The following is a 57,347-nucleotide window of genomic DNA, read 5'->3' as shown; positions in this document are numbered from 1 at the left end:
CGGAACCGGCGCGATTGAGGGCGGCGATCTGCCGGGCCGTGCCCTCGATATCGGCCGTGTCGGTATTGGTCATCGACTGGACGACAATGGGCGCCCCGCCGCCGATCTGGACGGAGCCGGTCTTGACGCCAATGGAGGTTCTGCGCGGCAGGAGCATGGCGGTTAATTGGTCTTCGGCAGCGCCAGGGTCAAGACAAACAGCGTCGCAGCCATGAGCACGATCGAGGGACCGGAGGGCGAGTCGAGCTGCGCCGAAAGAACGAGCCCTGCCACCACCGCGGCCATGCCGATGAGGCTCGCGATCACCGCCATGCCTTCGGGCGAGCGCGCCATGCGCCGCGCCGCCGCAGCCGGGATGATGAGGAGTGCTGTGATGAGCAGGATGCCGACGATCTTCATGGCGACCGCGATCAGGAAGGCTATGAGGAGCACAAAGCCGATCTCGACGCGCTGCGCCTTGACGCCCTCGGCGGCGGCAAGCTCCTCATGCACCGTCAAGGCGAGGAGGTCGCGCCACAGAAAGGCGACGCCGGCCATCATCGCGACGCCGCCCAGCCACACCCATAATATATCGGTGATGGAAACGGTGAGGATGTCGCCGAACAGCAGGCTCATCAAATCGAAGCGCACCCAGGTGAGAAGGCTTGCCACCACGATGCCGGCGGCGAGCGCTCCATGCGAGAGGATGCCGAGCAGCGTGTCGGTGGCGAGCTCGCGCTGCGAGCGCAGCGCCAGGAGCGCGATGGCGAGCGCCACGGTCGTGGCGATGACGCCAAGCGTCAGATCGATGCCGAACAGGAGGCCGAGGCCGACGCCCAGCAGCGAGGCATGGGCGAGCGTCTCGCCGAAATAGGCCATGCGCCGCCAGACGATGAAGCAGCCGATGGGACCGGCTATGGCGGCGACGCCCAGCCCGGCAATGAGGGCGCGGACGAAGAAGGGTTCGGCGAGGATGGTCATAGTCATTCCCCTCCCCCTTGCGGGGAGGGGTTAGGGGTGGGGGTTATATCCGCCGCCGATCTGCGCGACGAAAACTGGAGATACCACCCGACCCCCACCCTTGATCCCTCCCCGCAAGGGGGAGGGAAATTATCAATGCTTGTGGTCATGATGCTTGTGATCGTGATCATGGGAATGGTCATGACTCTCGTGGTCATGATCGTGATGATGCGAATAGGCGGCGATCACGCGCGCCGCCTGCGCGCCGAACAGCTTCACGAATTCCGGATCGTGCCGCACCGTCTCGGGCCCGCCTTCGCAGCACACATGGCCGTTGAGGCAGATGACGCGATCGCTTTCCGCCATGACCATGTGGAGATCATGCGACACCATCAGGATACCGCAGCCATGCGTGCGGCGTATTTCCGAGATGAGCTCATAGAGCCGGGTCTCGCCGATGAAATCGACCGCCTGCACCGGCTCGTCGAGCACCAGGAGCTCGGGCTTGCGCAGAAGTGCCCGCGCCAGCAAGGCCCGCTGCAACTCGCCGCCCGACAGCGAGGCGACCCCGGCATCCTTCAGATGCGCGATGCCGGTCTCGGCCAGCGCCGCATCGATGTCGGCCGGCGCCGGCCGCAAGGTGAGGGCGAGCAGGCGCTTGACGTCGAGCGGCACATTGGGCGTCAGCGGAAAGCGCTGCGGCACATAGCCAATGCGCAAGTCCCGCTTGCGCGCAATGCGCCCAGCCGTCGGCTTCTCGAGGCCGAGCAGGACGCGCACCAGCGATGACTTGCCGGCGCCATTCGGCCCGATGAGGGTCACGATCTCGCCTGGCATCACATCGATGTCGACATGATCGAGGATGGTGCGATTGCCGAATTTGAGGGAAATGCCATGTCCTTCGATCAACGGCTCGCCATGCACCAGCGCATCCATGGGGTCAGGCGCTCCGGGCGCAATGGCTGCAATGGCCGGCGATCTCGACGACGGTGCGCTCGGGCCTGAAGCCCTGCGCGGTCGCCTGCCGGGCGAGGCTGGCAAAGGTATCCGGCACGTCGAGCTCGGCGACGATGCCGCAGCCTTCGCAGATGAGGAGTGCGGCGGGCTCGCCCTCATGCGCATGCGAGCAGGCGATGAAGGCGTTGCGGCTTTCGATCTTGTGGACGAGCCCATGGGCGAGCAGGAAATCGAGCGCCCGGTAGACGGTGATCGGCGCCGGCCGCGGCCCATTGGCGGCCATGCGCTCGATGATCTCATAGGCGCCGGCGGCCTGGTGGCTCTGCGCCACGCAATCGAGCACGTCCCGGCGCTGGGCGGTGAGCCGCGAGCCGCGCCGCTCGCAGATGCGCTCGGCCCGCTTCACCAGATCGGCGGTGCAATGGTCGTGATTGTGACGGGGATCGGGAAAGGACATGATTTGTTATATTATAACAGTTCCTCCGAATTTCAAACCTTGATGTCAGCTAACCAATGGCGAGCGGCTTCGACCACCTCCTCCGGCGTTTCGAGCGTCGGCAGATGCCCGCAATCGGCAATCTCGACATAGCGGGCATGGGGGATGAGCCCTGCCATGCGCAAGGCATCGGCTGCCGGCGAGAACTGGTCATGCACGCCCCATAAAAGCAGCGTCGGGCAGGCGATCCGGGCGAGGTCGTTCCAGCGGTCCGGCCGGACGGCAAGCGCATCCGACTGGCGCGCGATCTTCTCAGGATCGCCGCGCCGCGCCATGGCGAGGAAGATGTCGGCCGCTTCCGGCCCACGCTCGCCCGGCAGATGGGTGATAATCCTGTGGAACTGCTGATAGACCTCCTCGGCGCGGCCGTCGCGCAGTTTGGCGCTGCGCTCGGCCCCGGCTTGCGGGCTGGCGATGCCGCCAGGCCCTGCCCCGATGATCCACAGGCCCTTCACCCGCTCGGGCGCCGCCAACGCCACCTCGCGCGCCACATGGCCGCCGAAGGACGTGCCCATGATGATGAAGTCGCCCTCGACCTCGCTCAGCACTTTCTCGGCGCAGCGGGCGAGCGTCGTCTCACAGGGAATGATGATCCGTGGGCTGACGAGATCTGAGAGTGGCGCGGCGATGCCCGCATAGAGGCCTTCATCGCAGCACAGCGCCGGTATCATGACGAGCGTTCGCATGCCCTGCCCTAATCTCGCGCCGGATACAGGGAATTACAGGGAATTACAGGGAATTTTCGCGGAAAAATCGCTGTGCCGAGACTTATCAAGGGGTTAGCTGGCGAACAGCACTCGGAGCAGGGAATTTTCGGCATTTCGGACATCGCTGATCTATCTCTCCTCATCGTCAATTGTCGCGAGGCTCACACGCTTTGGCCCGCAACGGCAATAGGGCCTGGGCATGCCACGGGACCATAATCAGGCACGCATCCCGATCGCAGGCCGAAAGGGCGGCGGATCGTCTTCAGGCAAAGGTACCCGGTCATAGTGATCGAACTGCAAAAGGGCGCCAGCCATCCGATCGTCAGCGGACGATTGCGAGCCTGGCAGCATTGCCTTCGCGGCTCACCGAGAACCCTTCATAGCCATCGACCGTCAGCCGCACCGGCAGATCGTCCGCGGCTTGCGTGCCGGCGATCTGAACGACTTGAGCGCCGGCGGCGAGGCCCGCCTTCAGGCCCGCGCGCGTATCCTCGAAGACAAGGCAGCTTGTCGGCTCGACCCGCAGGCTCTGCGCGGCCCTAATATATCCTTCCGGGTCGGGCTTGCCGCGCGAGACATCGTCCGACGTGAGCAGCAGCGGCGGGACAGGCAGCCCGGCGGCCGCGATCCGTTTCAAGGCGAGAGCGCGATTGGCGGATGTCACGACCGCCCATCGCTCGGCCGGCAGCGCGCGCAGGAACGCACCAGCGCCCGGCACTTCTTCTATGCCGTCGAGATCCTCCAGCTCACGCTGGTCAAGCCACCGCACTTCATTGTCGAGATCCGCCGTCGCCGGGGCAAACCGGCCGACAGTATCGAGCGCCAGACGGCCATGCATGTAGGAGAGCACGTCGGCAGCGGGTGCGCCGATGCGCGCCGCCCAAGCGCTCCAGGCGCGCTCGGCTGCCGCAATGGAGGTGAGGATCGTTCCGTCCATGTCGAACAGGAACGCGTCGTAGCGGCCGAGTACCGTCGTCTCGTCCGGCTTCGTCAGTGAAATCCCCGTCATGCGATCTATTGCGGCAGCTCGATCTGCATCTTCACGTCACCGGCGGGCGCCGATGCCGCAATCTCGAATGCCCTGACACTGTCCTTGAACTCGAACCCTCTCGTGATCAGCGGCTTCACATTGATGGCGCCCGAGGCGATCATGCCGACGCAGCGCGGGAACACATGCGCATAGCGGAAGATGTTCTCGATGCGCGCCTCACGCACCATCGCAGCACCGGCATCATAGGCGATGGGCTCCGACTGCCCGCCGATGATCACCACGCAGCCGCCCGGACAGAGCGACTGGAATATCGTCGCGGCCGCCTTGGGGCTGCCGGTCGCTTCGAACACCACCTCGACGCCCCAGCCATCCGTCTCGCGGGAGATGCGGCGGACCGCATCTTCCTTCGTGACATTGATCGGAGTGACTGCTCCGAGTCCGGCCGCAATTTCGAGCTTGGCGTCATCGAGATCCGTCACGAACACCCTGGCGCAGCCGGCCGCCAGAGCGGACAGGGCCGTCACCAGGCCGATCGGGCCGGCCCCCATCACCAGCGCCACGTCGCCCGGCTTGATCCTTGCTTTCGTCGCGGCATGCACGCCGACGGCGAGCGGCTCCACCATCGCGCCCTCGGCAAAGGACACATTGTCAGGGAGCTTGAAGGTGAAAGCTTCGGGATGAACACATGTCGGGCGCAGGATGCCATGCACCGGCGGCGTCGCCCAGAAGCGGACTGCCGGATCGATATTATACATGCCCATCCTGGTCGCCCGGCTGTGCGGATCCGGAATGCCGGGCTCCATGCACACACGATCGCCGGCCTTGAGGGTTTTGACCTCCTTGCCCGTTTCGATCACCGTGCCCGATGCCTCATGCCCCAGAATCATCGGCGCGTTCACGACAAACGGCCCGATCTTGCCATGCGTGTAGTAGTGGACATCCGAGCCGCAGATGCCCACCGTATGGAGCTTGATGCGAACATCGCGGGGGCCCAAGGGCTCTTCCTTCTCGATCGGATAATCGCGCAGCGAGAGTTCCAGCTTCTTTTCCAGTACGAGGGCGTCCATCCGCCTATCCTTTTTTCACGATAATGACTGCAAGAACCACCGATATCACGGTGGATATCCAAACCGAAAGCCCGAGCGGCTCGAGGAACCGCATCCAGAAGAGCGACAGGGCCACCCAGATCACCGCCGCGATGAACAGGCGGTCGAACCAGTTGGTTTCGATCGGCAGAAAGCCCGGTTGCCGCGTCTTGCTCTTGCGCTCTTCGCTCATGGGATCAGCCTTTCACCGCGCCGAAGGTCAGGCCCGCGACGATATGCTTCTGCACCAGGCTGAAGACGATCAAGGCCGGGATCAGCGTGAACACCGAAATCGCCGCCATGATCCCCCACGCCGTTCCCGTCGTGGTCACATATTCGGACAAGCCGGTGGTGAGCGTCCGCGCATTGAAGTTCGTCAGCGTCGCCGCCAGCAGATACTCATTCCAGGCAAAGACCCATGTCAGGATCAGCGTCACGGCGACGCCCGGACGCGCCAGCGGGAAGACGATGTCGGAAATGACCGTCCAGGGGCTCGCGCCATCGACATAGGCTGCTTCGTCGAGCTCCCTGGGAATGGCATCCAGGGTAGGACGCAAAGTCCAGATGGCAAAGGGCAGGTTGAAGGTGCAATAGACCAGGATCATGCCGATCCGTGAATCGGCGAGCTTGAAATCGCCGATCCGGTACACTTGTGTCAGGAGCAGGAAGAGCGGCAGCAGGAAAACCGCCGGTGGCGCCATGCGGTTGGTGATCGTCCAGAAGAAAATGCTCTCCTTTCCCGGCAAATCGAAGCGCGTCAGCGCATAGCACGCCAGGAATCCGAGCGTCGTCACCAGAACGGCGTTGCAGGACGAAATGATCAGCGAGTTGAGCATATATCCGCGCAATGTCGGATTGTTCAGAACGTCGATATAGTTCTGCCAGTAGACGTTCCTCAGCAGAAGTTCGGGCGTCGAAAACAGCTCGACGGCAGGCTTCACCGATATGACGAAGAGCCAGTAGATCGGGAAGAGCGTGACAAAGCTGATGGCAATCCAGAACAGGACGGAAAGCCAGGACCTGTGGCGCCTCATGAGCTTCATCAGCTTGACCCTTTCCTGGTGCGCGGCGCGATCAGGCTGACATAGAGAAGCCAGCAGATCACGATGGTCAGATAGAGGACGATGACCGACACGGCCGATCCGTAACCGTAGTTCGTTCGCGGAAAGACTTCCCTGAAGATGTGCACGCCCACATAGCGGGTGGCTGAGCCTGGCCCGCCGCCGGTGAGCATCAGCACCTCGTCGACGGTTCGCATGGCGTCCATCAACCGGATGAAGACGGTGGCGATCAGCGCGGGCCGGATCATCGGCAGGGTGAGATGCCAGAAGATCTGGCGCTTGTTGGCGCCATCGATCTGCGCCTGCTCGAAAGGCTCGGAAGGCAGCGATACGAGAGCCGCGATCAGCGTCAGGGTCACCAGCGGCGTCCAGTGCCAGATATCCATGATGACCGTGATTGCGAAGGCGGCCACGGCGCTGGTGCCGATATTCAGGTCGAAGCCGACCGTGTGCTTCAGCATATACGGAATGATGCCGATCGACGGCGTGGTCATCAATTTCCAGATCGAGCCGACGATGATCGGCGCCATGATCAGTGGCAGCGTGTGAATGGTGCGGAAGAAGGCCCGGCCGGGAAAGTCCTTCATGAAGGCCTGGGCCAGCAAATAGCCGATGATCACCTCGGAGACGACCGCGAAGAAGACGAAGGCCATGGTGACGCCGAGGGACGCGAGGAACTGCGCGTCGAAGACCAGCTTCCGGTAATTGGCGGCCCAGTTGAAGATCTTCGCAGGGTTCGCCGCGAAGGGATTCCATTCGTGGAAAGATACCCACACGACATAGAGAAATGGAAAAATGCCGAAGAGACCAAGGATCAGCAAGGTAGGGGCAAGCAGCAGCCAGCCCAGCTTCTTGGAATGCATGGCCTAATCCACCGATTGCGAGGACATGGATGATATCTCGCCGAATGAAGCCAGAAAAAACGGGCCGCCACGCAGGACGGCCCGCAGTGGGTCAGGGAGGAGACCCTTATTTGCGGTAGCCGAGCGTGGTCAGCTCTTCTTCCGCTTTCGCGGCCATAGCGTCAAGGCCTTCATCCGGTCCGATCTTGCCGGTCAGGATGTCGTAGAAGATCGGAGCGGTCGCTTCACGCACCTGAGCATGGAATGGATAGGGAGGAGCGCCAGCGAACAGCTTGCCCTTGTCCTTGAGCATCGTGTAGTACCCGCCGAGCTTGGCGTCCATTTCCTTGACCTTCGGGTCATCATAGGTCGCGGTGTTGGTGATGCGCGGTGCCGCGACAGCCCAGTCGGGCTGCACTTCGTTCTGGCCGATGAATTGGAGGAAGAGGAGAGCTGCTTCCTTGTTTTTCGAGGTTATCGGCAGACCGAAGGCGCCGCCGTCATAGTAGCCGATATAGCCCTTGCCGGCCTCCGCTTCTTCCAGCACGCCGGGTTCCAGCGGCGGCAGCGCGAAGCCGACCTTGCCCGTCACCTTCGACTTTGTCGCGTCGCTCTGGATCCAGGCACCGTTTTCGCCGTAGACGAGGCCTTGCGCGGCACGGCCGGCGGCAAAGGTGGTGCCGACTTCCGTCCAGGTGGACTGCGGCGATTCCGGTGGTGCGATATCGCGCAGATGCAGCCACCATTTTATCGCGGCCTTCGCCTTGTCGCCGTTCATCGTGCCGCCATTCGCAACGCTCGCGGCATAGTTCTTCGAGGCGTCGATGCCCCAGTTGTAGACGCCGAAAGTCGGCGCCACCGACTCGAAGAATTCATACCACGAGGCCGGATGGCCGGTATGGGCCTGTGCGGTCGAGCCCCACAGCTCCATCCCGTTGTCCTTGCCATACTGGGTGAAGAAGTCCGCGATTTCGGTGTATTCCGCATGCGTCGACGCAGGCTTCAGATCATGCCCGGTCTTCTCCTTGAAGGCCGCCTGAATCTTCGGATCGTCGAACAGGTCCTTGCGATAGAGGTAAAGCTTCAGGAAGGCCTCCATCGGCACGCCGAAGAGGTCGCCATCGGCATTCTTGAAATAGTTGGCGAAGCTCGTGAAGTTGGCGTCGTCATAGGTCGGCGCCTTGAGGTCGGGCATGTCCTTCAGCGACTTCGTGATGTCGGTCAGGAAGTTCCGCGCCAGATAGGCGTAGATGATGTCCTGCTCGATATAGACCATGTCATAGATGCCGGTGCCGGCCTCCATGTCCTTGATGGCCTTGTCATACATCTGATCCCACGAAGTGGTCTCGATCTCGACCTTGATGCCGGTCTTCTTCTCGAATTCGGGGGCGAGAACGTCCTTGATGAAATTCGACGGCGGCGTGCTTTCGGTCACGCCATGCAGGACGACGCCCTTGTATTTCGCACCGGCGTCGGACCAGAAATCCGCCCAGGCGGGCGATGCCACACCGAGCAAGCCGATCGCCAATGCGAGGGCACTGGCCTTGGAAAAGTAGCCCATTTCGATCCTCCCATTTTTGATGGCGAGCATTCTCGCCATACCAGCGGCTATATAGGAGAAAGTCGATTGGCGCAATATTTGTTGTGACACCATGCAAATATATCTCTATTGCACCCGCGAAACACCGTTTCGTGCGGCAGGGCGAAACGCACCTGAATCAAGCGAAAATAGGAATGCTGCAATGCGAGATGGCTTCTCTGCTTCGATCGTCTGTTTTTCGTGCCAGAACTTATTTGTTGCATTGCCCACCAAATGCGAATAGCTCTGTCTCGAACAAACATGCGCTTGCGGGAGAGTTGAGCGATGCGTCGGCTGGGTATCCACTCATTTGTATGGACAGGCGGCCAAACCCAGGACGGGTTGGAGATGGCCCTTAGGAAGTCGGCCGAGCACGGCTATCGGACCATCGAGTTCGCCTATCTTCGCCCCGAGAAGTTCGACCTCGGCCGGCTGGCGAAGCTCGCACAGTCGCTCGATGTCGAGATCGGCGTGACGATGGGCTTGCCCCTCGATCGCGACGTTTCGAGTGAGGATCCGGGCGTGGTTGCTGCCGGCAAGACAATGCTCGCAGATGCGGTACGGGCGGTTCGCGACATCGGCGGCAACAAGCTCGGTGGAATCCTCTACTCGGCCCATACCAAGTACAATCGCCAGCCGACCAAACGCGGCTGGGACAACAGCGCCGCCGCCATCGCCGAAACCGCGGAGCTGGCGAAGAGCTGCGGTGTCGACCTCGTCCTTGAAGTGGTGAACCGCTTTGAAACGAACCTCCTGAACACCACGGCACAGGGCCTGAAGTTCATTGGAGACACGGGCTCGGACCATGTCCGCCTGCATCTCGACACGTTCCATATGAATATCGAAGAGGCCAACCCGGCTGCCGCGATCCGTCTGGCCGGAGACAAGCTCGGCTATTTTCACATCGGTGAAAGCAACCGCGGCTTCCTGGGTGACGGGGTGATCAACTTCGATCTCATCTTCGATGCGCTGCTGGACATCGACTACAAGCGCGACGTCGTGTTCGAGAGCTTCTCGACGACCGTGGTCGACGAAGGATTGTCGCTCGCCTGTGCGATCTGGCGCGACACCTGGACCGACAATGATCCGCTTGCCGCCCATGCCAGGAAGTTCATTGAACTGAAGATGGACGAGGCGAAGCGGCGGCGTGCGACAAGTGCACGGCCCTGAAATAGTCCTGACCAGCCTTTCAGGTCCATGGCGGAACTGAGCAGGTCGATCTATTGAGGCCAGATGTGAACTACTTCATTCCCCCGGGCAGCTCTCCCCGCCGGATCAGGCAAAACAACATCGTAGCGGCGCTGCAATGCCTTCACGCCTATGGTTGCATGAGCCGGGCCGATCTGGCGCGCAAGCTGGGACTCAACCGCTCGTCCTCTGGGCAGATCGTGACCCAGTTGACCGAGAGCGGCCTCGTGCGCGAAGTGGGCGATCCTGTGGCGCCCCGCGAAGAGCAGGCGAAGGCCGGCCGCCCGGGCATCATGCTCGAGCTCGTGCCGGAAGCGGCGTTCTTTGTCGGGCTCGAGATCGGCGTCGAGCATATCACGGCCGTTCAGATCGACCTTCGCGGCAGGGTGCTGTTGCGCCGGACCTCTCCGTTCGATGCGCTGACCGCCACCGTGGAGGAGGCCGTCCGTCTCGCCATTCGCCTGGCTTTCGAAGGTCTCGATGCACAGACGGCCAATCGGTGCAAGGGAGTGGGCCTGTCCGTTCCGGGGCACATCGCATCAAACGGCTTTGTGACCCTTGCCCCCCTCATGGGCTGGAAGAATGTCGATCTCGCCCAGATTGCCCGCAATGAGCTTCCCGTCCCCGTCCCCATCGTCGTCGAGAACGACGCCAACGCCTTCGCCATCGGTGACGGCTACAAACGGGACCGTTCCGGCGTCACCCTGTTCCTGAATATGGAGACTGGCGTCGGTGGCGGCATTCTCATCGACGGCAAGCTCTTCCGCGGTGGCCACGGCCTCGCCGGCGAGATCGGCCATATGCTGGTTCCCGGCAGCGGCAGGCAGGAGCTCGAACGGCTGATCGGGCGCGAGTGGCTTGTTCTTCATTATCGCCAGGCGACCGGGCGCAGCGACGCGGACTTTCCGGCATTCCTGTCGGAAGTTCGCGATCGCGTACCCGCGGCCGTCACAATCGCAGATGAGTGGGCCCGGAACCTGGCTTACGCGCTGGCGCAGGCTTGCCGCCTCATCGATCCCGACAGGATCGTGTTCGGAGGCTCTGTCGCGCCCCTTTATCCGATGGTCGCGGCACGTGTTGCCGCGCACATGGCCGAAGGCCAGACCATCGCGTTTCCGGCCCCGGAGATCGTGGTCGATGAGTATGCGGAGCTGGGCTCGGCCTTCGGCGCCGCCTGCCTCCTTCACCAGCGCTTCATGTCCTTGGAGAACCAGGATTTTGCCGGCGAGGACGATGTGCCGGCCAGACCGATTGCCCGCGAGGAGGCCCTGGCTCAATCCGGCGGCAGCGAACGCGCATGACCACGCCTGTGCTCTCTCCGGACGAGTTGGGTCCGACCGTCTGCGTGGGAGAAATCCTCGTGGAGATCGTGGCGACGAGCACCGGTGTCGGCTTTCTTGAGGCCCAGCCCCTGATCGGCCCTTACCCGAGCGGCGCTCCCGCGATCTTCATCGACCAATGCGGCCGCATCGGCGGCAATGCCGCCATGGTCGGCGCCGTCGGCGATGACGACTTCGGACGTGTCAATATCGAGCGGCTCCAGCGCGATGGCGTCGATGTTTCGGCCATCACCATCGATCCCGATTTCCCGACGGGGAGCGCCTTCGTCCGCTACCGGCCGGATGGTTCGCGGGACTTCGTCTACAATATCGCCAAATCCGCGGCCGCTCGCTTCGGCTGGACGCAGGGCGTGCGCGATCTGATCGGGCGCAGCGGGCACCTGCATGTGATGGGAACTGCCCTGTCAATGTCGAGCGCGTGCGAGGTGATCGACGAGGCGGTTCGGATCGTGAAGAAGCGCGGCGGCACGCTGTCGGTCGACCCGAATATCCGCAAGGAGCTCAGGCTGGACCAGGTCACCGAAGAGCGCTTTTCCCGGCTTGTGTCGATGGCGGATCTCCTTCTGCCTTCCGGCGAGGAGCTTGAACGCGCGGCCGGGGCCGATGGGGAAGAGATCGCGATCCAACGGCTCTTCGAGCGCGGCATCAAGGAAATCGTCCTCAAGCGGGGGGCGGAAGGCGCAACCTGTTTCAGCCGCGACGGCGCGCGGATCGACTCCCCCGCCTTTCTCGTGACAGAAGTCGATCCGACGGGAGCCGGCGACTGCTTTGGCGGAGCCTATCTTGCCTGCCGGCGCCTGGGCATGTCGGTGGCGCAGTCCATCACCTATGCCAGCGCCGCCGGCGCCCGCAACGTCACGGTCCGCGGTCCGATGGAGGGAGCCGGCACCCGCGGCGAACTCGACAGCTTCATCGCTCAAACGCCGCGGAAGCCGTGATGCCGGTGCGCCTCGAGGACCTGGCTGCCCTGAGGCGCCGCGGCACGCCGAAAGGCATCACCTCCGTCTGTTCAGCCCATCCGGCGGTTTTGCGTGCCGCCTTGCGCCACGGCAAGGAGACCGCAAGCACGGTTCTCATCGAAGCGACCTGCAATCAGGTCAACCACCTCGGTGGCTACACCGGAATGCGACCGGCCGATTTCGCAGCACTTGTCAGCCAATTGGCACTCGAAGAGCACTGCCCCGGGGATCTGATCGTCCTCGGAGGGGACCATCTGGGGCCCAATCCATGGCGCGACCGGCCGGCCGCCGACGCCCTGGCCGAGGCCGAAAGGATGGTTGCGGACTATGTCGCAGCCGGCTTCCGCAAGATCCACCTTGATGCCTCCATGGGCTGCGCCGGCGAGCCCGCCGCGCTCGATGATGAAACGACTGCCCGGCGAGCCGCCAAGCTTGCCATGGCTGCCGAGGCCGCTGCACGCCGGACCGGCGGCATGATGCCCCTCTATGTCATTGGGACCGAAGTTCCGCCTCCCGGCGGCGCCGACCACATGCTGACGGCGATCGAGCCCACCTCGCCCGCCGCCGCCCGGCAGACCATCGAAGTTCATCGCCGGATCTTCGCAGATTCAGGGCTTTCGGACGCCTTTGCCCGCGCGATCGGCCTTGTCGTGCAGCCGGGCGTGGAATTCGGCAACCGGAATGTCATCAGATATGACCGCACAAGGACGGCCGACCTGATGCGTGTGCTCGACGATGAGCCCCAGTTCGTCTTCGAGGCGCATTCGACGGACTATCAGGGCGCCCATCCCCTTGCCGAACTGGTTGCAGACGGCTTTCCGATCCTGAAGGTCGGCCCGGAATTGACCTTCGTTCTGCGCCAGGCGCTCTATGCGCTTGATCTCATGGCATCAGACCTCGTCGCGGAATACGGCGAGTGCCCGCTTCCTGCAGCGATGGAAGGCCTGATGCTGTCGCAGCCGCAAAACTGGGACCGGCACTATTCAGGGACCGAAGACGAGAAGCGTGTGCTGCGGCATTATTCGCTCTCCGACCGGATCAGGTATTACTGGGCATCCCCGCAGGCTCAACTCGCTGTCGACCGCCTCATGACCACCCTGAAGGGGCAGAGTATTCCCCTGCCCCTCTTCTGGCAGCATATGCCCGAAGCGGAAGCATTCGCCGACGCACCTTTCGATCCGGAAGCTCTGCTGGTCTGGCGCATTACTCAAAGCCTCGCAGCCTATCGCGCCGCCTGCGGCGCATCAGACTGACACCAAAGACGCAACATGGTTGTCGTTGCATTCAAAGGAGGAGAAACATGAACGAGTTGCAGGGTAAGGTCGCCGCCGTCACCGGCGCAGCTTCGGGGATCGGTCTTGCCTCGACCGAGGCAATGATCAACGCAGGGGCGACCGTCGTGCTGGTCGATCGCGATGCCGAGGCGCTTGACCGGGTTTGCGGCCGGCTCGGCGATCGCGCAGTTCCGCTCATTATCGATCTTCTCAAGCCCGAAAGCTGCGCTTCCCTTCTCGATGGCGTGCTCGCCAAGGCCGGCCGCCTCGACATCCTGCATGCCAATGCGGGGACCTATATCGGCGGCGACCTGACCGAAACGAATCTCGACGCCATCGATCGCATGCTCAATCTGAACGTGAACGCGGTCATGAAGAATGTCCACACCGTCGCTCCGCATATGATCGAGCGCGGCTCGGGTGACATTATCGTGACGAGCTCCGTCGCGGGTCATTTCCCGGTCCCGTGGGAGCCCGTCTACTCGGCGTCGAAATGGGCCATGACATGCTTCGTGCAGACGATGCGCCGTCAGCTCCTGAAGCACGGCATTCGTGTCGGCTCCGTTTCTCCCGGCCCGGTCATCAGTGCCCTCCTGAAAGATTGGCCGGAGGAAAACCTTCGCAAAGCAAAGGAGTCAGGCGGCCTTATCGAGCCAAAGGAGGTCGCTGAGGCCGTTCTGTTCATGTTGACGCGCCCACGTACCGTGACCATCCGCGACGTGGTCATCCTGCCGAGTGCTTTCGACATCTGAACGGAAGACGACGGTCTATCGGCATGATTTGGCGACGATTTCCGGATGGAAACGGCGGGCCATGGCGATCAGCGCGCCATATTCGCCGGCGCGACTTACCTTCAGAATGCGCCGGATCGTGGTCGTAGCGAACCGTCAGACGGCATATCTGTCGGCGGGAGGATTTCCCGCAAGCCTCAGCTCCGCGGCGATTTCACCCGCCGGAATGGCCGGACTGAACAGGAAGCCCTGGCCCTGCTGGCATCCGAGCGCGCGCAGGAAATCGAGCTGTTCCTTGGTTTCGATGCCCTCGGCCAGCGTCGTGAGGCCGAGGCTGTGGCCGATATTGATGACGGCGCGGAACAATTCCGCCGATTTCCGCGTCGTCTCGACGTCCCGGACGAAGGACTGGTCGATCTTGATCTTGTCGAATGGAAAACTGCCCAGATAGCCAAGCCCGCAATAGCCGGTGCCGAAATCATCGAGCGCGATGGACACGCCCAGCGCCTTCAGGTCCTTCAGGATCTGCACGGTTTCGGAGGTTTTCTCGAGCAGGCAGGATTCGGTGATTTCAAGCTCGAGCCGCCGAGCCGCGAGGCCCGATTTCGCGAGCGCGCCGGACACGGCCTCGACCAGCTTGCCCGATTTGAATTGGGCCGGGGATATGTTCACCGCGATCGTCAGATGGTCCTGCAGGCTGGTGCCCAGCTGGCAAGCCTGCTCGAGCACCCAGGCGCCGATGGGAACGATCAATCCGCTCGACTCAGCAACCGGGATGAAGGTTGCAGGCGCAATCATGCCTTCGTCCGGATGGTTCCAGCGCAGCAGCGCCTCGAAGCCGATTTCCTTGCCGGACGCAAGATCCACCAGGGGCTGGTAGCGGATGTCGAACTGCCCTTCCGCCAGCGCTTGGCGCAGGTTGCGCTCCATCTCGTGGCGCACGATCATCTGCAGCGACATATGCGGCTCATAGACCCGGCAGACGCCGCGCCCATCCGACTTTGCCTTGTACAGGGCAAGGTCGGCGTTCTTCAGCATGGCGGATACGTCCGTCGAGCTGTCGAGGCCGGTGGCCAGCCCGGCACTTACCCCCACCAGGATCTCGTATTCGCGGACCTTGAGGGGATCGGCGAAGGCCCGCACCAGTTCGTTTGCGGCATCGTGAGCGTCCGCGGCGTCGGTGAGCCGCGGCAGCAGCACCGCGAACTCGTCACCACCGAGGCGGCCGACAATTCCCCGGTCTCCCATGCTTTCTTCCAGCCGGTTGGCGACTGCGACGATGAGATTGTCGCCGACATAATGACCGAGCGTGTCATTGATCGTCTTGAAGTCGTCGATATCCACCAGGATGACCGACCAGAGGCCGGGAGTCTTCGTTCTCTGCAGATACGTGCCCTCGAGCATCTCGAGGAACAGCCGCCGGTTGGGAAGACCGGTCAGCGCATCGTGTTCCGCCATGTATTTGATGCGCGCATCGTGCTTGCGGCGTTCGGTGACATCGACGACCGAGACAATCGCCGCTTCCTTGCCGCCGTATTTGATGGGCCTGGCGTAGCTGCTGACCAGAATTTCCGTGCCATCGGCCTTGTTGTGGATCCAGTCGCTTTCTCCACTGTCCCTGGTGAAATTGCTGCCGGCATCATCAAGCGCTCTTTGACGTTCATAGGCAGGCCGTATTTCCAGCGACGTCATGTTGAGGAACTGGGCGCGCGTATAGCCGTAATGCTCGATGGCCGCGGCATTGACATCCAGGAACTTCAGCGTCGATCTTTCGACGACCCACATCGGCACCGGGTTGCTTTCAAACAACAGGCGAAACGATTCGGCGGCGTTCCGGTCATCGGTGACGTCGGTCCGGACATAGACCTTTTTCCGGTCCGGGGTGACATGCTGGTCGTAGCGGATCCACCGCTGGTCGCCGACATTCTGTTCGACATAGGACTCGCTGTGGTCGAGGCGATCCATCCGGCTCCGCACCCACGATTCGGCGCGGGCCTCATCCAGATCGGAAAAGCCGCTTATTGCTTCGAATGCGTTGCGATAGAGCGATTCTATGCTGGCCCCCGGCCGGATATGGGGCGCCGCTTCGGGGAACATCTCCTCATAGTTCCTGTTCCACAGAATGAGGCGTTTTTGCTCGTCCAGGAGCACGATGGCTTGCGGCAGGCACTCGATGACCTGCCGCAGCTCGGCATGGTCGCTGACGGCATCCTGCCGGGCCGCTTCAGTTGCAGCGACGGTCTCCTGCAGGTTGGTTTTGGCCTTCTGGAGCTCCATTCGGTCGAGAGCGATCCCGGCCAGATCTTTCAGGAGGTCTTTCTGCCGTTCGGTGATCCGGCGCGGCACTGCATCCGCAACAGCAAGAGTGCCCAGGGCAAAGCCGTCGGCATCCCGCAGAGCAAAACCCGCATAGAACCTGACCCGTCTTGGTCCGGCTACCAGCGGATTGCCGGCAAAGCGAGCATCCTTGCTTGCGTCCTGAACGACCAGCACATCCTGAGCCGCCAGCGCGTGATCGCACAAGCTGGCTGAGCGCTGCAACTCCTCCAGATCAAGCCCGATCCGGGCCATGAGCCAATGATGGCTCGCTTCGGTCAGGCAGAGATAGGCTATCGGGGCCTCGAGCAGATCGGCGGCCATCCTCGCTATGCTGTCAAATGCCGGGTCCGGCGCTGTCCGCAGGAGCTTGTACTGCGCAAGACGGCGGAGCCTTTCCCGTTCAAGAGCGTCGGTCTGACTTGCATCAGCAACTGGAATTGTCATGTCCCCAACCGGCAAACCCACGCAAGGCGGCACAATTACCTAATATTATTGGTTATTCCGCATTCCTCCGATCATTGCAGTCAAACCGCAAAGGGCACTTAAATTGCCGGCACTTCGTCTTCGCATCGTTGATTTTGGGTTAATACCGCGCCAGCGGGGATCGGTGCGGCCGCATCCGCCAGGCAAAGGCCACGCGACCGACATGGCGCCGCGACCAGCGGAGCAGCAAGCGTCACCGTCCTGAGGGTTCTTTCAGGGAATTCCCATGGTCGGCGCGTACGCCCTCGCGGGGCAAAAGCCTTGAATTGCATCAACGAAGACTCCGCTCCTCGTCAAATGCACATCCTCTTTTCAGGCCCAGCTTCTTGAAGACGAGCGCAGCAGGGCAGAATCCGGTGAACGCCGCCTGCAACATGTTGAGACCGGCGAACGCGGTAAGCAGAAGCCAGTATGAGCTCACATATACGCCAAGCGCCAGGCTCAGCAGAACCACGATGCCTGCGAAGGCCAGCACGGCACGATCCAGATTCATGATGCATCTCCTTGTTTAGATTGGCTTTGGCCTTGTCACGCCGCATGCGCTCCCGCGAGGCTCGATCGCGTCCAGGATACGATCCGATGCACATCCATCACGCCCGAGCTGCGCGCCACGACCTTGCCGTCCTTCATGAGCAGGAGAGTCGGGATCGAACGGATTCCAAGCCGGGCCGACACTGACGGCGCCCTGTCGGAGTTGAGCTTGAGCAGACGCACATCCGGCTCGAGGATTCGCGCCGCCTCGGCGAACATCGGCGCCATCGCACGGCATGGTCCGCACCAGGGAGCCCACACGTCGACCAATACCGGGATGTCGTTGCGCGACACATGGCGCTCGAACCCTGTCTCGTCAGCCTCGAGGGGAAGACCCGAAAACAGCGGCTCGCGACAGGCGCCGCAACGGGCCCCGGCTGCGGACCGATCGTCGGCGACGCGATTGACCTTGCCGCACATGCCGCAGACGATATGACGGCCGCCATTCATGCCGGCTCCTTGACTTCCTTGATCTTCTGAATGTCGAGCTTCTCGAGCAGCAGGCGCTCGTAGAATGGCTCGCTTTCACCCTTGCGGATCTTGTGAAGAAAATACTTTTCGAAAGCCACCTTCGCGTAGTGGACCCATTCGCCCTTTGACGACCAGTTGACATTGCGCGGCGGGATCTGCGGCTGGGCGAGAAAAGCGACACCGCTGTCGCCGAAATCGGCGAGGCAGACGGCGTTCCATGTCGGCTGCGCCTTCGCCTCCCTGCCCTTCAGCAATGCTCCGATATTCAATGCGCTCGCCGTCACCATCGACTCGATCATGAAGCCGGTCTTGGGCACGCCGACCGGCACGGGCGTCGGGCCCACCGGCGGGATCGCGATGCATACGCCGATGGCGAAGACGTTCGGGAAGGCCGGGTTGCGCTGATACTTGTCGACCAGGATGAAGCCGCGCGGATTGGTCAGGCCTTCTATGCCGCGCACCGCCGGAACGCCCCGGAACGCCGGGAGCATCATGGAAAAGGCGAAGGGAAGCTCATGGCTCTTGCGAACCGCGCCGGCTTCGTCGAGCTCCTCCACGTCCATCTTGCCCGCTTCGACGGTCTTCACGCGCGCATTGGTGATCCATTTGATGTGGCGCTCGCGCATTTCACTCTCGAGGAGTCCTTTTGTGTCGCCGACGCCGTCGAGGCCGAGATGGCCGATATAGGGCTCCGAGGTGACAAAGGTCATGGGAACGCGATCCCGGATCCGGCGCCGGCGCAGCTCGGTCTCGAGAATGAACAGGAATTCATAGGCAGGCCCGAAACACGAGGCGCCCTGCACCGCGCCGACGATGATCGGTCCCGGCCTCTCGACAAACCGGTCGAAGGCCGCCTTCGCCTCCACCGCGTGGTCGATATGGCAGATCGATTGTGTATGGCCCCTGGGGCCGAGCCCCGGAATCTCGTCGAAAGCAAGATCCGGTCCGGTGGCGATCACCAGATAGTCGTAGCTGATCGAAGAATCGTCGGCCAACTCGATCCGGTTCTCGCCCGGATGCACTTTCCTGACGCCTTGCGTCATGAGGCGGATGTCCTTCCGGCGCATCACCTTCTCGAGATCGATCTCGATCGCTTCGCGCTGGCGCCAGCCGATCGCCACCCACGGATTGGAGGGCACGAAGTGATATGTCGGCCCCTGCGAGACGAGTGTGATGCGATCTCCCGCCATAAGCTGAGGCACCAGTTCATAGGCCATGAGCGTCCCGCTGAGGCCCGCTCCCATCACCACGATCTCTGCCATGTCGTCGGCTCCTTGCCGGCGCCCGCTCGGCGGCGCCTGTTGCTTGACAATATATTCAATAATGCGTATATATGCAAGTATGAGAATTGATATCCGGATGATGAACAAGGCTGCCGACCAGGCGAGTGAGCTTTTGAAGTCTCTGGCCAATCGCCACCGGCTGCTCATCGTCTGCCAGCTGATCGATCGGGAGCGCTCGGTCGGCGAGATCGCCGCATTTCTGGGCATCAGGGATTCGACGGTTTCTCAGCATCTCGCCCTTCTCCGCAAGGATGGCCTTGTGACAACCCGCAGGGATGGCCAGACCATCTGGTATTCATTGAGCAGCGAAGCTGCCCGCAGCGTGCTCAAGGCGGTCTACCGCGCCTTCTGCACGAATTAGAAAAGGCTAGCGAAGGCAACCGGACAGGACATTGATCAGGATCAATGAGTCCTCGCCCCGGGAAATGAAGAAAGAGGCCGCCATGCCGCGGCCGGAGAGGAACCGAGATGCGTATTTTCATCATTGCGGGCCTGCTGGCCCTCGCGCTTGCGCAAGCCGCGGTCGCGGCGACGGTCCTGAAGGTGATGCCGACGCCTGTTGCCGATGAAAAGGCGGTGTTTGCAACCGTGGAAAGCCTCAATGTCGTGCCGGCCCGGGCCCGCATCGGCGGTACGCTGGCGGGATTGACGGCCAGGGAAGGCGACCATGTCGAACAGGGACAGATCATCGCCAGGATCGGCGATGAAAAGCTGGTCCTGCAGATGAAATCGCTCGATGCGCAGATTGCCGGGCTCGAGGCTCAGCGAGCCCAGGCCGAGACCGACTTCACCCGCATCAAGACGCTCGTCGATCGGGGCACGCTGCCGCGCACCCGGCTCGACGAAGCACAGACCTCGCTCAGGGTCGCCGAGAACGCCCTTCAGTCGCGGACCGCCGAGCGCCTGGTGATCGGCCAGCAGCTGAGTGAGGGAGATGTGTTCTCCCCTGCGGCCGGACGCATTCTCAAGGTGCCGCTGACGGCCGGAGCGGTCCTCCTGGCGGGTGAGACCGTTGCCACCATTGCCAGGCAGGATTTCGTGCTGCGGTTGAGGGTGCCTGAACGGCATGCCCGCGCCCTCAAGGCCGGCGACATGATCCGCCTCGATGGCAGCGAGATCGGCGAAGCCGGGCCGCGCTTCGGCAAGATCACGCTCGTCTATCCGCAGATCGAGGACGGCCGCGTCATGGCGGATGCCGTCGTCGCGGGGCTCGGCGACTATTTCGTCAGCGAACGGCTTCGCGTGTGGATATCGGGCGGCGAGCGTCTGGCCATCGTCATTCCCGCGAGCTTCGTCACCACCCGCTTCGGCGTCGACTATGTCCGTCTGCGCCAAGGCGAGGCGATGATCGATGTGCCGGTTCAGCGCGGCCGCGACCTGCCGCGGCCCGACATGCCGGACGGCGTCGAAATACTGTCCGGCCTGCGGCCCGGCGATGAGCTGGTGCAGCCGTGACTCTCGGGCTTTCAGGCCGGCTGACGCAAGCCACCATCCGCTCGCCGCTCACTCCGCTTTTTCTGCTGGCGGCCCTGGCGATGGGGCTCATCGCCCTCCTCGTCATTCCGCGCGAGGAGGAACCGCAGATCAGCGTTCCGATGGTCGACATTCGCGTCAAGGCCGACGGCCTCAAGGCGCCCGACGCCGTGGAGCTCGTGACCAGGCCGCTTGAGGCGATCGTCAAGGGCATCGATGGCGTCGAGCACATCTACAGCCAGACGGTCGATGACCGGGTCTCGGTGACGGCGCGCTTTCTCGTCGGCACCAAGGCCGAGGACGCCATTCTGCGCGTCCACGAAAAGATCCGCGCCAACATGGATCGCATTCCCATCGGAATTCCCGAGCCGCTGATCGTCGGCCGCGGCATCAACGATGTCGCCATCGTGGTGCTGACCCTGTCGCCGAAGCCTGCGGCCGCCGGCCGCTGGACCGACAAGGACCTTTATGAGCTCGCCGACAAGCTGCGCTCGGAGCTGGTGAAGGTCGACGATATCGGGCTGACCTACATTTCAGGCGGCAATCCCCAGGAAATCCGCGTCGAGCCCGATCCCGAGAAGCTCGCGCTGTTCGGCGTCACGCTGCAGCAGCTCGTCGCCAAGGTAAGCGATGCCAACCGCTCCTTCCTTGCCGGTGAAGTCCGTGACGCCGGCGCCATGCGCGGCGTCGCGGCCGGCCAGACCTTGTCGGGCATCCCCGACATCGGCCTGCTTCTCATCACGACGCGGGACGGCCGGGCCGTCTATGTGAAGGATGTCGCATCGGTCATCATTGGTCCGAGCCCCCGCGAGACCCGCGTATGGAGCGATGCCCGCGCCGCGGATGGAGCATGGCAGCGCGTGCCCGCTGTAAGCCTGGCGCTGGCCAAGCGCACCGGCGCCAATGCCGTCGTCGTCGCCGACGACATCATCATGCGGCTCGATCTCCTCCGCTCGCGGCTCGTCCCGGACGACGTCGACGTCTCCATCACCCGCAACTATGGCGAGACCGCCAATGACAAGGCCAATGAGCTTCTCTTCCATCTGGGCCTTGCGACCGTCTCGATCGTCGTGCTGATCGCGCTCGCGATCGGCTGGCGGGAAGCTCTCGTGACCCTGGTCGTCATCCCCACCACGATCCTGCTCACCCTCTTTGCCGCCAATCTCATGGGCTACACGATCAACCGGGTGAGCCTGTTTGCGCTGATCTTCGCCATCGGCATCCTCGTCGACGATGCGATCGTGGTCGTGGAGAACATTGCCCGCCACTGGGCGATGCGGGACGGCCGGCCCCGCCTGCAGGCGACCATCGACGCGGTGGCCGAAGTGGGCAACCCGACGATCGTGGCGACACTGACGGTCGTGGCGGCACTCCTGCCGATGCTGTTCGTGTCCGGCCTGATGGGGCCTTACATGGCACCGATCCCCGCCAACGCCTCGGCCGCCATGCTCTTCTCGTTCTTCGTCGCCGTGATCGTGGCGCCCTGGCTGATGCTGAAGCTGGCACCGCGCCGCGCTGCCGGGAGCGATACCGGCCCTGTCCATCATGAAAGTGTGCTCGGACGGGCTTACCGGGGCTTGGCGCGGCCGGTGATCCGGTCGAAGTTCACCGCCTGGGCCTTCCTGCTCGCGACCGGACTTGTGACACTCGCCGCAATGGCGCTTTTCGCAACCACATCGGTGACGGTGAAGCTTCTGCCCTTCGACAACAAGTCGGAGGTCTCGGTGGTCGTCGATCTTCCTGAAGGCGCAAGCCTCGAGGAAACCGAGCGTGTGCTGTTCGGCGCGGCCGACATCGCCCGCAAGCTGCCGGAAGTCCGCTCGATCCAGTCCTATGCCGGCACCGCCGCGCCGTTCAACTTCAACGGGCTTGTGCGGCACTACTATTTGCGCGCATCCCCGGAACTCGGCGAGCTGCAGGTCAACCTGGCCCCGCGCGCCGAGCGCAATCGCGCCAGCCACGATATCGCGCTCGATCTGCGCGAAAATCTCAAGGCCGTCGAAGCCCCCCTCGGCACGAGCATCAAGGTGGTCGAGGTCCCGCCCGGCCCTCCGGTGCTGGCGACCCTGATCGCCGAGATCTACGGGCCCGACGCCGCAACGCGCCGCGCGGTCGCCAACGAGGTCAAGGCGATTTTCGCCTCCGTGCCGTTCATCGTGGATGTCGACGACTCGATCGGCGAGGCCCGACCGCGGCTGAGGCTCTCCATCGACCAGGACCGGCTGGAATTCTTCGGCGTCGAGCAAAGCGATGTCTATGACACGATCGCTTCGCTGTTCGGCGGCACGTCGATCGGCTACTCCCATCGCGGCGAGGACCGCAACCCGATTGAGATCGCCATCAGGCTTCCCAAGAAGAGCCTGTCCTGGAACGCCGCCCTGGCGGCGACACCGGTTCCGGCCAACAGCATCCCCGGCAGCAAGGGCGTGGTCGAGCTCGGCGAGGTCGTCCATGCGGCGGTCGAAGCGGGCTCGCCCACGATCTTCCGGCGTGACGGCCGCTTCAGCGACATGGTGATGGCCGATCTCGCCGGCAGCTTCGAGGCGCCGGTCTACGGCATGCTCGAAGTGGGCCGGCTGATCGATGCGCATGACTGGGGCACGCTGCCCAGGCCCGAGATCAGGCTTCACGGCCAGCCGGCGGACGAATCGAAGACGACGCTGTTGTGGGACGGCGAATGGGAGATCACCTATGTCACCTTCCGCGACATGGGAGTGGCGTTCGCGGTGGCCATTCTCGGAATCTATGTTCTGGTGGTCGCGCAATTTGGCAGCTTCCGGCTGCCGCTCGTCATCCTGACCCCCATCCCGCTCACCCTCATCGGCATCGTTCCGGGCCATTGGCTCTTCGGCGCGCCCTTCACCGCAACGTCGATGATCGGTTTCATTGCGCTTGCCGGCATCATCGTGCGCAATTCGATCCTTCTTGTCGATTTCATCCGCCATGGCGCCGCCGCGGACAGGCCCTTGCGCGAGATACTGCTCGAGGCCGGCGCCGTCCGGTTCAAGCCGATTCTTCTGACCGCGCTGGCGGCGATGATCGGAGCCGCGACGATCCTGCTCGACCCGATCTTTCAGGGCCTGGCGATCTCGCTGCTGTTCGGGCTCGCCTCATCGACGTTGCTGACACCGCTGGTCATACCGGCAATCTATGTCGTGCTTAGAGGAAGCAGGCCCGGATCCCTCGTCCAGAGCTAGCCGTTGAGCGCAAGGAGGCGTTTCTTTCCTTTCATAGGAACTTGCACGAGATCATGCGCATCGCAACCTTCAACGTCCAGAACCTTCGCCTCCGTCACCCTATGGGACATCCGCGCTTCGATGGCGCCCGGGATGGCGACGCAGCCCGGGACAGCGGGTTGCAGGCCGCCGCGCTGGACCTGGCTGACCGCCGCCTGACGGCTGCGGTTCTGGCCCATGCCGATGCCGACGTGATCTGCCTTCAGGAAGTATTCGACCTCGAGGCGCTTGATTTCTTTCACGACCATCTCCTGCGCCACGCGGGCGGGCACGCCTACCCGTATCGCTTCTGCTTTCCCGGCAATGACGGCGGCGGGCGCGATGTTGCGTTGATGAGCAGACTGCCCGTCGATGAGGTGGTCAGCCACGCCGGGCTCACCGCCGCCGACCTCGGTCTTGAAGAGCTTCCCGGCCGCAAGGCCGGCGCACCGGTATTCCGTCGCGATTGCCTGATGGCGCAGATTGGTGATCTGACGATCTTCCTGTGCCACTTCAAGGCCCCCTGGCCGGATGCCCGTGTCACCTGGCCGGTTCGTCGGCGCGAAGCCCTGGCCGTAAGACGATTGATCGAGCGTCGCTTCCCGAACGGCAATAAGGCTTTCTGGCTGGTGCTCGGGGACCTGAACGAACCGGACGAGGGACATGACGGCGAGCCGGCCATCGCTCCGCTTACCCGGGATTTCGCGGTCGATCTGGTCGAACGGCTGCCGGAATCCGAACGATGGACCTATTACGAGCCAGCTTCAGGGGGCTATTTGCGTCTCGACTACCTGCTTGCCGCTCCTGCCTTGGCCGAAAAGTGGCTTGATGCCCGCCCGGATGTGCTGCGCGAGGGCCTGTCCCGGGAGGCCGCGCGCTATCAGGGCCCGCGGCTGCCCGGGGTTGGGCGTCACCGTCCCCGAGCAAGCGACCACGCCGCCCTGGTCGTGGAATTTGCCGGGCTGTGAGTGAGCGCAAGCCTGCCTGCTTGCCCCTCCTCCCCGGTTCGCGAATATGCGAGCCCCGAGGGGACGTGTCAGGGCTGGCTCGCTGAGCTCCCTGCGCGAACAGAAAAAAGGCGCGGGGGGTTTCCCGCGCCTTTCAATCCTGATCTGGCGATAGTCCTTACTCGCCGCTGGCTTCCGCCTGCGGCTGCTCGTCGGCCTGCTTCTTCGACAGGTCCTCGCCGGTCTGCTGGTCGACCTGCTTCATCGACAGGCGCACCTTGCCGCGATTGTCGAAGCCGAGCAGCTTCACCTTCACCGCATCGCCCTCATTGACGACGTCGGTGACCTTGGCGACGCGGCGCGGCGCCAGCTCCGACACATGGACGAGGCCGTCCTTGGCGCCGAAGAAATTCACGAAGGCGCCGAAATCGACGACCTTGACGACCTTGCCGTCATAGATCTCGCCGACTTCCGGCTCCGACACGATCGACTTGATCCACTTCATCGCCGCCTCGATGGCGGGGCCCGAGGACGAGGCGACCTTGACGGTGCCGTCATCGGAAATGTCGATCTTGGCGCCGGTCTTCTCGACGATCTCGCGGATCACCTTGCCGCCGGTGCCGATCACTTCGCGGATCTTGTCGGTCGGGATGGTGATCACCTCGATGCGCGGCGCATGCTCGCCGAGGCCCGGACGCGCCTTCTCCAGCGCCTCCGCCATCTTGCCGAGGATGTGCAGCCTGCCGTCCTTGGCCTGCCACAGCGCCGTCTTCATGATGTCTTCGGTGATGCCGGTGATCTTGATGTCCATCTGCAGCGAGGTCACGCCATTGGCGGTTCCGGCCACCTTGAAGTCCATGTCGCCGAGATGATCCTCATCGCCCAGGATGTCGGAGAGCACCGCGAAGCGCTCGCCTTCCTTGATGAGGCCCATGGCGATGCCGGCCACGGGCGCGCGCAGCGGCACACCCGCATCCATCAGCGACAGCGAGGCGCCGCAGACCGAGGCCATCGACGAGGAACCGTTCGACTCGGTGATCTCCGAGACGACGCGGATCGTATAGGGGAACTGATCGGCCGGCGGCAGCATCGGATGGATGGCGCGCCAGGCGAGCTTGCCATGGCCGATCTCGCGCCGGCCGGCGCCGCCGAGGCGGCCCGTCTCGCCGACCGAGAAGGGCGGGAAGTTGTAATGCAGCATGAAGGTCTCCTTGTAGGTCCCTTCGAGCGAGTCGATATACTGCTCGTCCTCGCCGGTGCCGAGCGTGGTGACCACCAGCGCCTGCGTCTCGCCGCGGGTGAACAGCGCCGAGCCATGGGTGCGCGGCAGCACCGAGGCTTCCGCCACGATCGGCCGCACGGTGACGAGATCGCGCCCGTCGATGCGATGGCCGGTGTCGAGGATGCTGTTGCGCACCACATCCTTCTCGAGATGCTTGAAGGCCTGGCCCACCTTGTTTGGCTCCGGCGCGTCGTCCTTGCCTTCGACGACGAGCGCGGCCAGCACCTTGTCCTTCGCCTTGGCGACGGCTTCCTGGCGGTCTTCCTTCTTGGCGATGGCATAGGCTGAGCGCACATCGGCCTCGGCGATCTGCTTCACCGAGTTGAACAGCGTCTCCTCGTCGGGCGGCGTGAAATCACGCGGCTGGCGGGCCGAGCGCTCGGCCAGGCGGATGATCGCCTCGAGCACCGGCTGGAACTGCGCATGGCCGAACATGACGGCGCCGAGCATCTTCTCTTCCGAGAGCTCCTTGGCTTCCGATTCGACCATCAGCACCGCATCCTGGGTGCCGGCGACGACGAGATCGAGCTCGGAGGTCTTCATCTGCTCGATCGTCGGGTTGAGCACATACTCGCCATCGACGACGCCGACGCGCGCCGCGCCGATCGGGCCCATGAAAGGAATGCCGGAAAGGGTGAGCGCCGCCGAGGAGGCGACCATAGCGACGATGTCGGAGTCGTTCTCGAGATCGTAGGACAGCACGGTCGCGATGACCTGCGTCTCATTGCGGAAGCCTTCGACGAAGAGCGGCCGGATCGGCCGGTCGATGAGGCGCGAGATCAGCGTCTCGCGCTCGGTCGGACGGCCTTCGCGCTTGAAATAACCGCCGGGAATCTTGCCGGCGGCGTAGGTCTTTTCCTGGTAATTGACGGTGAGCGGGAAGAAATCGATCCCGGGCTTCTCCGAGCGGGCGGCGACAGCGGTGGCGAGCACCGTGGTCTCGCCGTAGGTCGCGACGACGGCGCCATCGGCCTGTCTCGCCATGCGGCCGGTCTCGAGGCGCAGCTTCTTGCCGCCCCATTCGATTTCTTCAACATCGATATTGAACATGTGATTTTCCTGATTGCCCTTCGCCGCCGCTTGAAGTGCGTTCACCTACATCGTGGACGGCATCCCCTTTGGGCCTCCTGGCGCCGGCCCTATTGCCGGACGCCGCTTAGGGGATCGCGGGCGGCAGATCGGTGATCCGCCCGCTCATATTAAGCCGCTGGTTTGATCAGCGGCGGATGTCGAGCCGCTTGATCAGCGACTGATAACGGCCTTCATCGACCTTCTTGAGATAGTCAAGCAGACCGCGGCGCTGGCTGACCATCTTGAGGAGGCCGCGGCGCGAGTGATTGTCTTTCTTGTGGGCTTTGAAGTGGTCGGTGAGCGTGTTGATGCGCTCGGTCAGAAGTGCGACCTGCACTTCGGGTGAGCCGGTGTCGCCGGCTTTGGTACCATATTCTTTCACGAGCGCGGTCTTGCGCTCTGCAGTCATTGTCATTCGGTCATCTCCAAATGGGTTACAGGTTGAACAGACGCTTCGGCTTGAGCGAGCCCTTCTCGATAGAGCAGATCCCCAGGGGTCTTTGACCCCACATGACGAGGACCGCATCTTGTGCGATGGGAGCGCTTGCGCCTCTGAGCAGAACCGATTGGCCCTGTCTCAGGCGTTGGGCCTCCGCGTCCTTCACGGCCAGTGCCGGGATGCCGTCCAGCACGGTCTCGATGGGGCGGAGAACCCCTTCCATGGCGTTGTCGCCGGGCGCCTTATGGCCCAGTTCCTCAAGCTTTTCCAGCGAAATCATATCATTTTCGCCAAAAGGCCCGACGGCAACCCGCCGCAGCCGGGCCACATGGCCAACCGTGCCCAGCGCCAGGGCCATATCCCGGGCGAGCGAGCGGATATAGGTCCCCTTGCCGCAGGTGACCGAAAACGCACAATGATCGGCGTCGGGCCGGGCAATGACCTCGATTTTCTCGATCCTGACCGTCCGGGCCGCCAGTTCCACCTCCTCGCCGGCCCGGGCGAGATCATAGGCACGCTCGCCCGCCACCTTGATGGCCGAGAATTTCGGCGGGGTTTGCTCAATATCACCTTCGAACCGAGATAGTATCGACTCGATGTCAGAATCGCTCGGACGATGATCGGAGACGGCGCAAATATCGCCTTCCCGATCGTCGGTGCTGCGCGCCTCGCCCCATCTGACCACCACCTGATAGGTTTTCTGGCCGTCCATGGCCCAGGAGACGGTCTTGGTGGCTTCGCCCAGCGCGATCGGCAGCAGGCCGGAAGCCAGCGGATCGAGTGTGCCCCCATGCCCGGCCTTTTTGGCGTTGAACAGCCGCTTCACCCTGGCCAGCGCCTGGGTCGAGCCCAGGCCCTCCGGCTTGTCGAGCGCGATCCAGCCGTGGATATCCTGTTTGGTCTTCACTTCTTCTCAGCGAGATCGCGCGCCACCGCCGGATCCTTGAGGATCCTGTCGATCTTGTCGGCATAATCCGCCGCGGTATCGATCCGAAACCTTAATTCGGGCATGAACTTCATGTCGATGCGCGGCGCCAACAATCCGCGAATATAGCGGGCATGGCCGGCAAGGACCTTTACAGCCTGATCATTATGGCCATCGAGAAGCGGGCGGACGAAGATGGTGGCGATGCGCAGGTCGGGCGACATGGAAACTTCATGCACCCCCACCTTGAGCCGGTCGAGTTCGGGATCGCCTACCTCGCCGCGCAAGAGGATGTCGGCCAGGGCATGGCGGATCAGCTCGCCGGCGCGGAGCTGGCGTTGGGATGGAGCGGATGAGGAATGCTTATTTTTCACGATCGACCAACCAGAGCGAAATCCTTGACCTGTTGCGAGATCAGATGCCGAAGACGCACGACATCCCCCGCATCCGCAAAAGCCCTCTTGGGGATGATCAATGCCTGCAACCGGGTCAGGAAGAGAAAGAAATGTGCTCGCGTCTCCTCACCACGCTCTATGGAACGCCAGGACATGGTGACGGTGACCTCTCCATCGTCCGTGCGGATATTGCGCTCCTCCGCGATCAGGCGGACATCCGATAGCTTGTAGGTTGCTTTCATCCGTTTGCGCACGAGGTACCGCCTCACAAACGGGAAAGCAGGGACAAGAACGAGCCCAAAAAGAACACTACCGATCAAGTCAACCACGAGATCCTTGAAATCGAACAACGCAAAAAAGAAGAGCAGAGCCGGGATGATCAACCACGCAATCCAGTCAATGACCCAGCCCCGCAGATTAAACAGCAAACGAGCCCGCCGGTTGAGCGCCAGAAAATCATCTTCATTCAACCGATAGCGGACCTCGATAGGGTGGCCTGAATCAGCCGCATCCATGGCGACCTAACATCCCTCAATCCAGCGTCCGCTGCACCTTCTCGACCCGGAAGCATTCGATGACGTCCTTGGCCCGCATGTCCTGGTAGCCCTCGAAGGCCATGCCGCATTCCTGGCCGACCTGCACTTCCTTGACTTCGTCCTTGAAGCGCTTGAGCGTCGACAGCGTGCCTTCGTGGATGACCACGTTGTCGCGGATGAGACGGACCTTGGCGCCGCGCTGCACCGAGCCTTCGGTGACACGGCAGCCGGCGACCTTGCCGACCTTGGTGATGTTGAAGATCTCGAGAATCTCCGCATTACCGAGGAAGGTTTCGCGCAAGGTGGGTGCCAGGAGGCCCGACATCGCCTTTTTGATGTCGTCAACGAGGTCGTAGATGATGTTGTAATAGCGGATCTCGATGCCGTCGCGCTCGGCCGCATCGCGGGCCTGGCCGTTGGCGCGGACATTGAAGCCGAGGATGACGGCGCCCGAGGCCGCCGCCAGCTGCACATCCGATTCGCTGATGCCGCCGACGCCATAATGCATGACGCGGGCGCCGATCTCGTCATTGCCGATCTTTTCCAGGGCCTGGACGATCGCTTCGGCCGAGCCCTGCACGTCAGCCTTGACCAGGACATGGAAGTCCTTGCGGGCACCTTCCTTGAGCTGGCTCATCATCTGCTCGAGCGACGCACGGCCGGAGGCCACGCCGCGCGAATCGCGCCGCTTGCGCTCACGGTAATCGGTGATCTCGCGCGCCCGGGCTTCGTTCTCGACGACCACGAACTGATCGCCCGCTTCCGGCGCCGCACCCAGGCCCAGCACTTCGACGGGAACCGAGGGACCGGCTTCCTTGACGTGCTCGCCCTTGTCGTTGATGAGCGCGCGCACGCGCCCCCAGGCGGAGCCGGCGACGAAGATGTCGCCCAGATGCAAGGTGCCGCGCTGCACCAGCACGGTCGCGACCGGGCCGCGGCCGCGGTCGAGCTGGGCCTCGACGACGATGCCCGAGCCTTCGCGGTCCGGATTGGCCTTGAGATCGAGCACTTCGGCCTGCAGCAGGATCGTATCGAGCAGCTTGTCGAGATTGGTGCCTTTCAGCGCCGACACCTCGATTTCGAGCACATCGCCGCCCATGCTTTCCACCACGATCTCGTGCTGGAGAAGGCCGGTACGCACCCGGTTGGGATTGGCCTGCGGCTTGTCGATCTTGTTGATCGCCACGATGATCGGCACTTCGGCGGCGCGCGCATGATTGATCGCTTCCGCCGTCTGCGGCATGACGCCGTCATCGGCGGCGACCACCAGGACGACGATATCCGTCGCCTTGGCGCCGCGGGCGCGCATCGAGGTGAAGGCTTCATGGCCCGGCGTATCGATGAAGGTGACGAGGCCGTTCTTGGTCTCGACCTGATAGGCACCGATATGCTGGGTGATGCCACCGGCTTCACCGGCGACGACATTGGTCTTGCGGATGGCGTCGAGCAGCGACGTCTTGCCGTGATCGACATGGCCCATGATGGTGACGACGGGGGCGCGCGGTTTCAGCGTATCCGCGGCATCGGTGTCGCCGGCCAGGCCCTCGACGACGTCAGCCTCGGCGACGCGGCGCACCCGGTGGCCCATTTCCTCGGTGATGATCTGGGCCGTGTCGGCATCGATCACGTCGTTGATCGTATGCATCTGGCCCTGCTTCATCAGGAGCTTGATCAGGTCGACGGCGCGCTCCGACATGCGGTTCGCCAGTTCCTGGATGGTGATCGCCTCGGGGATGGTGACGTCGCGCACCATCTTCTCGGTCGGCATCTGGAAGCCCTGCGCCTGCTTCTTCTGGCGCTCGGTGCGGCGGCGGAAGGCGGCGATCGAGCGGGCACGATCGTCGTTCTCATCGAGCGCATTGGCCAGCGTGAGCTTGCCGCGACGCTTTTCGGCTTCGCCCTTGGTGCGGGCCGGCGCCGGCACCTTCACTTCGCGCTTCACTCCCGGCCGCGCCTTGGCCTTTGCCTCTTCTTCCTCGGCGGTCTGAACGGGACGTTGCGCCGGCAGCTTCTTGGCTGCCTCTTCGGCCTTCTTGCGGCCTTCTTCCTCGGAGCGATGGCGCGCATCATCGTCGGCCTTGCGGCGATCGGCGGCTTCGCGCTCCTTGCGGTCGCGCTCTTCCTGCTCGCGGCGGCGCAGCGATTCGGCTTCCTGGCGCTTGCGCTCCTCGGCCTCGCGGACGCGCGCATCGGCAAGGGCGCGATCACGCGCTTCCTTCTCTTCCGGCGTCAGGGTACGCAGCACGACGCCCGAAGAGCGCTGCTGCTCGTTGACGCGCGGACGTTCCGTCTGCGCGACACGCGGCTGCGCCTGGAACTGCTGCTTTGCCTCCGATGCCGGACGCTCGTCTTCCTTGCCTCCGGGTCCGCCCGGACGCTTGCGGCGCGTCTCGACCACCACGGTCTTGGTGCGGCCATGGGAGAAATTCTGCTTCACCCGGCTCTGCTCGACCGGGCGGCGCATGCTCAAGGGCGCGCGTCCGGTTCCACCGGCGCCACCAAGCTTGCGATCATTCGTATCGTTCGTATCCGTCATTCGTCCTGCCAGTTTCGGTCGGCTTTAGAGCCTTTCCCGCTCGGGTCAAGTCGACCCCAGCGGGAAAGGCTCGATTTACTTTATCCGGAGCGCTTACTTATCGCCAAAGTCGAGCAACTTTGGCGGAAAGCGCTCTAGGCTTCATAGGCTTCCGCGCGACGCGTGGCTTGCAGGAGCTTTTCAGCAAGCCCCCCTCTGGCCACGGCCGCATGTATCACATTTGTCCGGCCGAACGCCAAATCCAATTCGCTCGAAGTGAAGAAACCCAAGGTCTCTACACCTGGCCCCGAAAGGTTGTCGATCTTCTGCCGGCCGTTTTGGGCTGCTTCTCGCGCATGAATGACAAGCCGCGCCCGCCCGGCTGCCACCATTTCCTCGACCTTAGCGTTTCCGGCGACCGCCTCGCCAGCCTTTTTTGCAAGCGATATATAAGAAACCGCCGCCTTGCGCAGTAGCCCCCCGACCTGATCGGGAAGATCGGGCCCGGCCGCGCTGGTTTCGCCCAATCCGCGGCTGAAGGCCTGGCGCCTGACCGCCTCGGCCACCCGCGACCTGGACAGGCTGACCCACACCCCCCGGCCCGGCAACTTCCGGTTGAGGTCCGGGACCACGGCACCTTCGGGACCACGCACGAAGCGAATGAGCTGCGCCTCATCGCGCACCTCACGGGTCACGATGCACATGCGCTCCGCCACATTCTCCTCGGCCGCGGCTTGCTTCAAGCGTCCTGCGCCTCCACGCCCGCCTCTTCGGCGGTTTCCTCAGCTGCTTCTTCGGCCGGCTTCTCGATCCAGCCGGCCTTGACGCGCGCCGCCATGATGATGGCCTCGGCCTCCGCCGCCGATACGTCGAGATCGGAAAAAGCGCCCTTGTGCTTGACGGTCTCGCCCTGCTTGCGCTCGGTCCAGCCGATGAGATCGTCGGTGGCGCAGCCGGCCAGGTCTTCCACCGTCTTCACCTCGGCCTCGCCCAGCGCCACCATCATCGGCAAGGTCACGCCCTCGACCTCGGCGACATCGTCGGCGACGCCCAGCTCCTTGCGCCGCGCATCCTGCTCGGCGGTGATCTTGTCGAGATAGTCGCGGGCGCGCGTCTGCAGCTCCTGCGCGGTCTGCTCATCGAGGCCCTCGAGGCTCGAAATCTCCTGCGCATCGGCATAGGCGATTTCCTCGACCGTCGCGAAGCCTTCCGACGCCAGGAGCTGGGCCAGGATCTCGTCGACATCGAGCGTTTCGACGAAGCGCTGGGTGCGCTCGGCGAATTCCTTCTGGCGGCGCTCCGATTCCTCGGCCTCGGTCATGATGTCGATATCCCAGCCGGTGAGCTGCGAGGCGAGGCGCACATTCTGGCCGCGCCGGCCGATGGCGAGCGACAGCTGCTCGTCCGGCACCACGACCTCGATGCGCTCGGCCTCTTCGTCGAGCACGACCTTCGCCACCTCGGCGGGGGCCAGCGCATTGACGACGAAATTGGCGACATCGGCCGACCACGGGATGATGTCGATCTTCTCGCCCTGGAGCTCGTTGACCACCGCCTGGACGCGGCTGCCGCGCATGCCGACGCAGGCGCCGACCGGATCGATCGAGCCGTCCTTCGAGCGCACCGCGATCTTGGCGCGCGAGCCCGGATCACGCGCCACCGAGACCACCTCGACGACGCCGTCATAGATTTCCGGCACTTCCTGGCCGAACAGGCGCGACATGAACTCAGGATGCGTACGTGACAAAAAGATCTGCGGGCCGCGCTGCTCGCGGCGCACGTCATAGACATAGGCGCGGATGCGGTCGCCGGGCCGGAAAGTCTCGCGCGGCAGCGTCTCGTCGCGCCGCACGATCGCTTCGCCGCGGCCCAGATCGACGATCACATTGCCGTATTCGACGCGCTTCACCGAGCCATGCACGATCTCGCCGATGCGGTCCTTGTATTCGTCATACATGCGCTCGCGCTCGGCATCGCGCACCTTCTGCACGATCACCTGCTTGGCGTTGGTGGCGGCGATGCGGCCGAACTCGATCGGCGGCAGCGGATCGGCGATCGAATCACCAAGGGTCGCCGCCGGGTTGCGGCGCTGCGCCTCGGCGAGGCTGATCTCGGTCGCCTCGTTCTCGACCTTCTCGACGACGAGCAGCAGCCGGTTGAGCCGCGTCTCGCCGGTCTTGGGATCGATCTCGGCCGCGATGTTGTTCTCGGCGCCATAGCGCGATTTCGCGGCGCGCTGGATCGCTTCCGCCATGGCGGCGAGGACCACCGATTTGTCGATCGATTTCTCGCGCGCGACCGCATCGGCGATCTGTAGAAGTTCGAGCCTGTTGGCGCTTACGGCGGCTTCGGCCATGTCACTGTCTCCTGTCGTCCAAATCAGTTGTCTCTTCGCTCTCGTCGTCGCCCTCGGTCCACTCGCTGCCATCCGTCATGGCGGGGCCGGCGCGGCGGGTCTTCGCGGCTTCGATGAGGCTATCGGTCAGCACGAGCTTGGCTTCGTCGATATCGGCGAAGGTGAGCCCGATCAGAAGCTTTTCCGGCCCGCCTTCCGGATTGTCGATGAAAAGGCGCACCTCGCCATCGGCATAGCCTTCGAGAAGCCCACGGAACCTTTTGCGCCCGGCCTGCGGGATGGCCATCTCGATCTTGGCCTCATGTCCGGCCCAGCGCTCGAAATCCTCAGCGCGCACCAGCGGGCGGTCGATGCCGGGCGAGGACATTTCGAGGAAATAGCGGCTCGAAATGACGTCCTCGATATCGAGCAACGGCGAAATGGCCCGGCTCGCCTGCTCGCAGTCATCGATGGTGAAGGAGCCGTCCGGCCGTTCCGCCATGATCTGCAAGGTCGAGCCGCTCATCTTGACGCGCACCAGCCGGAAGCCCATGCCGTCCAGCACGGGCTCGACCACTTTGGCGACCCTGAGAGCGGGTCCTGTTTCACGCGTCAGTCGTTGATCGGTCATTTCAGGTAATAAAAATGGCGGGCCCCGGCTGGGACCCACCCTCATAACTCTAGCTATGTGAGTGAACCTAAGTTGACCTCATATAGGCCCGGAATGCCTAAAAGGCAAGTCCGGCCACTGGAAACCCCATTCCGCTGCCCTTACCTTAAACAGCCGGACCCAAAGGAGGACCCTTATGCTCGTCACCACGACCAATGCCATCGAAGGCCGCCGCATCGTCGAATATAAGGGCCTCGTCGCCGGCGAGGCGATCCTTGGCGCCAATCTGTTCCGCGATCTCTTCGCCTCGATCCGCGACATCGTCGGCGGCCGCTCCGGGGCCTATGAGAAGGTGCTGAACGATGCGCGCCAGACGGCGGTCGGCGAGATGACCGACAAGGCGGCGGCGCTCGGCGCCAATGCCGTCATCGGCGTCGATCTCGATTATGAGACGATCGGCTCCAATGGCAGCATGCTCATGGTAACCGCTGCCGGCACCGCCGTCAGGATCGAATGATCACGATATTGCCGCTGCCTTCGCCTTGAACCTTCCGAGCACCGGCGCGATGGGTGATCCGTTTCGCTTCGCGCCGGGCAAAGTCGAGAAGGCCCGGCGGGCACCGGCCGTTCACATGGATTACATCGGCTGACTGCAATGCCCTGATCTGGCGAAGCGTCAGGTCGTCGGCACGGTCGACCTCGATGGTCGTCACCTGCTCCTCAGCTCTCTCCGTGCCCGGCTCAACGCCATCCACCGGGCCGGGCGGGGCTTGCATCGCCCGCACGGCGAATCCTTCCCAGTATCGGCGGCGCTCCTGTGCCGTCGCGAATGTCTGGCTCACCTTGTAACGGATGCGCTGGGCAATCGCGGCCCAGCTCGCGAGATAGGACGGGAGGATGCTTTCGATGCGCGATCTGACCATTTGCGCCAGAACCGGTGCTGCGCCTCCGGTCGAGATCCCGATGACCATCGGCGAGCGGTTGACGATGGATCCGAACTGAAAATCGCAGAATTCCGGCCGATCGACGAGATTGATGGGAACACCTGCCATCCGCGCCGCCTTGCGCAATTCCGCTGCTTCGGCCGGCGGCACATCGGCGACAATGAGAGCAGCTTCGGCAAAAGATTGCGCCGTCCAGCTCGAGGGTGTGAGTGTGAGGGAGCCCTGGGCTGCGCCGTTCGACACCAGGGTCAGCATCTCTTCGCCCGCCTTCGTGGCATAAATCTCGACTTGGGCGCCCGCCGCGGCGAGAAGCTCGGCCTTCCAGGCGGCAGCGGCACTGCCGCCGATCACGACGGCGCGCTTGCCGTCTAGATCAAAGAAGACCGGCAGAACCTTGAGCGCTGCGATGCGGTTCGCCGGATGGGACGGCAGATGCGCCAGTGGCTTCATGGATGATCCTCGCGATTTCGGGTTTGCACGATCCGCAATTGGTGCCGGCCCGGAGCAGCCTGCCGACATCCGTCACCGTCGCGGCCTCGCGGCTGGCGATGAGGACCGCGATCTGCCCTATGCCGACCGCGAAGCAGGCGCAGATGATGGCGCCATGATCGGGTCCGTCCGCCCCGCCCCGTCCGGCGAGCAGGCGCAGGCGATTGCTGCCTGAAGGCGCATCGCCGAGCTGTGCGGCAAGCCAGCTGCGCGACACGCCGACCGGCTGTCTGGCGAAGAACATGGCGGCCACGAGCCGGTCGCCCTCGAACAGGGCAAAGCGGTGCTCGCCCGCGGCCTGATCGTGATAGGCCAGCATTTCGCCCCGCGACGGGAATATGCCGGCAAGAAGGGCGGGGAAGTCCTCAGGCTCCTGCAATCCGGCACATTCGAGACGATAGCCCTTGTCCGCCGGCGCCAGCGACCAGTAATCGAGCCCGCCGCAACGGGGCTTGTCGCGGCTCACTGCAAAGCCATACCAGGCTGTGGATACCGGCTGCAGCGCCACGGCAGACCATTTGAGCTCGGGCTGGCCGCTCACCGGATCGGTGTTGGCCGCGACAAGCCGGTTGACCACGGCGTTGCCGGAAAATTCGCGGGTCCAATGCATGGGCACGAAAACGGTGCCGCGCCGCTGACGATGATTGAGGAGCACGCAGGCAATGATGCGGGTCTCCCCGCTCGCGACTTCGACCAGAGAGGCCGGGGCAAGCCCAAGCTTTTCCGCATCATCGGGATGAAGCTCGCAGAATGGCTCGGCGATATGCTGCAGGAGGCGCGGCGCCTTGGCGGTGCGCGTCATCGTATGCCACTGATCGCGGATGCGCCCGGTATTGAGGATGTAAGGCCGCGCCGGCGTCGTCCGCGCCGCGGGATCGCGCCAGGGCGTGGGCACGAAGCGCGCGCGTTTGTCTTGTGTGTAAAACCGCCCATCGCCGAAATAACGAGCCCTGCCCCACTGGAAGGGCGCCAGCTCTTCATAGCTTTCATCGCTCAAGGACGCGCAGGCCGACAGATCGAGATCGCGCGTTCCATTATTTGCAAGGCCGGTGAGGGCGGCATGCTCGCGGAAGATCGCGGCCGGCGAGGCAAAGTCGAAGCCGCCATAGCCCATCTGCTGCGCCACATCGGCGATGATCCGCCAATCGGGCTGCGCCTCGCCGGGAATGGGCAGGAAATTGCGCTGGCGCGAGATGCGGCGCTCGGAATTGGTCACCGTTCCGCTCTTCTCGCCCCAGGCGGCGGCGGGCAGGAAGACATGCGCATGGCGCGCCGTGTCGGTCTGCGCAGTCACATCCGACACGACGACGAAGGGGCAGGCCGCAAGCGCCTCGGCAATGAGATCGGAAGCCGGCATGCTGACCGCCGGGTTGGTGGCCATGATCCACAGCGCCTTGATCTGGCCGTCGCGCACCGCGCGGAACATGTCGACCGCCTTGCGGCCGGGCCTTGCGGCAATGCAAGGCGAGGACCAGAATTTCCCCACGCGGGCGCGATGGCATGGATCGTTGATATCCATATGGGCGGCAAGCGCATTGGCAAGTCCCCCCACTTCGCGCCCACCCATCGCATTGGGCTGGCCGGTCAGCGAGAACGGCCCGGTGCCCGGCCTGCCGATGCGGCCGGTGATCAGATGGCAATTGATGATCGCATTGACCTTGTCGGTGCCGCTCGACGACTGGTTGACGCCCTGCGAGAAGCCGGTGACGGTCCTGTCATGGTCGGCAAACAGGGTGAAGAAGCTTTCGATCTCGGCTGTCGATGATCCTGTTCTCTCCGCAAGCTCGCCAGGACAGCCGCAGGCGGCGAGAGCGGCATCGAGCCCCGCTGTGTGATTGGCGACGAAGCCGGCATCGGCCTTGCCATGGGCGAACAGATGCAGGAGCAGGCCATTGAACAGCGCCACGTCGCCACCCGGCTCGATGGCGAGATGCAGGTCGGCGGCCTCCGCCGTCGCGGTGCGGCGCGGATCGATGACGACGAGCTTGATGCCGCGTTTCTCGCGCGCCGCCATGAGGCGCTGGAACAGGACGGGATGGCACCAGGCGAGGTTCGATCCGACGAGGACGACAAGATCGGCGAGCTCGAAGTCCTCGTAAGCGCCGGGAACCGTGTCGGAGCCGAAGGCACGGACATGGCCGGCGACGGCCGACGCCATGCACAGGCGCGAATTGGTGTCGATATTGGCCGAGCCGATAAAGCCCTTCATCAGCTTGTTGGCGACATAGTAGTCTTCGGTGAGGAGCTGCCCCGAGACATAGAAAGCGACGCTGTCCGGCCCATGGGCGTCGATCGTTTCGGTGAATTTCCGCGCCACGAGACCCAGCGCCTCCGGCCAGGGCGCGCGCCGCCCGTCGATGAGGGGATGAAGCTGCCGGCCGGCGAGCGACAGCGTCTCGCCAAGGGCCGAGCCCTTCGAGCACAGGCGGCCGAAATTGGCGGGATGATCGGGATCGCCCGCGATCGCGACACCGCCATCTTCCTTCTGTGTCGCGATGATGCCGCAGCCGACCCCGCAATAGGGACATGTGGTCTTGACGGGCCCCTGGGCGCTCATGCGCCGGGTCCGGCAGCGACGGCATGCGCATCGAGGCAGATACGGCCCTCTTCGACCTTGAGCGGCAGCTTGCGCACGCAGCCGCTGTCGGCACCTTCGGCATTGCCGGTCGCGAGGCTGATGACCCAGTTATGAAGCGGACAGGTCACCGCATGGCCGTGGATGATGCCTTGCGACAGCGGGCCGCCGCGATGCGGGCAGCGGTCCCACAGCGCGAAGAGCGTTCCGTCCGCTGCCTTGAACACGGCGATGTTGCCGTGCCCGGTCGCGACCGTGCGGGCGCCGCGCAAGGGCACATCCTCGACGGCGCCGACATCCACCCATTCGCCCACCATCGCGTTCATTCCGCCGCCTCCGCGAAGCGCAGCTCGCTGAGCGGCGCGAATTCATGCGCATCGCGCCCTTTGGCGCGCTCGGCCCAGGGATCAGCTTGCGCAAATTTCTGGCTGAAGACGAAGCGATCGAACAGCGCCTTGCGCTTCTCGCTGTCATCGCAGACTTGCGCCTTGATCGTGTCGATGCCGACGCGTCTCGCCCATTTGTAGATGCGCTCGAGATAGCGCCCCTGCTCGCGATAGAGCTGGACCAGCGCCACGATGAGTTCGAGCGCCTCGTCCTCGCTCCTGACCCGCGTCAGGATCTCGGTGCCCTTGATGTCGAGCCCGGCGGCGCCGGCAAAATGGATCTCATAGCCCGACTCGACGCAGATGACGCCGACATCCTTGCAGGTCGCCTCGGCGCAATTGCGCGGACAGCCCGAAACCGCCATCTTCACCTTGGCCGGCGTCCATGAACCCCACATGAATTTCTCGATGCGGATGCCGAGTCCGGTCGAATCCTGGGTGCCGAACCGGCACCATTCGCTCCCCACACAGGTCTTCACCGTGCGCAGTGCCTTGCCATAGGCATGGCCGGAGACGAGGCCCGCTTCGCCGAGATCGGCCCACACTGCCGGCAGGTCCGTCTTCTTCACGCCGAGAAGATCGATGCGCTGCCCGCCGGTGACCTTGACGGTCGGGATCGCGAACTTGTCCACCACATCGGCAAGGGCGCGCAACTCCTTCGCGCTGGTGACGCCGCCCCACATGCGCGGCACCACCGAATAAGTGCCGTCCTTCTGGATATTGGCGTGCACGCGCTCATTGATGAAGCGCGACTGGCCGTCATCGGCATATTGGCCGGGCCAGGTGGCGATGAGATAGTAGTTGAGCGCCGGGCGGCATTTGGCGCAGCCGCAGGATGTCTTCCATTCGAGCGCCTGCATCACCGCCTGGATGGATTTGAGCTCTTGCGCGACGATGAGCCGGCGCACCTCGTCATGGCCGAGATCGGTGCAGGAGCACATGGGCTGGAGGAGAGCGGGCTTGTAGCTGTCGCCCAGGCTCAGGCTGAGCAGCTTCTCGACGAGGCCGGTGCAGGACCCGCAGGAGGACGAGGCTTTGGTGTGAGCCCGCACCTCATCGAGGCTCGCCAGCTTCTTCTCCGCGATCGTGCCGACGATCCTGGATTTGCATATGCCGTTGCAGCCGCAGATTTCCGCATCATCCGGCAAGGCTGCAACGGCCGCCATAGGGTCCAGGGGGGCGCCTCCGGCGTAGGACTGACCAAAGATCAGCGTTTCGCGCAGAGGCGCCACATCCTCCCTTCTCCTCAACAAATCGAAGAACCATGGACCATCGGCGGTGTCGCCATACATCACCGCGCCGATGATGCGGTTTTCCTGGAGCACGAGCCGCCGGTAGACGCCGCGCGCCGCGTCCCTGAGCACGATCTCTTCACGATCCCTGGCATCGGCGAAATCGCCGGCCGAGAAGAGGTCGATCCCCGTGACCTTGAGCTTGGTCGAGGTGACGGAGCCCGGATAGCTGGCGGTGGCATCGCCGGCGAGATGAAGGGCGGCAATGCGGGCCATTTCATAGAGCGGCGCCACCAGCCCGTAGCAAAGGCCGCGATGCTCGACGCATTCGCCGAGCGCCTGGATGGCGGGATCGCTGGTGACGAGCTGGTCATCGACCAGGATGCCGCGATTGATGCCAAGGCCGGCGCTCTTGGCGAGCGCCGTGCTTGGTCTGATCCCGACCGCCATCACGACGATATCGGCTGCAAGCTCGGTTCCGTCATCGAGCTGCACCGCCTCGACCTTGCCGCTGCCGACAATGGCCTTCGTGTTGGCCTTGGTGATGACGCGGATGCCGCGCGCTTCGACCGCTTCGCGCAGCAGATGCCCTGCCGCCGGATCGAGCTGGCGCTCCATCAGCGTCGGCATGAGATGGAGCACGGTCACCTTCATGCCCCGCTGGGCCAGACCCGCCGCCGCTTCGAGGCCGAGCAAGCCGCCGCCGATGACGACCGCATGGCCGCCGCCCTGCGCCGCGGCGAGCATCCGGTCGACATCGTCGAGATCACGATAGGTGAGGACGCCCGGCAGATCATGGCCGGGCACCGGGATGACGATCGGCGCCGAGCCGGTGGCGATCACCAGGCGGTCATAGGAGGCCTGCGTGCCGTCTTCAGCCTCAACCTTCCTCCTGCCCCGATCGATCGCGACGATCCTTTTGCCGCGATGGAGCGTGATGCCATGGCGCTGATACCAGGCATCGTCATGGGTGATGATGTCCTCATAGGTCTTCTCGCCGGACAGAACCGGCGAGAGCATGATGCGGTTGTAGTTGACGCGCGGCTCGGCATTGAAGATGGTGACCTGATAGTCTTGCGGTGCCGCTTCGAGGAGATGCTCGAGCATGCGCCCGGGCGCCATGCCGTTGCCGATGATGACGAGCTTGCGCGCCATGGTCACGCCGCCTCCACGAAACGGTTGCGCTCATAGAGGAACCTGAGCACGGCGGCCCGGCAGCTGAGATAGGCGCCGTCGCTCGCGAGCTGAACGCGCTGGCGCGGCCTTGCCAGCGGCACCGGCAATATCTCGCCGATGGTGGCGGCAGGACCGTTGGTCATCATCACGATGCGGTCGGAGAGCAGCACCGCTTCATCGACATCATGGGTGATCATGATCACCGTATTGCCGAGCCTGGCATGGATCGCCATCACCTGGTCCTGCAGATGCGCCCGTGTCAGCGCATCGAGCGCGCCGAAGGGCTCATCGAGAAGGAGAACCTTTGGCTCCATGGCAAGGGCGCGGGCGATGCCGACGCGCTGCTTCATGCCGCCCGATATCTCCGCCGGGCGCTTGTCCTTGGCATGGCCCATATGGACGAGCTCGAGGCTGAACATGGTCCATTCATGCCGCTCGCCGGCACTCTTGGTCCCGCGAAACAGCTTGTCGACCGCGAGCTTCACATTGTCATAGACGGTGAGCCAGGGCAGCAGCGAATGGTTCTGGAACACGACGGCGCGGTCGGGACCGGGCTCGGTCACCTCGCGGTTCTCGAGCAGCACCGCGCCCGAGCTGACCTCGGTGAGGCCGGCGATGATGTTGAGCAGCGTCGACTTCCCGCAGCCGGAATGTCCGATGATCGAGACATATTCGCCTTGCGCCACATCGAGCGATACGTCGCGCAGGACTTCCGTCGTGGCGGCGCCGCGGCTGAATGTCTTGCCGACGAGAGAGAGCGAGAGATAGGGCTTGTGCATGATGCGCCTCAGCTGCTGGTCGTGCCGTGGGTGATGACATGGGCGGCAAGGGCTACGAGCCGGTCGAGGCAGAAGCCGACGATGCCGACATAGACGAGCGCCACGATGATGTCGCCGATGAGCGAGGAATTCCACGCGTCCCAGATGAAGAAGCCGATGCCGACGCCGCCGATCAGCATCTCGGCCGCGACGATGGCGAGCCAGGAGAGGCCGATGCCGATCCTGAGGCCTGAGAAGATGTAGGGCGAGGCGGCGGGGATCATGATCCTGGTGAAATGTTCGAGCGGGTTGAGCCTGAGCACCCGCGCCACATTGCGGTAGTCCTGCGGGATATTGCGGATGCCGACGGCGGTGTTGATGATGATCGGCCACACCGAGGTGATGAAGATGACGAAGACCGCCGAGGGCTGGCCGTCGCGGAAGGCGGCGAGCGACAGCGGCAGCCAGGCGAGCGGCGGCACGGTGCGCAGCACCTGGAAGAGCGGGTCGAGCCCGCGCATGGCGAGCCGCGACTGGCCGACGAGCGTGCCCAGAGCCACACCGACGACGGCGGCGAACGCATAGCCGATCGCCACGCGCTTCAGCGAGGCGAGGATGTGCCAGAACAGCCCCATGTCGAGACCGCCCCGGTCATAGAACGGATTGGCGATCAGCTCCCAGCTGTCATTCAGGATCTGCGATGGCGGCGGCAGGCTGGCGCCCGGTTCCGAGCAGACGAGCTGCCAGATGACGCCGACGGCGAGGAGAACGATCGCCGGCGGCAACAGCCTCTCGGCGACGAAGCCAAGCAGGGATTTGAGCTTTGCCCCGATCGGCGGGCGAGCCGAGGGAAAGGCGACGATCGTCGCCGGCGCGGCGGCGACGGCAGGTCCGGTATCCGCTTGCATCCCGGGACGTTCGGCGAGCGATGTGGCTGTGCGCATCGCTCAGGCCACATGCTTGATGGCGAGGCTGGCGAGATAGGTCGCCGGGTTCTCGGGATCGAAGACCTTGCCGTCGAAGAAGGTCTCGGGTCCGCGGCTGTCCGAGGCCGGAATATCGCTGACCCCCAGGGTCTTGGCGGCGCTGCGCCACAGATCGGCGCAGTTCACCTGACCGACCAGCGCCTTGATGTCGGTTTCGGGCGCGAGCTTGCCCCAGCGGATATTCTCGGTGAGGAACCAGCTGTCATGGCTCTTGAACGGGAAGGAGGCGGCATCGCGCCAGAACTTCATGAAATGTGGGCTGTCTTTGACGACCTTGCCATTGCCATAGTCATATTCGCCCTTGATGCGCCCGATGATGTCGCCCTTCGGCACGTTGAACCACGACCGCTTGGAGACGATGCCGGCCATTTCCTCCTTGTTGGCAAAATCATCGCACCATTGCTGCGCTTCCATGACCGCCATCAGCAGCGCATCCACGGCCTTGGGATTCTTCTCGACGAAATCGGCGCGCAAGGCGAGGGACTTCTCGGGATGCCTGGCCCAGATCTCCGCCGTGTTCACCGCGGTATAGCCGATGCCCTGCTGGACGAGCTGCGCATTCCACGGCTCGCCGACGCAGAAGCAGTCCATGGTGCCGACTTTCATATTGGCGACCATTTGCGGCGGCGGCACCACGATCGTCTCGACATCGACATCGGGATTGATGCCGCCGGCGGCGAGCCAGTAGCGCAGCCACAGATCATGCGTGCCGCCCGGGAAAGTCATGGCGACCTTGGCTGGCGCGCCCGCTGCTTTTTTCTCGGCGAAAGCCTTCCTGAGCACGCCCGCGTCGGTGCCCACCTTCAGATCCGCATAGCCGCTGGCGATCGAGATGCCCTGCGCATCGAGATTGAGCCTTGCCAGGATCTTCATCGGCAGGGGCACGTTGTTCTGGGTGATCCTGCCCGCCGTCATCAGATAGGGCATCGGCGTCAGTATGTGGGCGCCGTCGATGCCGTTGCCTTCGCTGCCGAGCACCAGATTGTCGCGCGTGGCGCCCCAGGAAGCCTGCTTCAGCACCTCGACATCGGGCAGACCGTGCTTGGCGAAGAGTCCCTTCTCCCTGGCGATGATGAGCGGCGCGGCATCGGTCAGCGCGATGAAGCCGAGCTTGGCGCCGGTGACTTCCGGCCCCGGGCTTTGCGCGAAGGCGCCATTGGGCAGCGCGGCGCGGGCGGCGGTGAGCAGCGCCAGCGTGGCGGCTGATTTCCTGAGCAAGCTGCGCCGTGACAGGACAGAGCTATCCGACTTGGTCGTCATTCCGTGGTCTCCTTGGCTCCAAAAGCAAACGCCGCCAGCAAGACCCGCTCCGTACATCCGGGAGCAAATCTTGCCGGCGGCGTTGCCGGTTGCCCGTCACCGGGCGCAGATGATGATGCAGGAGACATTGCACACAGCGTGCCAATTGCGAGCCATTCATCGACTCTTTGCGAATCAAGGCCTTAGCGAAATCGTCCGTGGACGGCGCAATGCCCGCTGATGCCTCAATGGGCAGTCAGACGATCAATTCTTGTGCAGTGCGGCATGGATCCCGGCGGCGGCAATGTAGTCTTCGATGCGATCCGGGTCGAAGATGACGCCGTCGAAAAATCCATCCGGCCCCAGGACGAGCTGTCCGCGCGAGGCCGGCAGATGAGTGCGCTCGCTGAGCGCCCCTTCGATCTTGGAGCTGGCGCCCGGCATCGCGACGCCGAGCCCGGAAAGGGCGTGGCGGTAGAGATCGGGGCGGTAGGAGAGCCGCGCCGCCAGGATGCGTTCGGCCGACGGGGTCACCTGTCCCCAGCGCACCATCTGGCTGTAGAACCACAAAGCGTGGCTCTGCCACGGGAAGGTCGCGGCCTTGCCGGCGAAGATCAGGAAATCGTCGATCCGCCTCGGCGCGCTGTCGCCGAGCGCGATCTCGTTGGTGATGGCGGGCAGCAGCAAGGCTTCCGGCAGGTCGAGATAGGAGGGCCCCGCCAGGATTGCAGCGAGCTCCGCCGCATTGTTCTTGTCGTCGCACCACAACGAGGCGCGGTGCAGCGCCCGGAGCAGGCCGGCGAGAGTTCCGGGATTCGCTTCCGCCCATTCCTTGGTGACGCCCAGCACCTTCTCCGGGCTCGATCGCCAGATCGACGACTTGGTGGTGACGATCCGGCCCGATCCGTCTTGGACGGCGGCCGTGTTCCACGGCTCGCCCACGCAATAGCCGTCGATGCGGCCGGATTTGAGCGCCGCGACCATCAGCGGCGGCGGCACCACTGTTATGGCAATGTCGCGGTCGGGATCGATGCCGCAGGCCGCCAGCCAGTAGCGCAATTCATAGTGATGGCCGGAGAAGCTCTGCACCACCGCGAAAGTCAGCGGCCGCTCGCCCCGGTCCCGGCGCGCGCTGATGACCGCGCCGAGCGCCGACCCGACCCGCAGGGGATCGCCATCCGAAGATGCACCGGAGGCGGCGAGCGCAGTCCACAGGCGGGTGGAGACGGTGACGGCATTGCCGCCGAGGCCGAGCGCCATGGGCGCGATGAACGGCACATCGAGCGGTGACAGCCCAAGATTGGCCGCGATCGGCAAGGGTGCCAGCATATGGGCGACATCGAAGTGCCCGACCGACAGGCGGTCGCGGATATTCGCCCATGATGTCTCGCGGGAAAGATGGAGATCGATCCCCTCCTCGCGCGCAAGGCCTTTCTCATACGCCACGATGAGGAGAGCGGCGTCGACCAGCGGCAGGAAACCGGCGCGGACCGGAATGAGAGGCTTGCAAGTCATTTGCTCTCGCTCCCAAAAATTTTGGATGTCGCGATCACGCCCTCGGCGATCTTGGCGATCCGCATATTCTGGCTCATCGCCGTCTGGCGCAGCAGCGAATAGGCTTCTTCCTCGCTGATCCGCTTCATTTTCATGAGAATACCCTTGGCGCGATCCACCACCTTGCGATCGCTCAGCTCCTGTTTGGCGGTCTCGAGTTCCTCCCTGATGCGCTCGAAGGCGTGGAAGCGGCCGATCGCCAGATCGAGTATGGCCTTCACCCGCTCCTTGCGCAGACCGTCGACGACATAGGCCGAGACGCCCGCGGCAATGGCCGCGGCGATCATGGCGGTGTCGGATTTGTCGACGAACATGGCGACGGGCTTGCGCACCGCGCGCGAGACGCGGAACAGGTCTTCCAGCATGTCGCGGTTGGGATTTTCGAGATCGATGACGATGACGTCGGGCGCCGCGTCCTCGATGCGCCGCACCAGGCCTGACATTTCCGAGATGATGGCGATGCGCGCATGCCCCGCCTCCCGCAAACCCTCCTCGATGATCGCCGCGCGGACGCGGTTCTCGTCGATGATGAGAATGGAGAGTTCGGAGCCTGTCATTCGGCGCCGAATGTTGCACTGAACAATTTATATTGCAACGCACAATAAGATGGCAAATGCTGCCCACATTTCAGGCAGCATCACCTAAACATATGATTCAGAAAGCTTTTCAGCTACCTCTGGGCCAGGTCGGCGAGTGTGCCCTGCGCCACCGCATAACGCGCAATGTCGAAGGGCTTGCTGGCAAGGATCGTGTTCATCGCCTCGATGACGGCGGCGGCACGCGCCTGGTTCTTCTCGCGCCACTCGGCCCAGCCCATCTTCTCCTTGAGGATACGGGTGACGATGCCGCGATGGCTCTCGAACACTTGCGCCCGCAAGCGGTTGATCGCCTGGCGCTCGAGCAGGTCGCGGGCCCTGAGCGCATTGCCTTCCTCGATCAGTTTCTCGACGCCGAGATCGGATGCCGAGGCGAAGAGGATGGCGGCCACCGCCTCGATGCCGGCGCCGGTGCGCTCGGCGATCTTCACGATGTCGGGGGCGCGCTGCAGGAAGCGGTGGCTGGCGAGCTTCCTGGCGAGGGCTGCCGGCACATTCTGCTTCTCGAGTTCGTCCTGGCGCTCCTGCATCTGCTTCAGGTCGGAAGCCGGCACCGTCTTCGCCAGGCTGGCATTGACCTTGGCGAGCCCGTCGCGATAGCGCGCGATGAGCTGCTGCAGGCCGTCGGCCAGCTCCTCGTGGCGCAGGAACCACACCGTGGTCCAGCGCAGCAACCGCTGCAGCCCGGCATAGAGCCGGTTCTGCAGCGCGCCCGGGATTCTGGCATCGAGCCCATCGATCATCGTGTTGAGCTCGAGGAAATCGAAGCTGTCGCGGGCCGCCGCGAAGGCCGCGGCGATCTCGGCGGAGCCGGCGCTCGTCTCGCTGATGACATAGGCGATAAAGCTCGGACCGCCGCGATTGATCATGCTGTTGGCCAGCATGGTGGCGATGATCTCGCGCCGGAGCTTGTGGTTCTCGATATCGTCGGCAAAGCGCTCCTGCATCGCCATGGGGAAATAGCGCTTGAGCTCGCGCGACAGATAGGGATCGTCCGGCACGTCGCTGGCGACGATCTCGTTGAACAGCGAGATCTTGGCATAGGCCATGAGCACCGCGAGCTCCGGCCGCGTCAGCCCACCGCCCTTGAGGTCGCGCTCGATGACGAGCGCATCGCTCGGCAGCCATTCGAGCTTGCGGTCGAGCTCACCCGATTTCTCCAGCCGCTGCATCAGCTGCATGGCGTAGGAGACCTCGGCCGTGCCCTGCTCCTGGACGAGCGAGAGGCAGAGCGTCTGCAGATAATTGTTGCGCAGCACCAGGCTTGCGACATTCTCGGTCATCTCGGCCAGGAACTTGTCGCGTTCGGGCCGCGTCAGTCGCTTCGCCGCTTCCGCCCGCGACAGGCCGATCTTGATATTGACCTCGATGTCGGAAGAATTGACGCCGGCCGAATTGTCGACCGCATCGGTATTGATGCGCCCGCCATTGAGAGCGAATTCGATGCGGCCCTTCTGGGTGACGCCGAGATTGGCGCCCTCGCCGATCACCTTGACCTTGAGCTCGTTGGCATCGATGCGGATCGCGTCATTGGCGCGGTCGCCGGCATCGGGCTGCGTCTCGTTCGACGCCTTAACATAGGTGCCGATGCCGCCGAACCACAGAAGGTCGGCCGAAACGCCGAGCAGCGCATGCATGATCTCCTGCGGCGTGGCCTTCTCGGCTGAAAGCCCGGTCAGCGCCCTCATCTCTGCCGAGAGCGGGATGGCCTTGAGCGAGCGCGGGAACACGCCGCCGCCCTTGCTGATCAGCGACTTGTCATAGTCCTGCCAGCTCGAGCGCGGCAAAGCGAACATCCGCTCGCGCTCCTTGAACGACTTCTCCATGTCGGGATCGGGATCGATGAAGATGTCGCGATGATCGAAGGCGGCGAGGAGCCTGATCTTGCGCGACAGCAGCATGCCATTGCCGAAGACATCGCCCGACATGTCGCCGACGCCGATGACGGTGAAGGGCGTCGACTGGATATCGACATCCATCTCGCGAAAATGGCGCTTGACCGCTTCCCAGGCGCCGCGCGCGGTAATGCCCATCTTCTTGTGGTCATAGCCGGCCGAGCCGCCGGAGGCGAAGGCATCGTCGAGCCAGAAGCCATGGCTTTGCGATATGCCGTTTGCCGTATCGGAGAAGGTCGCCGTGCCCTTGTCGGCGGCGACGACGAGATAGGGATCGTCGCCGTCCCGCCTGACCGTATCGGCGGGCGCCACCACCTTGTCACCCTTGAGATTGTCGGTGATGTCGAGCAGGCTAGAGATGAACCTCGTATAGCTGCGCACCCCTTCCGCCTGGATGGCCTCGCGGCTGTCGCCGACCTTGAGCCGTTTGGGCACGAAGCCGCCCTTGGCGCCGACCGGCACGATCACCGCGTTCTTCACATTCTGCGCCTTGGCCAGGCCCAGAACCTCGGTGCGGAAGTCCTCCGGCCGGTCGGACCAGCGTATGCCGCCGCGCGCGATCTGGCCGCCGCGCAGATGCACCGCCTCGACATCGGGCGCGTAGACGAAGATCTCGGCAAAGGGCCTGGGCTCGGGCAGGCCTTCCACCAGCTTGGAGTTGATCTTGAAATTGATCAGCGGCGGCTGGCCGTCATCCTTGGGCTTCTGGAAGAAATTCGTGCGCGTCAGCGCGCCGACGAGATTCACATAGCGCCTTATGATGCGGTCCTCGTCGAGATTATAGACATCGATCAGCGCCTTCTCGATCTTGGCCTGTGCTGCCTCCGCATCCTTGTCATTGCGCTTGCCGGGGTCGAACAGAGCATAGAACAGCGTGACGAGCTGGCGCGCGATGGCCGGGTATTTCACCAGCGTCTGCGCCATGTAATCGGAGGAATAGGAAGCCGACTGGCGGATATAGCGCCCGAAGGCGCGCAGCAGCGACACGTCGCGCCAGGCGAGGCCTTCGCGCAAGACGAGCCCGTTGAAGGCATCATTTTCCGCCATCCCGTTCCACACCGCGAGGAAAGCCTCCTCCAGCAGCATCAGCATCTCGGGCCTGTCGACCGGCGCATTGGCCGGTGCCGCCAGCAGCACATCATGGATGACGGCGCGGATGCGCCCGTCGCCCGAACCCGGCGACAGGATATGGGTGGTCTCCGAGATGGCCTGGAGGCCGAGATTTTCGAGTATCGGCAGCCTTCGCCCCAGTGCAATGGCATCGCCCTGATGATAGAGGCGCGAATGGAGCTCCTGCGGCTTGTCTTCGGCCAGGCGGATGAACTCCACCCCGATAGCCTCGCCCGACAGCGCGTCGATCTCCTCGATATCCTTGAGCGAGGCTTGCGGGTCGTTGGTATCGCGGTAGCCGGGCGGAAAGGCGCCGAGCCAGCGGGCGATCCGCTTGCGCTCCACGTTTTTGGCCGCAAGGGCGCTTTCCAGGCGATCGTCCCAGTTGCGCACCGCTTCGACGACGCGCTGCTCGAGCTGGGCGAGGTCGGGCTTCGGGTCCTTGCCGGGATTGCGCAGGATGATGAAATGCACCCGCACCAGCGCGCCTTCGCCAAAGGAGGGCGCGAAGCTCGCCACCCGCCCCTCGAAGCTCTCGGCCAGTATGTCGCCGACCTTGCGGCGCACATCTGAATCGAAACGATCGCGCGGAATGAAGACGAAGGCCGAGACGAAGCGGTCGAATTTGTCGCGCCGGACGAACAGCCTGGTGCGCGGCCGCTCCTCGAGCCGCAATATGCCCTGCGCGATGTCGGCCAGCACGTCGGCATCGATCTGGAACAGCTCGTCGCGCGGGAAGCCTTCCAGAACCGCGACCAGTGCCTTGCCGGAATGACCGGAGGGCGAGAAGCCCGATGCCGCGACGACGCGCTGCAATTTCTTGCGCAGGAGCGGGATGTCATTGGGATTCTGCGTATAGGCCGATGAGGTGAAGAGGCCGATGGCGCGCAATTCGCCCGACAGGTTGCCCTCGGCGTCGAACAGCTTGACGCCGACATAATCCATCGCCGAGCGCCGATGCACCGTCGCCCTGACATCGGACTTGGTGATGATGAGGGCATGGGGCTGCATCAGGAACTCGCGGATCTGCGGCGATATGGCGACGAGATCGGAGCCGCGCCTCAGCACCTCGATCTCGGCCTTGCGCAGGATGCCGAGCCCTGTCTCGGCCATAGGCTCGAGCACGCCTTTCTTGGCGCCGCCTTCGAACTTGTATTCGCGCATGCCGAGGAACGTGAAGTGGTTGTCGAGCAGCCATTGCAGGAAGGCGATCGATTCAGTCAGCTCCTCGATCGGAATGGGCGGCGGGTTGCGCTGATAGCTGGCGATGGCCTCGCGCAGGCGCTGCTGCATGGCGCGCCAGTCGAGCACCGCGACGCGCACATCGGCGAAGACGGCCTTGAGGTCGTCCTCGAGCGCAATCGCCTCGTCGGCGCCGATGCGGCCGATATGGATATGCATGAAGCTCTCGCGCATCGTCTGCGCGTCCGAGCTCGGCTTCGCTTCGAGACCGGTGAGCTTGCCCGTGGCATCGCGCTTCACCGACAGCACCGGATGCAGCGCGAGGCGCACATCAAGGCCGCGCTCGGTGAGGAGGCCGATGGTCGAATCGACCAGGAACGGCATGTCGTCATTGAGGATGTCGATGAGCGTGATATCGCCGAAGGGCGCTTCCGGGTTGCTCACCGCGATCTTGGAGCGCCCCGGCTTGCGCTCGGCGAGGAAGCCCATGCGGCCATGAATGAGCTGGCCCAGATCCTCCGCCGTATAGCCCTGCAGGTCATCCGGCGGCGCCTTTTCGAGCAGCTGGCGGGTGAGGAGTTTTTCCCTTTCGCCCTTTGCCTTGCCCTCCGCCATGCGTATCAGGGCGACCAGGGGATCATGCGGCGACATTACGGAAACTCCCATCAGAAGGCGCTATTGGGGCCGTTTGAGATTAGCCCTCTTCGCCATTCTTTAGAAGCATTGCGACAGAAGAGCTACAGCAATGCCGCGCCGTCCGTTTGATCAAATGACATCAGTTGAGCGTGCCGGGCTTCAGGTCGGGATTCTGCTGATAGCCGGGCCCCACCACCAGAGGCTGATTGGGCAAGGTCGACTGATCGACATCGGTGTGAAAATTCTGCTCATAGCGCGCAATTTCCTTGCCCTGGGCATCGATCAGCCGCATCACCGCCTTGTAGGGACGCTTGGCCTGGATGCCGGTCAGCAACGGTGATTTGAAGCTGTATTGCACCTGGCCCTTGACCACTTTCTCTGTGACGGTCGCCGGATCGGGGCTTCCCGGCACTTCGAATTGCGCTTCGATCACACCGCCCTCCGGCAAGGTTTTCAGCGGCCTGGCGACGAATCCGTAGAAGGCCTCGGCATTGCGGTAATTGAAGACGAAGCCGCCGCCGGCGAAGGACAGATAGGGCGCATTCGGGTCTTCGCCGCAGGCGGTGAGAAACAGGGCGAAGACCAACAGAGCCAGTTTGCGCATCATCGGGATTACCTCACGCTTCGCTGTCGCGTCGGAGACCGACGCTCAACAGCCCATCGGGTTTGATCACAAAAATCAGGATGACGATGAGGAACGCCGCCACGTCGCGATAGACGATGGGGAAATAGGCGCTCCAGATGGTTTCGACGGCGGCCAGGAAGAAGCCGCCGACAATGGCGCCACCGATCGTGCCGAAGCCGCCGATGATGGTGGCGAACAGCGCCTTGAGGCCGAGCACCAGGCCCATATAGAAGCTCACCCCGCCATAGCCGATGGCGATGATCCAGCCGGATACGGCCGCAAAGGCGGCCGCGGCCGCGGCCGTCCAGGTCAGCACGCGGCTGGTGTCGATGCCGCAGAGCTGCGCCAGAGGCAGGTTCTGTGAGCAGGCCCGCCACAGGCGCCCCGCCCGGCTCTTGGTCAGCACCAAGGTGAGGCTGGTGAGGAGCACCGCCGATATCGTCAGGATCAGGATCTGCATGCCGGTGACATGAACGATAAAGCCGTCGAAATCGACATTGACGGCTGAGTCCGCATAGATCGGCGACAGCCAGCGCTCGCGCCCGCCCGATTGCACGCGCAGGCCTTCCTGCAAGGCGATCGACGCGCCGATCGAGGCGATCATGATGGCTTGCGTCGGCGAGCGCACCAGGGGCGTGAAGAGGCCGATCTGCATGAAGGCCCCCAATGCCGCGGTCGAGGCCACGGCGATGACGAAGACCGCGGCGATGGCAAGCCCCGTCTGCCAGCTGGAGAAGAGCAGCATCAGCATCATGTAGATCGTGCCGAAGGCCCCGAAAGTGGCGACATCGCCGAAGGACAGAACGATGCGGTTGGTGATGCCGTGCAGGAGCGCATAGGCGACGGCGAGCAGGCTGTAGAGGGCGCCGACGAGGGACGCGTTCACCAGCTGCTGGATGATGTAGCCGGTGGAGCGCGTCGCGCTCTCGGCGAGAGCCGGCTCGGCGAGCGCCAGAACCGCCCCTGCCCCGGTCAGGGTGGCCAGAATCCATTTTGACGAGCTAACCATGGTTTGCTAGTGAGAATGGCTCTCCAGGCTCCTTCTGTCAATCGCAGGCGATGACCGCATTCCACTGGCACGATCATCACTTCATCAACCGCCACCCGGCGCTCGATTTCGCCAATATGGTCGTATGGCGCAACCGGCCGGAGCGGCGCGAGGATCGCGGGCAGTCGTCCGAGAATCTGAGAGGCTGGGCGAATTATGCGGGCCTCAAGCCGCCATCATCGGGCGTCGCTGAATGCACGGCCGTGCGTGAAGCGATCGATGGGTATTTCAGGTCGGGCACAGGCTGGCCGCAGCTCGTGGCGCTCTATGCCGAGACATTGAAGGACGACCGCGATCCGTTCCTGAACACCGTCCTGCACTCGGCAATCGGACTCGCTTTTTCTCCTGAAAAGCAGCGTGTGCGCGTCTGTGGCAATTGCGGCTGGCTGTTCATCGACCGCACCCGCAATGCCAATAAGCGCTGGTGCACCGCCGACATATGCGGCAGCCGCGCCAAGGCGCGGCGGTACTACGAGAAAAAACGTCAGGCCTCGCCGAGCAGCCCGCCTTCGAAAATATAGCGGCACAGCTGGGTGCGGCGCTTGAGATTGAGGCTGCGCAGCGCGGCGCTGATATGCGCCTTCACCGTCGTTTCCGAGATATCGACGAGATAGGCGATTTCCTTGTTGGCGAGGCCAAGGGCGGTGAGCTGCGCGATGAGCAACTGCTGGCCGGTGAGCCTCGTCGGCGTCGGGCGGTAGCCATAGGATCTGACATCCGCCAGCATGCTGCGCAGGCGCCGGTCCGCCTGCAGGCCGTCGAGCGCCAGAGGCAAATGATGTGTCTGCGCCAGTGGATGATCCATGATCGCCTCCTCAGTTTTCATGTCGTTATGTCCTCCCCGCGAGCGAAATGACCTTGGCCTCGGTGCGCGGCGTGCCATTCAGACAGCCGAGCACCAGTTGCTTGTGGATGGCGATGATCTCGTCGGGCGCAAGCCGGCCCTTGGGGCTGTACCAGAAGCACACGCCGGTCAGCATGGAGATGATCGCATAGGTGGCGATGCCGCTGTCGATCGGCGGGAATACCCGCTGGGCAATGCCGGCATCGAGAATCTGCTTGAGTTCGCGCTCATAGGTCCGGCGCAGAGCGACGGCGGCGCGGCGGGCATCGGGCGACAGGCTGCGCAATTCGAGATTGGCGATGACCACTTCCTTCTGGCGCTCGAAATGGTAGCGGATGTGGAAATCGACGAAATTCTCCACCCGGCTCTTCGGATCGGCATCGGTGCGGTCGATCGCATGCCAGGCGGCGAGCAGCGCCTCCATATGCTCGGCCATGATGTCGACGAGGAGCTGGTCCTTGGTGGCGATGTAGCGATAGATCGATCCGGGCTGCAGGCCGACATGCTCGGCGAGATCGCGCAAGGTCATGGCCTCGAAGCCATGCTTGGCGATGAGTTCGATGGCAGCCCTGCGAATGGCTTTTTCCGTTTCGGCGCCGACCGATCCCCGGGTCCGTGCCATTATTCCTCCCTTTGTCAGGTCTTTTGACCTCTTCTTCTGCCCGGAAGGATAGCATAGGCGAATAAACAAACAAGCGTTTGTTTCTTGAGCGCGGTGGGGGCTCGACAATTCCCGCTCGGATCAACAGGATAAGAGCAAGGAGATCAGACGATGTATGGATTGATCGGTAAGCTGCGGGCGAAACCCGGCAAGCGCGACGAGCTTCTGGCCATCTTGCTGGGCGGTATCGGGTCGATGCCGGGCTGCCTCAGTTACATCGTGGCCAGGGACCCGTCCGACGCTGATGCGCTCTGGGTCACCGAGGTCTGGGACAGCGAGACGAGTCACAAGGCGTCATTGAGCCTGCCCACGGTGCGCGAGGCGATCAACAAGGCCATGCCGATCATCGCCGGTTTCGACAGCTCCGTGGCGACCAGGCCGGTCGGCGGCATCGGCCTGCCGCATGAAGGCGCCCGTTAGGTTCCCGAAATTCCGTGCGCAGCCTTCCCAACAATCTCGACATGAGAACAAAAAAAGAACATACATATTGGAGGGGAACGGTTCTACAAATAGCGGGCATCAATTGCCCGTTAACCAAATCAGTTGGTTATAGCGATTATGATCAAAGCTGAGGGAACCAGTCTACTCTACTTGGATCGGCGCACCCAAACGCGACTGATAGCGGCTGCGCGTGAAATGCAGCCCGTCCGCGGATTGACACACGGCTATTATAAATATCCGGCGCGATTTTCTCCAATCTTCGCTCGTGCCGTCATAGAGACTTTCACGGACCCAGGTGATCTTGTACTCGACCCTCATGTTGGTGGCGGGACAACGCTCGTCGAAGCACTTGCGGCCGGTCGTGAAGCAATTGGCGTAGATATCAGCACGCTTGCTGAATTTGTTGCGAGAGTGAAGTGTATAGTCTTCTCTGAGGCCGAGTTGAAGATACTCGAGTCATGGGCGAGACGCGTGCCAGCGGCGATCGACATTCATAAATCTTCCAAAACGCTCACTCAATACGCCGAACAAGGATATTACAAGCACCTCGATCATCCATCGCGATGGCGATTGCGCAAAGGCATTGAACAAGCACTTACAAGCGCCACACGACTCGGCACTCCTCGCCTAGAAGCCTTCGGTCGCTGTGTTATCTTGCGAGCAGCCCAATGGGCATTGGACGGCAGAAGCAAGCTCACAAAAATCGAGGAGTTCCGCGGCTTCCTCAATCAAACCGCACATGAGATGTTGCGCGGTGCTCGCGAGCTTCGCGCGGCCGTCAAAGGCAGTGGACGCCGGACTGTGACAGTTATTCGCCGAAGCGCTGCCGGCCTCGAAGACGATGAGCGTCTGCAAGCTTTTCCAACGCCTCGGCTCGTAATCACTTCGCCGCCCTATCCTGGCGTGCATGTTCTGTACCATCGTTGGCAGGTAGACGGTCGCAAGGAAGCATCTTTGCCATTCATGATCGCTAATAAGCTCGACGGTGCGGGCAGCAGCTATTACACAATGGGCGACCGCAAACATCCAGACCTAAAGACGTATTTTGATAACATCAAAGCAACAATGTCCTCAGTTGCCGCGCTGTCCAACAAACGAACCATTATTGTTCAGATGCTCGCATTTTCGGAACCTGACTGGCAGCTTCCGCGCTATCTCAAAACGATGGCCGAAGCGGGTTTGCAAGAATATGTGCTATCGAATCTGGAAGGTGACCGAGACGGCAGACTATGGCGAAGCGTGCCCGGACGTCGATGGTACAGCGATCAGCGTGGTTCGACGCCAGGCTCGCAAGAAGTTGTGTTGTTTCACCGTAGAGAAAAATTCAACCGGTCGCAGCCTCAAGACCGTCGACTTGTTCTCCCTCAAAGGACAGGTCCTGCTGCCCGAGAGTTGTAAGCGAGAGCATAAAGGGAGCCAGCGCCCTACACATTAAGTCAATCCGATCTTCAATCTTCACCTGCGTGATATCGGGTGGTTGTTCACCTTTGTCCTTTTCCTGGAGAAGCAGAGACAGACCGACAAGCACGTTTCCGTAGACGAATTGATTACGAGCGGCCTCGTCTTCGAGTCGCCGCTGTTTAATCTCGTTCAGCAGCGGCGTGTTGTCCATGTTAATCTGGAAGATTGGGATCTCATTCTCTGCAGCGTCATATTTGACGCTCACCTTCATTGCCGTAAACTCATCGAACTGCAGCTTTTCCCACCTATCGCGATAGACGAGATCCATCTCTGGTATTGAGAGGTGCTGCGGACGCTCGCGATCTTTGCCATGCTGATCATTTGGCGTTTTATCTCGTCTTTTGCCCTCACCGCCCCGACGGTGCTCCGCCCATGGTCGAACTGTCACTGATATCTCATTCTTAAACGTAGCTCTCGTGTCTTCAGTCACTGCCATCATCGACAACACTTCGTCGACCGCCACACCGTCGGGTAGCGTAGCCATAACGCTTGCCATGCCACTATGGAGATTCGGTCCTACGATCGAAATT

The 57,347-nt window shown here is 63.3% G+C and carries 52 protein-coding genes and 1 pseudogene (2 of these 53 running past the window's edge); 13 read left to right on the top strand and 40 right to left on the bottom strand.

The features are described 5' to 3' along the window. The 11 genes from ispG to DT068_RS02845 all read right to left on the bottom strand — a co-directional run. On the bottom strand, positions 1-157 hold the start of the coding sequence (gene ispG, locus DT068_RS02895) for a flavodoxin-dependent (E)-4-hydroxy-3-methylbut-2-enyl-diphosphate synthase (RefSeq protein WP_119388247.1). The gene continues 1,091 nt to the left of window position 1, outside the view; 157 of the gene's 1,248 nt are visible here — the first part of the coding sequence; the start codon lies at positions 155-157; its stop codon lies off the left edge, out of view. A 5-nt stretch (positions 158-162) separates the two neighbouring features. Next, the gene (locus DT068_RS02890) at positions 163-966 is read right to left on the bottom strand and encodes an iron chelate uptake ABC transporter family permease subunit (protein ID WP_368904380.1); all 804 of its coding nucleotides are present in this window, start codon (positions 964-966) and stop codon (positions 163-165) included. A gap of 126 nt (positions 967-1,092) precedes the next feature. Continuing rightward, the gene (locus DT068_RS02885) at positions 1,093-1,875 is read right to left on the bottom strand and encodes an ATP-binding cassette domain-containing protein (protein ID WP_119388245.1); all 783 of its coding nucleotides are present in this window, start codon (positions 1,873-1,875) and stop codon (positions 1,093-1,095) included. A 4-nt stretch (positions 1,876-1,879) separates the two neighbouring features. Next, complete coding sequence (locus DT068_RS02880) at positions 1,880-2,353, bottom strand: Fur family transcriptional regulator (protein WP_119388244.1); 474 nt, start codon at positions 2,351-2,353, stop codon at positions 1,880-1,882. 32 nt (positions 2,354-2,385) lie between these two features. Then, entirely contained in the window at positions 2,386-3,078 is a 693-nt protein-coding gene (locus tag DT068_RS02875; protein ID WP_119388243.1) for an alpha/beta fold hydrolase, read from the bottom strand. 343 nt (positions 3,079-3,421) lie between these two features. After that, positions 3,422-4,108, bottom strand: coding sequence for an HAD-IA family hydrolase (locus DT068_RS02870; RefSeq protein ID WP_119388242.1), 687 nt, complete (start codon positions 4,106-4,108; stop codon positions 3,422-3,424). 5 nt (positions 4,109-4,113) lie between these two features. Then, positions 4,114-5,157 carry an NAD(P)-dependent alcohol dehydrogenase gene (locus DT068_RS02865; protein ID WP_119388241.1) on the bottom strand — a complete coding sequence of 348 codons (1,044 nt, stop codon included), beginning with the start codon at positions 5,155-5,157 and terminating at the stop codon, positions 4,114-4,116. A gap of 4 nt (positions 5,158-5,161) precedes the next feature. Further along, a complete protein-coding gene (locus DT068_RS02860; RefSeq protein WP_119388240.1) occupies positions 5,162-5,368 on the bottom strand; it encodes a DUF2160 family membrane protein in 207 nt (68 codons plus the stop codon). Between the two features lie 4 nt (positions 5,369-5,372). Then, on the bottom strand, positions 5,373-6,209 hold the full coding sequence (locus DT068_RS02855) for a carbohydrate ABC transporter permease (protein ID WP_119388315.1): 837 nt from the start codon (positions 6,207-6,209) through the stop codon (positions 5,373-5,375). Between the two features lie 8 nt (positions 6,210-6,217). Continuing rightward, a complete protein-coding gene (locus tag DT068_RS02850) occupies positions 6,218-7,099 on the bottom strand; it encodes a carbohydrate ABC transporter permease (RefSeq protein WP_119388239.1) in 882 nt (293 codons plus the stop codon). A 106-nt stretch (positions 7,100-7,205) separates the two neighbouring features. Beyond that, positions 7,206-8,639 carry an extracellular solute-binding protein gene (locus DT068_RS02845; RefSeq protein WP_119388238.1) on the bottom strand — a complete coding sequence of 478 codons (1,434 nt, stop codon included), beginning with the start codon at positions 8,637-8,639 and terminating at the stop codon, positions 7,206-7,208. Between the two features lie 303 nt (positions 8,640-8,942). Between DT068_RS02845 and DT068_RS02840 the strand changes: the two genes are divergently transcribed. The 5 genes from DT068_RS02840 (at position 8,943) to DT068_RS02820 (ending at position 14,170) form a co-directional block, all read left to right on the top strand. Continuing rightward, positions 8,943-9,827, top strand: coding sequence for a sugar phosphate isomerase/epimerase family protein (locus DT068_RS02840; protein WP_119388237.1), 885 nt, complete (start codon positions 8,943-8,945; stop codon positions 9,825-9,827). Positions 9,828-9,892: 65 nt separating this feature from the next. Then, on the top strand, positions 9,893-11,146 hold the full coding sequence (locus DT068_RS02835) for an ROK family transcriptional regulator (RefSeq protein ID WP_438816398.1): 1,254 nt from the start codon (positions 9,893-9,895) through the stop codon (positions 11,144-11,146). Continuing rightward, positions 11,143-12,123, top strand: a complete 981-nt coding sequence (locus tag DT068_RS02830) for a tagatose kinase (RefSeq protein ID WP_119388235.1) — start codon at positions 11,143-11,145, stop codon at positions 12,121-12,123. The genes DT068_RS02835 and DT068_RS02830 overlap by 4 nt, the downstream gene beginning before the upstream one ends. Then, the gene (locus DT068_RS02825) at positions 12,123-13,397 is read left to right on the top strand and encodes a D-tagatose-bisphosphate aldolase, class II, non-catalytic subunit (protein WP_119388234.1); all 1,275 of its coding nucleotides are present in this window, start codon (positions 12,123-12,125) and stop codon (positions 13,395-13,397) included. Before DT068_RS02830 ends, DT068_RS02825 begins: the two co-directional genes overlap by 1 nt. Before the next feature lie 47 nt (positions 13,398-13,444). After that, positions 13,445-14,170, top strand: coding sequence for an SDR family oxidoreductase (locus DT068_RS02820; protein ID WP_119388233.1), 726 nt, complete (start codon positions 13,445-13,447; stop codon positions 14,168-14,170). A gap of 33 nt (positions 14,171-14,203) precedes the next feature. On the opposite strand, the pseudogene DT068_RS28485 reads toward DT068_RS02820, so the two are convergent. From DT068_RS28485 to DT068_RS02795, 5 genes and pseudogenes are all read right to left on the bottom strand, one after another. After that, positions 14,204-14,287: pseudogene (locus DT068_RS28485) on the bottom strand (demethoxyubiquinone hydroxylase family protein); the annotation flags it as partial. Positions 14,288-14,305: 18 nt separating this feature from the next. Further along, on the bottom strand, positions 14,306-16,789 hold the full coding sequence (locus DT068_RS02810; protein ID WP_162913974.1) for a sensor domain-containing phosphodiesterase: 2,484 nt from the start codon (positions 16,787-16,789) through the stop codon (positions 14,306-14,308). Positions 16,790-17,222: 433 nt separating this feature from the next. Then, positions 17,223-17,444 (bottom strand): YgaP family membrane protein, encoded by a 222-nt coding sequence (locus tag DT068_RS02805; protein WP_119388231.1) that lies wholly within the window; start codon positions 17,442-17,444, stop codon positions 17,223-17,225. A 35-nt stretch (positions 17,445-17,479) separates the two neighbouring features. After that, positions 17,480-17,932: a thioredoxin TrxC gene (gene trxC / locus DT068_RS02800; RefSeq protein ID WP_119388230.1), complete on the bottom strand. Its 453-nt coding sequence runs from the start codon at positions 17,930-17,932 to the stop codon at positions 17,480-17,482. Next, on the bottom strand, positions 17,929-19,215 hold the full coding sequence (locus tag DT068_RS02795) for an NAD(P)/FAD-dependent oxidoreductase (RefSeq protein ID WP_119388229.1): 1,287 nt from the start codon (positions 19,213-19,215) through the stop codon (positions 17,929-17,931). Before DT068_RS02795 ends, trxC begins: the two co-directional genes overlap by 4 nt. Positions 19,216-19,315: 100 nt before the next feature. Here DT068_RS02795 and DT068_RS02790 point away from each other — a divergent pair, with 100 nt between their 5' ends. From DT068_RS02790 to DT068_RS02775, 4 genes are all read left to right on the top strand, one after another. Continuing rightward, positions 19,316-19,597, top strand: a complete 282-nt coding sequence (locus tag DT068_RS02790; RefSeq protein ID WP_119388314.1) for an ArsR/SmtB family transcription factor — start codon at positions 19,316-19,318, stop codon at positions 19,595-19,597. Between the two features lie 107 nt (positions 19,598-19,704). Then, positions 19,705-20,691 (top strand): efflux RND transporter periplasmic adaptor subunit, encoded by a 987-nt coding sequence (locus tag DT068_RS02785; RefSeq protein WP_119388228.1) that lies wholly within the window; start codon positions 19,705-19,707, stop codon positions 20,689-20,691. Further along, positions 20,688-23,906, top strand: coding sequence for an efflux RND transporter permease subunit (locus tag DT068_RS02780; protein ID WP_119388227.1), 3,219 nt, complete (start codon positions 20,688-20,690; stop codon positions 23,904-23,906). Before DT068_RS02785 ends, DT068_RS02780 begins: the two co-directional genes overlap by 4 nt. Before the next feature lie 53 nt (positions 23,907-23,959). After that, positions 23,960-24,892, top strand: a complete 933-nt coding sequence (locus DT068_RS02775) for an endonuclease/exonuclease/phosphatase family protein (RefSeq protein ID WP_119388313.1) — start codon at positions 23,960-23,962, stop codon at positions 24,890-24,892. Between the two features lie 157 nt (positions 24,893-25,049). On the opposite strand, the gene pnp is transcribed toward DT068_RS02775, so the two are convergent. From pnp to rimP, 9 genes are all read right to left on the bottom strand, one after another. After that, positions 25,050-27,203 carry a polyribonucleotide nucleotidyltransferase gene (pnp, locus tag DT068_RS02770; RefSeq protein WP_119388226.1) on the bottom strand — a complete coding sequence of 718 codons (2,154 nt, stop codon included), beginning with the start codon at positions 27,201-27,203 and terminating at the stop codon, positions 25,050-25,052. Positions 27,204-27,369: 166 nt separating this feature from the next. After that, positions 27,370-27,639 carry a 30S ribosomal protein S15 gene (gene rpsO, locus DT068_RS02765; RefSeq protein WP_119388225.1) on the bottom strand — a complete coding sequence of 90 codons (270 nt, stop codon included), beginning with the start codon at positions 27,637-27,639 and terminating at the stop codon, positions 27,370-27,372. A 19-nt stretch (positions 27,640-27,658) separates the two neighbouring features. Then, positions 27,659-28,570 (bottom strand): tRNA pseudouridine(55) synthase TruB, encoded by a 912-nt coding sequence (truB, locus tag DT068_RS02760; RefSeq protein WP_119388224.1) that lies wholly within the window; start codon positions 28,568-28,570, stop codon positions 27,659-27,661. After that, positions 28,567-28,962, bottom strand: coding sequence for a 30S ribosome-binding factor RbfA (rbfA, locus tag DT068_RS02755; protein ID WP_119388223.1), 396 nt, complete (start codon positions 28,960-28,962; stop codon positions 28,567-28,569). The genes truB and rbfA overlap by 4 nt, the downstream gene beginning before the upstream one ends. Continuing rightward, on the bottom strand, positions 28,959-29,498 hold the full coding sequence (locus tag DT068_RS02750; RefSeq protein WP_119388222.1) for a YcxB family protein: 540 nt from the start codon (positions 29,496-29,498) through the stop codon (positions 28,959-28,961). The genes rbfA and DT068_RS02750 overlap by 4 nt, the downstream gene beginning before the upstream one ends. A 16-nt stretch (positions 29,499-29,514) precedes the next feature. Beyond that, positions 29,515-32,055, bottom strand: a complete 2,541-nt coding sequence (infB, locus tag DT068_RS02745; RefSeq protein WP_119388221.1) for a translation initiation factor IF-2 — start codon at positions 32,053-32,055, stop codon at positions 29,515-29,517. A gap of 134 nt (positions 32,056-32,189) precedes the next feature. Beyond that, a complete protein-coding gene (locus tag DT068_RS02740) occupies positions 32,190-32,777 on the bottom strand; it encodes an RNA-binding protein (RefSeq protein WP_119388220.1) in 588 nt (195 codons plus the stop codon). Next, a complete protein-coding gene (nusA, locus tag DT068_RS02735) occupies positions 32,774-34,390 on the bottom strand; it encodes a transcription termination factor NusA (protein ID WP_119388219.1) in 1,617 nt (538 codons plus the stop codon). Before nusA ends, DT068_RS02740 begins: the two co-directional genes overlap by 4 nt. 1 nt (position 34,391) lies before the next feature. Beyond that, on the bottom strand, positions 34,392-35,000 hold the full coding sequence (gene rimP, locus DT068_RS02730; protein WP_368904379.1) for a ribosome maturation factor RimP: 609 nt from the start codon (positions 34,998-35,000) through the stop codon (positions 34,392-34,394). Between the two features lie 175 nt (positions 35,001-35,175). Between rimP and DT068_RS02725 the strand changes: the two genes are divergently transcribed. Further along, the gene (locus tag DT068_RS02725) at positions 35,176-35,496 is read left to right on the top strand and encodes a heavy metal-binding domain-containing protein (RefSeq protein WP_119388217.1); all 321 of its coding nucleotides are present in this window, start codon (positions 35,176-35,178) and stop codon (positions 35,494-35,496) included. Here the strand turns inward: DT068_RS02725 and DT068_RS02720 are convergent. The 12 genes from DT068_RS02720 to DT068_RS02665 form a co-directional block, all read right to left on the bottom strand. Beyond that, positions 35,483-36,373 carry a precorrin-2 dehydrogenase/sirohydrochlorin ferrochelatase family protein gene (locus tag DT068_RS02720; RefSeq protein ID WP_162913973.1) on the bottom strand — a complete coding sequence of 297 codons (891 nt, stop codon included), beginning with the start codon at positions 36,371-36,373 and terminating at the stop codon, positions 35,483-35,485. The two genes, DT068_RS02725 and DT068_RS02720, sit on opposite strands and share 14 nt — an antisense overlap. Next, positions 36,297-38,969 carry a molybdopterin-dependent oxidoreductase gene (locus DT068_RS02715; RefSeq protein ID WP_119388215.1) on the bottom strand — a complete coding sequence of 891 codons (2,673 nt, stop codon included), beginning with the start codon at positions 38,967-38,969 and terminating at the stop codon, positions 36,297-36,299. Before DT068_RS02715 ends, DT068_RS02720 begins: the two co-directional genes overlap by 77 nt. Beyond that, entirely contained in the window at positions 38,966-39,313 is a 348-nt protein-coding gene (gene nirD / locus DT068_RS02710; RefSeq protein WP_119388214.1) for a nitrite reductase small subunit NirD, read from the bottom strand. Before nirD ends, DT068_RS02715 begins: the two co-directional genes overlap by 4 nt. Next, positions 39,310-41,760: a nitrite reductase large subunit NirB gene (gene nirB / locus DT068_RS02705; RefSeq protein WP_119388213.1), complete on the bottom strand. Its 2,451-nt coding sequence runs from the start codon at positions 41,758-41,760 to the stop codon at positions 39,310-39,312. The genes nirD and nirB overlap by 4 nt, the downstream gene beginning before the upstream one ends. A gap of 2 nt (positions 41,761-41,762) precedes the next feature. After that, positions 41,763-42,560: an ABC transporter ATP-binding protein gene (locus DT068_RS02700; RefSeq protein ID WP_119388212.1), complete on the bottom strand. Its 798-nt coding sequence runs from the start codon at positions 42,558-42,560 to the stop codon at positions 41,763-41,765. Between the two features lie 8 nt (positions 42,561-42,568). After that, entirely contained in the window at positions 42,569-43,483 is a 915-nt protein-coding gene (ntrB, locus tag DT068_RS02695; protein ID WP_368904378.1) for a nitrate ABC transporter permease, read from the bottom strand. Positions 43,484-43,486: 3 nt separating this feature from the next. Next, entirely contained in the window at positions 43,487-44,785 is a 1,299-nt protein-coding gene (locus DT068_RS02690; protein WP_119388210.1) for a CmpA/NrtA family ABC transporter substrate-binding protein, read from the bottom strand. A gap of 243 nt (positions 44,786-45,028) precedes the next feature. Next, the gene (locus tag DT068_RS02685; RefSeq protein WP_119388209.1) at positions 45,029-46,279 is read right to left on the bottom strand and encodes a CmpA/NrtA family ABC transporter substrate-binding protein; all 1,251 of its coding nucleotides are present in this window, start codon (positions 46,277-46,279) and stop codon (positions 45,029-45,031) included. After that, positions 46,276-46,875 (bottom strand): ANTAR domain-containing response regulator, encoded by a 600-nt coding sequence (locus tag DT068_RS02680; RefSeq protein WP_119388208.1) that lies wholly within the window; start codon positions 46,873-46,875, stop codon positions 46,276-46,278. The genes DT068_RS02685 and DT068_RS02680 overlap by 4 nt, the downstream gene beginning before the upstream one ends. A gap of 113 nt (positions 46,876-46,988) precedes the next feature. After that, on the bottom strand, positions 46,989-51,752 hold the full coding sequence (locus tag DT068_RS02675) for an NAD-glutamate dehydrogenase (protein WP_162913972.1): 4,764 nt from the start codon (positions 51,750-51,752) through the stop codon (positions 46,989-46,991). 124 nt (positions 51,753-51,876) lie between these two features. Further along, entirely contained in the window at positions 51,877-52,344 is a 468-nt protein-coding gene (locus DT068_RS02670; protein WP_119388206.1) for a hypothetical protein, read from the bottom strand. A gap of 10 nt (positions 52,345-52,354) precedes the next feature. Further along, positions 52,355-53,371, bottom strand: a complete 1,017-nt coding sequence (locus DT068_RS02665) for a branched-chain amino acid ABC transporter permease (RefSeq protein ID WP_119388205.1) — start codon at positions 53,369-53,371, stop codon at positions 52,355-52,357. Between the two features lie 50 nt (positions 53,372-53,421). Here DT068_RS02665 and DT068_RS02660 point away from each other — a divergent pair, with 50 nt between their 5' ends. Then, positions 53,422-53,931, top strand: coding sequence for a CGNR zinc finger domain-containing protein (locus tag DT068_RS02660; protein ID WP_119388204.1), 510 nt, complete (start codon positions 53,422-53,424; stop codon positions 53,929-53,931). Here DT068_RS02660 and DT068_RS02655 read toward each other — a convergent pair. Together DT068_RS02655 and DT068_RS02650 are read right to left on the bottom strand one after the other, a co-directional pair. Next, positions 53,895-54,215 (bottom strand): response regulator transcription factor, encoded by a 321-nt coding sequence (locus DT068_RS02655; RefSeq protein WP_162913971.1) that lies wholly within the window; start codon positions 54,213-54,215, stop codon positions 53,895-53,897. The genes DT068_RS02660 and DT068_RS02655 overlap by 37 nt on opposite strands. A gap of 25 nt (positions 54,216-54,240) precedes the next feature. Next, on the bottom strand, positions 54,241-54,876 hold the full coding sequence (locus DT068_RS02650) for a TetR/AcrR family transcriptional regulator (RefSeq protein ID WP_119388202.1): 636 nt from the start codon (positions 54,874-54,876) through the stop codon (positions 54,241-54,243). Positions 54,877-55,026: 150 nt separating this feature from the next. On the opposite strand from DT068_RS02650, the gene DT068_RS02645 reads away from it, so the two are divergent. Together DT068_RS02645 and DT068_RS02640 are read left to right on the top strand one after the other, a co-directional pair. Continuing rightward, the gene (locus DT068_RS02645; protein WP_119388201.1) at positions 55,027-55,335 is read left to right on the top strand and encodes a putative quinol monooxygenase; all 309 of its coding nucleotides are present in this window, start codon (positions 55,027-55,029) and stop codon (positions 55,333-55,335) included. 138 nt (positions 55,336-55,473) lie between these two features. Next, on the top strand, positions 55,474-56,754 hold the full coding sequence (locus DT068_RS02640) for a DNA methyltransferase (protein ID WP_119388200.1): 1,281 nt from the start codon (positions 55,474-55,476) through the stop codon (positions 56,752-56,754). Here the strand turns inward: DT068_RS02640 and DT068_RS02635 are convergent. Continuing rightward, a protein-coding gene (locus tag DT068_RS02635; protein WP_119388199.1) for a hypothetical protein crosses the window boundary here: on the bottom strand, positions 56,681-57,347 show its 3' portion. The gene runs 1,859 nt beyond the window's last position; the window shows 667 of its 2,526 coding nt (coding positions 1,860-2,526); its start codon lies beyond the right edge, outside the window; the stop codon is at positions 56,681-56,683. The genes DT068_RS02640 and DT068_RS02635 overlap by 74 nt on opposite strands.

It is taken from the genome of Taklimakanibacter lacteus, from assembly GCA_003576695.1.
Lineage (GTDB): Bacteria > Pseudomonadota > Alphaproteobacteria > Rhizobiales > Aestuariivirgaceae > Taklimakanibacter > Taklimakanibacter lacteus.
The sequence above is the reverse complement of the archived record's forward strand: the minus strand, read 5'-3'. Positions and strand labels throughout refer to the sequence as shown.

Excerpts from the sequence above, each read along its gene's own strand:
- DT068_RS02820 (WP_119388233.1), top strand. The coding sequence starts at position 13,445 with ATGAACGAGTTGCAGGGTAAGGTCGCCGCCGTCACCGGCGCAGCTTCG.
- DT068_RS02665 (WP_119388205.1), bottom strand. The coding sequence starts at position 53,371 with ATGGTTAGCTCGTCAAAATGGATTCTGGCCACCCTGACCGGGGCAGGG.
- DT068_RS02660 (WP_119388204.1), top strand. The coding sequence starts at position 53,422 with ATGACCGCATTCCACTGGCACGATCATCACTTCATCAACCGCCACCCG.
- DT068_RS02865 (WP_119388241.1), bottom strand. The coding sequence starts at position 5,157 with ATGGACGCCCTCGTACTGGAAAAGAAGCTGGAACTCTCGCTGCGCGAT.
- trxC (WP_119388230.1), bottom strand. The coding sequence starts at position 17,932 with ATGAATGGCGGCCGTCATATCGTCTGCGGCATGTGCGGCAAGGTCAAT.
- DT068_RS02690 (WP_119388210.1), bottom strand. The coding sequence starts at position 44,785 with ATGACGACCAAGTCGGATAGCTCTGTCCTGTCACGGCGCAGCTTGCTC.
- DT068_RS02785 (WP_119388228.1), top strand. The coding sequence starts at position 19,705 with ATGCGTATTTTCATCATTGCGGGCCTGCTGGCCCTCGCGCTTGCGCAA.
- ntrB (WP_368904378.1), bottom strand. The coding sequence starts at position 43,483 with ATGCGCACAGCCACATCGCTCGCCGAACGTCCCGGGATGCAAGCGGAT.
- nirD (WP_119388214.1), bottom strand. The coding sequence starts at position 39,313 with ATGAACGCGATGGTGGGCGAATGGGTGGATGTCGGCGCCGTCGAGGAT.
- DT068_RS02680 (WP_119388208.1), bottom strand. The coding sequence starts at position 46,875 with ATGACAGGCTCCGAACTCTCCATTCTCATCATCGACGAGAACCGCGTC.
- DT068_RS02650 (WP_119388202.1), bottom strand. The coding sequence starts at position 54,876 with ATGGCACGGACCCGGGGATCGGTCGGCGCCGAAACGGAAAAAGCCATT.
- DT068_RS02870 (WP_119388242.1), bottom strand. The coding sequence starts at position 4,108 with ATGACGGGGATTTCACTGACGAAGCCGGACGAGACGACGGTACTCGGC.
- DT068_RS02790 (WP_119388314.1), top strand. The coding sequence starts at position 19,316 with ATGAACAAGGCTGCCGACCAGGCGAGTGAGCTTTTGAAGTCTCTGGCC.
- DT068_RS02840 (WP_119388237.1), top strand. The coding sequence starts at position 8,943 with ATGCGTCGGCTGGGTATCCACTCATTTGTATGGACAGGCGGCCAAACC.
- DT068_RS02775 (WP_119388313.1), top strand. The coding sequence starts at position 23,960 with ATGCGCATCGCAACCTTCAACGTCCAGAACCTTCGCCTCCGTCACCCT.
- DT068_RS02850 (WP_119388239.1), bottom strand. The coding sequence starts at position 7,099 with ATGCATTCCAAGAAGCTGGGCTGGCTGCTGCTTGCCCCTACCTTGCTG.
- DT068_RS02810 (WP_162913974.1), bottom strand. The coding sequence starts at position 16,789 with ATGGCCGCCGATCTGCTCGAGGCCCCGATAGCCTATCTCTGCCTGACC.
- DT068_RS02890 (WP_368904380.1), bottom strand. The coding sequence starts at position 966 with ATGACTATGACCATCCTCGCCGAACCCTTCTTCGTCCGCGCCCTCATT.
- infB (WP_119388221.1), bottom strand. The coding sequence starts at position 32,055 with ATGACGGATACGAACGATACGAATGATCGCAAGCTTGGTGGCGCCGGT.
- DT068_RS02880 (WP_119388244.1), bottom strand. The coding sequence starts at position 2,353 with ATGTCCTTTCCCGATCCCCGTCACAATCACGACCATTGCACCGCCGAT.
- nirB (WP_119388213.1), bottom strand. The coding sequence starts at position 41,760 with ATGGCGCGCAAGCTCGTCATCATCGGCAACGGCATGGCGCCCGGGCGC.
- DT068_RS02675 (WP_162913972.1), bottom strand. The coding sequence starts at position 51,752 with ATGTCGCCGCATGATCCCCTGGTCGCCCTGATACGCATGGCGGAGGGC.
- DT068_RS02645 (WP_119388201.1), top strand. The coding sequence starts at position 55,027 with ATGTATGGATTGATCGGTAAGCTGCGGGCGAAACCCGGCAAGCGCGAC.
- rimP (WP_368904379.1), bottom strand. The coding sequence starts at position 35,000 with ATGACCGATCAACGACTGACGCGTGAAACAGGACCCGCTCTCAGGGTC.
- DT068_RS02825 (WP_119388234.1), top strand. The coding sequence starts at position 12,123 with ATGCCGGTGCGCCTCGAGGACCTGGCTGCCCTGAGGCGCCGCGGCACG.
- DT068_RS02715 (WP_119388215.1), bottom strand. The coding sequence starts at position 38,969 with ATGAGCGCCCAGGGGCCCGTCAAGACCACATGTCCCTATTGCGGGGTC.
- DT068_RS02875 (WP_119388243.1), bottom strand. The coding sequence starts at position 3,078 with ATGCGAACGCTCGTCATGATACCGGCGCTGTGCTGCGATGAAGGCCTC.
- DT068_RS02795 (WP_119388229.1), bottom strand. The coding sequence starts at position 19,215 with ATGGCAGAGATCGTGGTGATGGGAGCGGGCCTCAGCGGGACGCTCATG.
- pnp (WP_119388226.1), bottom strand. The coding sequence starts at position 27,203 with ATGTTCAATATCGATGTTGAAGAAATCGAATGGGGCGGCAAGAAGCTG.
- DT068_RS02860 (WP_119388240.1), bottom strand. The coding sequence starts at position 5,368 with ATGAGCGAAGAGCGCAAGAGCAAGACGCGGCAACCGGGCTTTCTGCCG.
- DT068_RS02845 (WP_119388238.1), bottom strand. The coding sequence starts at position 8,639 with ATGGGCTACTTTTCCAAGGCCAGTGCCCTCGCATTGGCGATCGGCTTG.
- DT068_RS02725 (WP_119388217.1), top strand. The coding sequence starts at position 35,176 with ATGCTCGTCACCACGACCAATGCCATCGAAGGCCGCCGCATCGTCGAA.
- DT068_RS02685 (WP_119388209.1), bottom strand. The coding sequence starts at position 46,279 with ATGACTTGCAAGCCTCTCATTCCGGTCCGCGCCGGTTTCCTGCCGCTG.
- DT068_RS02670 (WP_119388206.1), bottom strand. The coding sequence starts at position 52,344 with ATGATGCGCAAACTGGCTCTGTTGGTCTTCGCCCTGTTTCTCACCGCC.
- DT068_RS02640 (WP_119388200.1), top strand. The coding sequence starts at position 55,474 with ATGATCAAAGCTGAGGGAACCAGTCTACTCTACTTGGATCGGCGCACC.
- DT068_RS02720 (WP_162913973.1), bottom strand. The coding sequence starts at position 36,373 with ATGAAGCCACTGGCGCATCTGCCGTCCCATCCGGCGAACCGCATCGCA.
- DT068_RS02700 (WP_119388212.1), bottom strand. The coding sequence starts at position 42,560 with ATGCACAAGCCCTATCTCTCGCTCTCTCTCGTCGGCAAGACATTCAGC.
- nusA (WP_119388219.1), bottom strand. The coding sequence starts at position 34,390 with ATGGCCGAAGCCGCCGTAAGCGCCAACAGGCTCGAACTTCTACAGATC.
- rpsO (WP_119388225.1), bottom strand. The coding sequence starts at position 27,639 with ATGACAATGACTGCAGAGCGCAAGACCGCGCTCGTGAAAGAATATGGT.
- DT068_RS02805 (WP_119388231.1), bottom strand. The coding sequence starts at position 17,444 with ATGAATCTGGATCGTGCCGTGCTGGCCTTCGCAGGCATCGTGGTTCTG.
- DT068_RS02830 (WP_119388235.1), top strand. The coding sequence starts at position 11,143 with ATGACCACGCCTGTGCTCTCTCCGGACGAGTTGGGTCCGACCGTCTGC.
- DT068_RS02655 (WP_162913971.1), bottom strand. The coding sequence starts at position 54,215 with ATGGATCATCCACTGGCGCAGACACATCATTTGCCTCTGGCGCTCGAC.
- DT068_RS02855 (WP_119388315.1), bottom strand. The coding sequence starts at position 6,209 with ATGAGGCGCCACAGGTCCTGGCTTTCCGTCCTGTTCTGGATTGCCATC.
- DT068_RS02885 (WP_119388245.1), bottom strand. The coding sequence starts at position 1,875 with ATGGATGCGCTGGTGCATGGCGAGCCGTTGATCGAAGGACATGGCATT.
- DT068_RS02750 (WP_119388222.1), bottom strand. The coding sequence starts at position 29,498 with ATGGATGCGGCTGATTCAGGCCACCCTATCGAGGTCCGCTATCGGTTG.